At 71.0% G+C, this 57,215-nt stretch carries 49 protein-coding genes, 1 rRNA gene and 2 pseudogenes (1 of these 52 running past the window's edge); 38 read left to right on the forward strand and 14 right to left on the reverse strand.

Annotation, left to right across the window (positions count from 1 at the left end; all coding sequences use genetic code 11):
* Window positions 1-178 precede the first annotated feature (178 nt).
* The 3 genes and pseudogenes from rrf (at window position 179) to ABZ855_RS42010 (ending at window position 2,632) form a co-directional block, all read left to right on the forward strand.
* Window positions 179-295 (forward strand): 5S ribosomal RNA (gene rrf / locus ABZ855_RS42000).
* A 300-nt stretch (window positions 296-595) separates the two neighbouring features.
* Window positions 596-1,255 (forward strand): annotated as a pseudogene (locus tag ABZ855_RS42005) (tetratricopeptide repeat protein); the annotation flags it as partial.
* A gap of 591 nt (window positions 1,256-1,846) precedes the next feature.
* On the forward strand, window positions 1,847-2,632 hold the full coding sequence (locus ABZ855_RS42010) for a hypothetical protein (RefSeq protein ID WP_360817266.1): 786 nt from the start codon (window positions 1,847-1,849) through the stop codon (window positions 2,630-2,632).
* 56 nt (window positions 2,633-2,688) lie between these two features.
* Here ABZ855_RS42010 and ABZ855_RS42015 read toward each other — a convergent pair whose 3' ends face one another.
* Window positions 2,689-3,993: a DUF1015 domain-containing protein gene (locus tag ABZ855_RS42015; protein WP_360817130.1), complete on the reverse strand. Its 1,305-nt coding sequence runs from the start codon at window positions 3,991-3,993 to the stop codon at window positions 2,689-2,691.
* A gap of 73 nt (window positions 3,994-4,066) precedes the next feature.
* Here ABZ855_RS42015 and ABZ855_RS42020 point away from each other — a divergent pair, with 73 nt between their 5' ends.
* The 4 genes from ABZ855_RS42020 to ABZ855_RS42035 all read left to right on the forward strand — a co-directional run bounded on the left by ABZ855_RS42020 (window position 4,067) and on the right by ABZ855_RS42035 (window position 8,202).
* The gene (locus ABZ855_RS42020; protein WP_360817132.1) at window positions 4,067-5,101 is read left to right on the forward strand and encodes an HAD hydrolase-like protein; all 1,035 of its coding nucleotides are present in this window, start codon (window positions 4,067-4,069) and stop codon (window positions 5,099-5,101) included.
* Window positions 5,102-5,207: 106 nt separating this feature from the next.
* Entirely contained in the window at window positions 5,208-6,251 is a 1,044-nt protein-coding gene (locus tag ABZ855_RS42025; RefSeq protein WP_360817135.1) for an iron chelate uptake ABC transporter family permease subunit, read from the forward strand.
* On the forward strand, window positions 6,248-7,321 hold the full coding sequence (locus tag ABZ855_RS42030; protein WP_360817138.1) for an iron chelate uptake ABC transporter family permease subunit: 1,074 nt from the start codon (window positions 6,248-6,250) through the stop codon (window positions 7,319-7,321). Before ABZ855_RS42025 ends, ABZ855_RS42030 begins: the two co-directional genes overlap by 4 nt.
* Window positions 7,322-7,356: 35 nt before the next feature.
* Window positions 7,357-8,202 (forward strand): ABC transporter ATP-binding protein, encoded by an 846-nt coding sequence (locus tag ABZ855_RS42035; RefSeq protein WP_360817269.1) that lies wholly within the window; start codon window positions 7,357-7,359, stop codon window positions 8,200-8,202.
* Here ABZ855_RS42035 and ABZ855_RS42040 read toward each other — a convergent pair.
* Window positions 8,186-8,533 (reverse strand): SCP2 sterol-binding domain-containing protein, encoded by a 348-nt coding sequence (locus ABZ855_RS42040; RefSeq protein WP_360817141.1) that lies wholly within the window; start codon window positions 8,531-8,533, stop codon window positions 8,186-8,188. The two genes, ABZ855_RS42035 and ABZ855_RS42040, sit on opposite strands and share 17 nt — an antisense overlap.
* A gap of 42 nt (window positions 8,534-8,575) precedes the next feature.
* On the opposite strand from ABZ855_RS42040, the gene ABZ855_RS42045 reads away from it, so the two are divergent.
* The 5 genes from ABZ855_RS42045 to ABZ855_RS42065 all read left to right on the forward strand — a co-directional run bounded on the left by ABZ855_RS42045 (window position 8,576) and on the right by ABZ855_RS42065 (window position 13,888).
* Window positions 8,576-8,929, forward strand: a complete 354-nt coding sequence (locus ABZ855_RS42045) for a hypothetical protein (RefSeq protein WP_360817144.1) — start codon at window positions 8,576-8,578, stop codon at window positions 8,927-8,929.
* A 7-nt stretch (window positions 8,930-8,936) separates the two neighbouring features.
* Entirely contained in the window at window positions 8,937-9,752 is an 816-nt protein-coding gene (locus tag ABZ855_RS42050; protein ID WP_319207441.1) for a TlyA family RNA methyltransferase, read from the forward strand.
* Window positions 9,749-10,654, forward strand: coding sequence for an NAD kinase (locus tag ABZ855_RS42055; RefSeq protein ID WP_360817147.1), 906 nt, complete (start codon window positions 9,749-9,751; stop codon window positions 10,652-10,654). Before ABZ855_RS42050 ends, ABZ855_RS42055 begins: the two co-directional genes overlap by 4 nt.
* A gap of 139 nt (window positions 10,655-10,793) precedes the next feature.
* Window positions 10,794-12,536 (forward strand): DNA repair protein RecN, encoded by a 1,743-nt coding sequence (gene recN, locus ABZ855_RS42060; protein ID WP_360817150.1) that lies wholly within the window; start codon window positions 10,794-10,796, stop codon window positions 12,534-12,536.
* A gap of 230 nt (window positions 12,537-12,766) precedes the next feature.
* Window positions 12,767-13,888: a glycosyltransferase family 4 protein gene (locus ABZ855_RS42065; RefSeq protein WP_360817153.1), complete on the forward strand. Its 1,122-nt coding sequence runs from the start codon at window positions 12,767-12,769 to the stop codon at window positions 13,886-13,888.
* 42 nt (window positions 13,889-13,930) lie between these two features.
* On the opposite strand, the gene ABZ855_RS42070 is transcribed toward ABZ855_RS42065, so the two are convergent.
* From ABZ855_RS42070 to ABZ855_RS42080, 3 genes are all read right to left on the reverse strand, one after another.
* A complete protein-coding gene (locus ABZ855_RS42070) occupies window positions 13,931-15,574 on the reverse strand; it encodes a PucR family transcriptional regulator (protein WP_360817156.1) in 1,644 nt (547 codons plus the stop codon).
* A 66-nt stretch (window positions 15,575-15,640) separates the two neighbouring features.
* Window positions 15,641-17,023: an FAD-binding oxidoreductase gene (locus ABZ855_RS42075; protein WP_360817159.1), complete on the reverse strand. Its 1,383-nt coding sequence runs from the start codon at window positions 17,021-17,023 to the stop codon at window positions 15,641-15,643.
* Between the two features lie 191 nt (window positions 17,024-17,214).
* On the reverse strand, window positions 17,215-19,020 hold the full coding sequence (locus ABZ855_RS42080; protein ID WP_360817272.1) for a glycoside hydrolase family 15 protein: 1,806 nt from the start codon (window positions 19,018-19,020) through the stop codon (window positions 17,215-17,217).
* A gap of 529 nt (window positions 19,021-19,549) precedes the next feature.
* Between ABZ855_RS42080 and ABZ855_RS42085 the strand changes: the two genes are divergently transcribed.
* The 12 genes from ABZ855_RS42085 to ABZ855_RS42140 all read left to right on the forward strand — a co-directional run bounded on the left by ABZ855_RS42085 (window position 19,550) and on the right by ABZ855_RS42140 (window position 33,444).
* A complete protein-coding gene (locus ABZ855_RS42085) occupies window positions 19,550-21,217 on the forward strand; it encodes a CTP synthase (protein WP_360817162.1) in 1,668 nt (555 codons plus the stop codon).
* A gap of 136 nt (window positions 21,218-21,353) precedes the next feature.
* The gene (locus ABZ855_RS42090; RefSeq protein ID WP_360817164.1) at window positions 21,354-21,983 is read left to right on the forward strand and encodes an NUDIX hydrolase; all 630 of its coding nucleotides are present in this window, start codon (window positions 21,354-21,356) and stop codon (window positions 21,981-21,983) included.
* Window positions 21,984-22,163: 180 nt separating this feature from the next.
* The gene (locus ABZ855_RS42095; RefSeq protein WP_360817167.1) at window positions 22,164-24,272 is read left to right on the forward strand and encodes a tetratricopeptide repeat protein; all 2,109 of its coding nucleotides are present in this window, start codon (window positions 22,164-22,166) and stop codon (window positions 24,270-24,272) included.
* A 142-nt stretch (window positions 24,273-24,414) separates the two neighbouring features.
* Window positions 24,415-25,530 (forward strand): alanine dehydrogenase, encoded by a 1,116-nt coding sequence (ald, locus tag ABZ855_RS42100; protein WP_360817275.1) that lies wholly within the window; start codon window positions 24,415-24,417, stop codon window positions 25,528-25,530.
* Between the two features lie 447 nt (window positions 25,531-25,977).
* The gene (locus ABZ855_RS42105) at window positions 25,978-27,114 is read left to right on the forward strand and encodes a ParA family protein (RefSeq protein ID WP_360817170.1); all 1,137 of its coding nucleotides are present in this window, start codon (window positions 25,978-25,980) and stop codon (window positions 27,112-27,114) included.
* Entirely contained in the window at window positions 27,099-27,689 is a 591-nt protein-coding gene (locus ABZ855_RS42110; protein ID WP_360817173.1) for a hypothetical protein, read from the forward strand. Before ABZ855_RS42105 ends, ABZ855_RS42110 begins: the two co-directional genes overlap by 16 nt.
* Before the next feature lie 18 nt (window positions 27,690-27,707).
* The gene (locus tag ABZ855_RS42115) at window positions 27,708-28,727 is read left to right on the forward strand and encodes a segregation/condensation protein A (RefSeq protein ID WP_360817176.1); all 1,020 of its coding nucleotides are present in this window, start codon (window positions 27,708-27,710) and stop codon (window positions 28,725-28,727) included.
* Window positions 28,724-29,386 (forward strand): SMC-Scp complex subunit ScpB, encoded by a 663-nt coding sequence (gene scpB / locus ABZ855_RS42120; RefSeq protein ID WP_360817179.1) that lies wholly within the window; start codon window positions 28,724-28,726, stop codon window positions 29,384-29,386. The genes ABZ855_RS42115 and scpB overlap by 4 nt, the downstream gene beginning before the upstream one ends.
* Window positions 29,386-30,561, forward strand: coding sequence for a pseudouridine synthase (locus ABZ855_RS42125; protein WP_360817181.1), 1,176 nt, complete (start codon window positions 29,386-29,388; stop codon window positions 30,559-30,561). The genes scpB and ABZ855_RS42125 overlap by 1 nt, the downstream gene beginning before the upstream one ends.
* Window positions 30,562-30,853: 292 nt before the next feature.
* Window positions 30,854-31,651, forward strand: a complete 798-nt coding sequence (locus ABZ855_RS42130; protein WP_360817184.1) for an NUDIX domain-containing protein — start codon at window positions 30,854-30,856, stop codon at window positions 31,649-31,651.
* Window positions 31,648-32,670 (forward strand): ADP-ribosylglycohydrolase family protein, encoded by a 1,023-nt coding sequence (locus tag ABZ855_RS42135; RefSeq protein ID WP_360817186.1) that lies wholly within the window; start codon window positions 31,648-31,650, stop codon window positions 32,668-32,670. The genes ABZ855_RS42130 and ABZ855_RS42135 overlap by 4 nt, the downstream gene beginning before the upstream one ends.
* A gap of 3 nt (window positions 32,671-32,673) precedes the next feature.
* A complete protein-coding gene (locus ABZ855_RS42140; RefSeq protein WP_360817189.1) occupies window positions 32,674-33,444 on the forward strand; it encodes a nucleotidyltransferase domain-containing protein in 771 nt (256 codons plus the stop codon).
* Here ABZ855_RS42140 and ABZ855_RS42145 read toward each other — a convergent pair.
* The 4 genes from ABZ855_RS42145 to ABZ855_RS42160 are packed head-to-tail and all read right to left on the reverse strand — an operon-like array spanning window position 33,370 to window position 35,866.
* On the reverse strand, window positions 33,370-34,143 hold the full coding sequence (locus ABZ855_RS42145; RefSeq protein ID WP_360817192.1) for a nucleotidyltransferase domain-containing protein: 774 nt from the start codon (window positions 34,141-34,143) through the stop codon (window positions 33,370-33,372). The genes ABZ855_RS42140 and ABZ855_RS42145 overlap by 75 nt on opposite strands.
* Window positions 34,144-34,165: 22 nt before the next feature.
* A complete protein-coding gene (locus ABZ855_RS42150; protein WP_360817195.1) occupies window positions 34,166-34,573 on the reverse strand; it encodes a Rieske (2Fe-2S) protein in 408 nt (135 codons plus the stop codon).
* A complete protein-coding gene (locus tag ABZ855_RS42155) occupies window positions 34,570-35,154 on the reverse strand; it encodes a DUF6529 family protein (RefSeq protein WP_360817198.1) in 585 nt (194 codons plus the stop codon). Before ABZ855_RS42155 ends, ABZ855_RS42150 begins: the two co-directional genes overlap by 4 nt.
* Window positions 35,155-35,194: 40 nt before the next feature.
* The gene (locus tag ABZ855_RS42160; protein WP_360817200.1) at window positions 35,195-35,866 is read right to left on the reverse strand and encodes a hypothetical protein; all 672 of its coding nucleotides are present in this window, start codon (window positions 35,864-35,866) and stop codon (window positions 35,195-35,197) included.
* 271 nt (window positions 35,867-36,137) lie between these two features.
* Between ABZ855_RS42160 and aroH the strand changes: the two genes are divergently transcribed.
* From aroH to der, 5 genes are all read left to right on the forward strand, one after another.
* On the forward strand, window positions 36,138-36,500 hold the full coding sequence (gene aroH / locus ABZ855_RS42165; RefSeq protein ID WP_319207477.1) for a chorismate mutase: 363 nt from the start codon (window positions 36,138-36,140) through the stop codon (window positions 36,498-36,500).
* A complete protein-coding gene (locus ABZ855_RS42170) occupies window positions 36,497-37,582 on the forward strand; it encodes a prephenate dehydrogenase (protein ID WP_360817203.1) in 1,086 nt (361 codons plus the stop codon). Before aroH ends, ABZ855_RS42170 begins: the two co-directional genes overlap by 4 nt.
* 231 nt (window positions 37,583-37,813) lie before the next feature.
* Complete coding sequence (cmk, locus tag ABZ855_RS42175; RefSeq protein WP_360817206.1) at window positions 37,814-38,491, forward strand: (d)CMP kinase; 678 nt, start codon at window positions 37,814-37,816, stop codon at window positions 38,489-38,491.
* 83 nt (window positions 38,492-38,574) lie between these two features.
* Window positions 38,575-39,192, forward strand: coding sequence for a lysophospholipid acyltransferase family protein (locus ABZ855_RS42180; RefSeq protein WP_360817278.1), 618 nt, complete (start codon window positions 38,575-38,577; stop codon window positions 39,190-39,192).
* A 99-nt stretch (window positions 39,193-39,291) separates the two neighbouring features.
* On the forward strand, window positions 39,292-40,737 hold the full coding sequence (gene der / locus ABZ855_RS42185) for a ribosome biogenesis GTPase Der (protein ID WP_360817209.1): 1,446 nt from the start codon (window positions 39,292-39,294) through the stop codon (window positions 40,735-40,737).
* Window positions 40,738-40,826: 89 nt separating this feature from the next.
* On the opposite strand, the gene ABZ855_RS42190 is transcribed toward der, so the two are convergent.
* Both ABZ855_RS42190 and ABZ855_RS42195 read right to left on the reverse strand, forming a co-directional pair.
* Complete coding sequence (locus ABZ855_RS42190) at window positions 40,827-41,273, reverse strand: hypothetical protein (RefSeq protein WP_360817212.1); 447 nt, start codon at window positions 41,271-41,273, stop codon at window positions 40,827-40,829.
* Between the two features lie 152 nt (window positions 41,274-41,425).
* Window positions 41,426-42,199, reverse strand: a complete 774-nt coding sequence (locus ABZ855_RS42195; protein ID WP_360817215.1) for a hypothetical protein — start codon at window positions 42,197-42,199, stop codon at window positions 41,426-41,428.
* A 541-nt stretch (window positions 42,200-42,740) separates the two neighbouring features.
* On the opposite strand from ABZ855_RS42195, the gene ABZ855_RS42200 reads away from it, so the two are divergent.
* The 3 genes and pseudogenes from ABZ855_RS42200 (at window position 42,741) to ABZ855_RS42210 (ending at window position 45,088) form a co-directional block, all read left to right on the forward strand.
* On the forward strand, window positions 42,741-43,457 hold the full coding sequence (locus ABZ855_RS42200) for a transglycosylase family protein (protein ID WP_360817218.1): 717 nt from the start codon (window positions 42,741-42,743) through the stop codon (window positions 43,455-43,457).
* A 150-nt stretch (window positions 43,458-43,607) separates the two neighbouring features.
* Window positions 43,608-44,570: pseudogene (locus ABZ855_RS42205) on the forward strand (YafY family protein); the annotation flags it as partial.
* Window positions 44,571-44,875: 305 nt separating this feature from the next.
* Window positions 44,876-45,088, forward strand: coding sequence for an I78 family peptidase inhibitor (locus ABZ855_RS42210; RefSeq protein ID WP_360817221.1), 213 nt, complete (start codon window positions 44,876-44,878; stop codon window positions 45,086-45,088).
* A gap of 25 nt (window positions 45,089-45,113) precedes the next feature.
* On the opposite strand, the gene ABZ855_RS42215 is transcribed toward ABZ855_RS42210, so the two are convergent.
* Window positions 45,114-46,175, reverse strand: a complete 1,062-nt coding sequence (locus ABZ855_RS42215) for a phosphatase PAP2 family protein (protein ID WP_360817224.1) — start codon at window positions 46,173-46,175, stop codon at window positions 45,114-45,116.
* Window positions 46,176-46,397: 222 nt separating this feature from the next.
* On the reverse strand, window positions 46,398-47,561 hold the full coding sequence (locus tag ABZ855_RS42220; RefSeq protein WP_360817227.1) for a mannosyltransferase family protein: 1,164 nt from the start codon (window positions 47,559-47,561) through the stop codon (window positions 46,398-46,400).
* Between the two features lie 265 nt (window positions 47,562-47,826).
* Between ABZ855_RS42220 and ABZ855_RS42225 the strand changes: the two genes are divergently transcribed.
* The gene (locus ABZ855_RS42225; protein WP_360817230.1) at window positions 47,827-49,467 is read left to right on the forward strand and encodes an MFS transporter; all 1,641 of its coding nucleotides are present in this window, start codon (window positions 47,827-47,829) and stop codon (window positions 49,465-49,467) included.
* A gap of 368 nt (window positions 49,468-49,835) precedes the next feature.
* Entirely contained in the window at window positions 49,836-51,035 is a 1,200-nt protein-coding gene (locus tag ABZ855_RS42230) for an acyl-CoA dehydrogenase family protein (protein WP_360817233.1), read from the forward strand.
* Window positions 51,036-51,073: 38 nt separating this feature from the next.
* Here the strand turns inward: ABZ855_RS42230 and ABZ855_RS42235 are convergent, their stop codons facing one another.
* Entirely contained in the window at window positions 51,074-51,514 is a 441-nt protein-coding gene (locus tag ABZ855_RS42235) for a cell division protein SepF (RefSeq protein WP_360817236.1), read from the reverse strand.
* 844 nt (window positions 51,515-52,358) lie between these two features.
* Between ABZ855_RS42235 and ABZ855_RS42240 the strand changes: the two genes are divergently transcribed.
* From ABZ855_RS42240 to ABZ855_RS42255, 4 genes are all read left to right on the forward strand, one after another.
* Entirely contained in the window at window positions 52,359-54,209 is a 1,851-nt protein-coding gene (locus tag ABZ855_RS42240) for an FAD/NAD(P)-binding protein (RefSeq protein WP_360817239.1), read from the forward strand.
* Window positions 54,210-54,261: 52 nt separating this feature from the next.
* Window positions 54,262-55,305 (forward strand): LLM class flavin-dependent oxidoreductase, encoded by a 1,044-nt coding sequence (locus ABZ855_RS42245; RefSeq protein ID WP_360817242.1) that lies wholly within the window; start codon window positions 54,262-54,264, stop codon window positions 55,303-55,305.
* Window positions 55,306-55,515: 210 nt separating this feature from the next.
* The gene (locus tag ABZ855_RS42250; RefSeq protein ID WP_360817245.1) at window positions 55,516-56,301 is read left to right on the forward strand and encodes a DUF1684 domain-containing protein; all 786 of its coding nucleotides are present in this window, start codon (window positions 55,516-55,518) and stop codon (window positions 56,299-56,301) included.
* A gap of 240 nt (window positions 56,302-56,541) precedes the next feature.
* Window positions 56,542-57,215, forward strand: the 5' portion of a protein-coding gene (locus tag ABZ855_RS42255) for a S1 family peptidase (protein ID WP_360817248.1). It continues 235 nt past the right edge of the window; the window shows 674 of its 909 coding nt (coding positions 1-674); the start codon lies at window positions 56,542-56,544; its stop codon lies beyond the right edge, outside the window.

The following is a 57,215-nucleotide window of genomic DNA, read 5'->3' on the forward strand; positions in this document are numbered from 1 at the left end:
GTTGATAGGCCAGATCTGGAAGCCCGGTAACGGGTGGAGGTGACTGGTACTAATAGGCCGAGGGCTTGTCCTCAGTTGCTCGCGTCCACTGTGTTAGTTCTGAGACAACGACCGTTGTCGGCTTTTGAGCAGAACATCCAACTGAAGAGTGTGCTTGTTCGCTCGAAACCAATAGGGTTTCGGTGGCCATAGCGTGAGGGAAACGCCCGGTTACATTCCGAACCCGGAAGCTAAGCCTTTCAGCGCCGATGGTACTGCAGGGGGGACCCTGTGGGAGAGTAGGACGCCGCCGAACAATCTTTGGAGGACCCCTGGTCCCAGCGTTCACGCTGGGACCAGGGGTCCTTTTTCGTTTTAAAATAGCTTGCGGTACCGAAGACAGGAGTCACCCATCATGTCCACCAACTCTCCCGACGAGCGCCCGGAGCGCGACCAGCGCCGCCGGGACAGTGGTGACCGCGGCGACCGTGGCGGCTACCGAGGTGGTCCGCGACGCGACAACGATCGTCGTGACAACGACCGTGGTGGTTTCGACCGCGGTGCGCGACCGACGACGGGTGGGTACGGCCGCCGCGACGACCGGCCGGCAGGGCCGCGCCGTGACGACCGAGGCGAGCGGCCCAGTGGTGGCGGCGGCTTCCGGCGGGACGACAGCCGGGGCCGCGACGACAACCGGGGTGAGCGCGGCGGCTTTGCGCGCCGCGATGACCGTCGCGACGGCGATCGCGGGGCTCGTCCCGCTTTCCGACGTGACGAGCGTTCGGACCGCCCGGACCGTCCGTCGGGGCCCCGGCGTGACGACCGAGGCGACCGTGGTGGTTTCCGGCGGGACGACAACCGTGGTGGTGACCGCGGTGGCTTCGTTCGTCGGGACGACCGGCGTGATGACCGCAGGGACGACCGGCGTGACGATCGCCGTGAGGGTGAGCGTTCCGGTTTCCGTCGGGATGATGATCGCGGTGGGTTCCGTGGGCGGAGTGACGACCGTGGGGATCGTGGCGGGTTTGTCCGGCGTGACGATCGTCGGGACGATCGCGGCGGTGACCGTGGTGGCCGTCCGGCCGGTGGTGGGTTCCGGCGTGATGACGATCGTGGTGGCCGTCCCGCCGGTGGTGGGTTCCGGCGTGATGACGACCGTGGTGGGCGCCCCGCCGGCGGTGGGTTCCGCGGGCGTGACGACCGCAGGGACGACCGGCGTGATGACCGACGTGAGGGTGAGCGTTCCGGTTTCCGTCGGGATGATGATCGCGGTGGGTTCCGTGGGCGGAGTGACGACCGTGGGGATCGTGGCGGGTTCGTCCGGCGTGACGATCGCCGCGACGACCGCGGCGGTGACCGTGGTGGCCGTCCGGCTGGCGGTGGGTTCCGGCGTGACGACGACCGTGGTGGCCGTCCCGCCGGCGGTGGGTTCCGCCGTGACGACGACCGTGGTGGGCGCCCCGCCGGCGGTGGGTTCCGCGGGCGTGACGACCGTGGTGACCGCGGTGGTTTCCGGCGTGAGGACGACCGTCGGGACAGTGACCGTGGCGGGTTCCGTCGCGACGACAACCGTGGTGAGCGTTCTGGGTTTGTGCGGCGGGACGACGATCGCGGTGGGTTCCGTGGACGGAGCGACGACCGGGGTGGCCGTCCGTCCGGCGGGGGCTACCGTGGGCGTGACGACCGTGGAGGTCGGCCCAGCGGTGGTGGCGGCGGTTTCCGGGGGCGTGATGACCGCCGGGACGACCGCCGCGACGGTGGGCGGTTCCGTGACGAGCGTGACCGGGACCGGGAGCCGATCAAGCGGCTGCCGATCGCCGAGGACGTCACGGGCGAGGAGATCGACAAGGACGTACGCCAGGAGCTGATGAGCCTGCCCAAGGGGCTGGCCGAGGAGGTCTCCAAGAACCTGGTGATGGTCGCCCGGCTCATCGACGAGGACCCCGAGAGTGCCTATGGGTATTCGCGGGTGGCTCTGCGGCTGGCTTCGCGCGTGGCCGCCGTACGGGAGGCGGCCGGGTTCGCCGCGTACGCGAACCAGAAGTACAGCGAGGCGCTGGCCGAGTTCCGTGCGGCTCGGCGGATGACGGGGAACGTCGAGCTGTGGCCCGTCATGGCCGACTGCGAGCGTGGGCTCGGGCGGCCCGAGAAGGCGCTCGACATGGCCGGGGCGCCCGAGGTGCACAAGCTGGACAAGGCCGGTCAGGTCGAGATGCGGCTCGTCGCGGCCGGTGCCCGGCGTGACATGGATCAGTTGGACGCTGCCATCGTGACCCTGCAGAGCCCCGAGCTGGCCTCCAACTCCGTGCAGCCGTGGACCGCGCGACTGCGGTACGCGTACGCCGACGCCCTGTTGGCGGCCGGGCGTGAGGACGAGGCGCGGGAGTGGTTCGCCAAGGCCGTCGAGTCCGACAAGGACGGCAGCACGGACGCCTCGGACCGGCTCGCCGAGCTGGACGGCGTGGAGTTCCTCGACGCGTTCGACGACAGCGAGAGCGACAGCGACGACGATGCCGACGAGGACCAGGACCAGGACCAGGACCGGGGTGTCGGGTCTGTGGTGAGCGACGGCGGCGAAGTTGTCGCGGCTGCCGCTGAATCGGCGGACACCGTCGCCGCCGACGACGACAGCGCCGAGGACGAGCAGCGCTGATCTGCGGCACTAGGTGAAGGGCGGGATCCCGGTCAGGGGTCCCGCCCTTCCGCGTTTCAGTGCGCCAAGGTGCGCAGGACCAGGCCCGAGGCCGGTTTGGGGCCGAAGGACGTCGACTTGCGGGGCATCGTGACGCCCTGGCGCGCCAGGTCCCGTACGACCTCCTCGCGGACCGGGTGCATCAGGACTGCCGTACCGCCGTCCTGTTCCGCCTTCTCCACGGTGGCCGCTGTGTCGTGGATGTACGCGATGCGTGCCGGTGAGTCCTCGGGGATGTGCCAGATGTGGGCGAGGAGCGTCGCGTGCAGGACCGTCGCGTCCAGGGTGCGCCAGGCCTGCGGGCGGTCGGCCGGGATCGTACGGGCCAGGAGGGCCTCGTCCGGGCGGTCCACCAGGTGGAAGGCGCCGTCGCCGGCGAGGAGGAAGGCGTTGCCCGTGGTGGCCGCCTCCGCGAGGGCGGTGAGCGCGTCGGGGAGGGGAGCCGAGAGGTGACGTACCCGGAAGTGGCCTTCCAGGGCCGTCAGGGCGTCGGAGACCGGGAGGTCGGGCAGGAGGCGGTGGATCGCGCGGACGCGCAGGGGGTAGCGGGCGGTGTCCACGAGGAGTACCAGACCGTGGTCCCAGGGGCTGGGGGAGGGGTGCTCCGCGCGTAGACGCAGATACGTCGCCCAGCGGTGGTGGCCGTCGGCGATGAGGGCCTGGTGATGTGCCAGATCTGTCTGGATCCCGGCCAGTTCGGCGGGGTCGGTGATGGCCCAGAGACGGTGGCTGTAACCGTCCTCCGTGGTCGTCGAGAGCAACGGGGGTTGGTCGGCCGTCCGTTCGATCAGCGTGCTGGTCGCGTGGGGCGCCGGGGCGGAGGAGTTGTCGCTCCGGTAGGTCAGGAGGAGGGGTTCCAGGTTCGCGTAGGTGGCGCGCATCAGGGCCGCGCGTTCCGCCACGACGTGCGGCATGACGTCCTCGTGGGGCAGGATGACGCGCTCCGAGGGCTCCGACAGGCGCAGGGCGCCGATGACCCCGCGCTGGAGGTGGCCGGTCGTGTCGCGCTGCTCGTAGACGTACAGGGCGGGTTCGGGGTCGGTGGTCAGGATGCCTTCGGCCAGCCAGTCGTCCAGGGTGTCGGCGGCCTGTTCGTTGCGGATGGACGGGGTCGCCGCCTGGGGGAGGATCAGCCGGACGATGTTGTGCGGGTCGGCCGATTCGAGGTGTATCAGGCCGTCCGGGCGCACGATGACGTCGTACGGCGGGGAGGTCACGGCGGCCAGGCTGCCGACCCGGTCGGGGTCGTAGCGCAGGCCCCGGAAAGGGGTCAGTTGAAGGCCCATGCGAGCCGGTACGTCCGCGGGACCTGCAGTGTTCATTGGTGCATCGTAGGGCTGTCAGTGCCATGGGGGATGATCGGGGGAAAGCCGGTCGAACGAGGAGCGATGCACAATGAGCCAGACCGTCAGGACGCGGCCCGAGGGCAGTGCGCGGGCCCTCAGCGAGGCGTACGACACGGCGCTGCTCGACCTCGACGGGGTGGTGTACGCGGGGGGCAGCGCGATCGTGCACGCCGTCGAGTCGCTCGGAGTCGCGCGGGACGGTGGGATGCGGCTCGCCTATGTCACCAACAACGCGCTGCGTACCCCGGACGCGGTGGCGGGCCACCTGACCGAGCTGGGCATAGCGACCGAGGGCTCCGATGTCATCACCTCGGCGCAGGCCGTGGCCCGGCTGATCGCCGACCAGGTGCCGGCGGGGGCGCGGGTGCTGGTGATCGGCGGCGAGGGGCTCAGGGTCGCGCTGTGCGAGCGCGGGCTCGAGCCCGTCGACTCGGCCGAGGACGAGCCGGTGGCGGTCGTGCAGGGGTACGGCGGGCCCGAGTTGCCCTGGGGCCGGTTCGCCGAGGCGTGCTACGCCATCGCGCGCGGGGTGCCCTGGTTCGCGTCCAACACCGATCTGACGATTCCCAGCGGGCGTGGGATCGCGCCGGGCAACGGGGCAGCGGTGGAGGTCGTGCGCATCGCGACCGGGGCCGAACCGCAGGTGGCGGGCAAGCCGTTGCCGCCGATGCACAGGGAGACCGTGCTGAGGACCGGTGCGAAGCGGCCCCTGGTCGTCGGGGACCGGCTGGACACGGACATCGAGGGCGCGTTCAACGGGGACGTCGACTCGCTGCTGGTGCTGACCGGCGTGGCGGACGGCGCGCAGCTGCTGGCCGCGCCGCCGCAGCACCGGCCCACCTATGTCGACGCCGACCTGCGGGGGCTGCTGACCGGGCAGCCGGAGGTGACGGAGACGGACGGGGGCGGCGGATTCCGGTGCGGGGGATGGACGGCCACGGCGGGGGAGGAGCGGCTGGAGCTGACCGGGGACGGGGAGGCCCTCGACGGGCTTCGCGCGCTGTGCGCGGCGGCCTGGACGGCCGCGGGAGACGGCGTGTGCACGCTGGACGGGGGGAAAGCGCTGGCGCGGCTCGGGTTGTGAGGGCTTCGACGCGTCGAAGGGTCAACGTGGCCTGTGTCGGAGGCGCTCGCGGGGCGCTCGCGGGGCAGGGACTGAGACGTTAGAGAGGGTAGGCTAACCTAACTTCGTGATCGTCGACAGTCCTCCCGAGCAGCGCGCGCAGACCGCTCCCGCGCCCCCCAAGCGGCAGGCGATACGGGCCCTGGGGCTCCTCGTCTCCGTGGGAATCCTGCTTCTCGTCGCCCTCGCGAGCATCGCGATCGGCGCGAAGGGGCTGTCCCTCGAACAGGTCTGGCACGGCCTGTTCCAGGACTCGGGGACCTACGGCGACGTCGTCGTGGGCGAGCGCGTCTCGCGTACCCTTCTCGGTCTGCTCGCCGGTGCCGCGCTCGGGCTGTCCGGAGCCGTGCTCCAGGCGCTGACGCGCAACCCGCTGGCCGATCCAGGGCTGCTCGGCATCAACGCGGGCGCCTCGGCCGCCGTGGTCACCGCCATCACCTTCCTCGGCGTCACCTCGCTGAGCGGCTATGTGTGGTTCGCCTTTCTCGGGGCCGCCGCTGTCGGGGCGCTGGTCTGGTTCCTCGGGGGCAGCCGGGGTGCCACGCCCGTGCGGCTCGCGCTCGCGGGCACCGCGATCAGCGCCGCGCTGTACGGCTATCTCCAGGCCGTGATGATCACGGACGACGCCGCGCTGAGCAGAATGCGTTTCTGGACGGTCGGTTCCCTGGCCTCGGCGACCGACGACACCATCAGCCAGGTCCTGCCGTTCATCGTGGTCGGCAGCGTTCTCGCGCTGCTGCTCGCCCGGCCGCTCAACGCCGTGGCGATGGGCGACGACACCGCCCGCGCCCTCGGTGCCGACCTGAACCGCACCCGGGCGCTGTCCATGGCCGCCGCGACCGTGCTGTGCGGTGCCGCGACCGCCGCCTGCGGCCCGATCGTCTTCGTCGGCCTGATGGTCCCGCACGTCGTACGGTCCTTCACCGGACCCGACCTGCGCTGGATCCTGCCGTACGCGACCGTCCTCTCGCCCGTGCTGCTGCTCGGTGCCGACGTCATCGGGCGGGTCGTCGCCCGTCCGGCGGAACTCCAGGTCGGCATCGTCACCGCGGTCATCGGCGGCCCGGTCTTCATTCTTCTCGTACGACGGCGGAGGACGGCCCAGCTGTGAAGAGCAACCTTGTCCGGCCCGCCCGGCGGGTCGCCGGCACAGGCCGTGTCGTACGGACCCCGGGCGGGCTCTCCCTCCGGCTGGACGTGCGGGCGCTGGTCGTCGTCGTGGCGCTGCTGCTGGCAGCGCTCACCGCGAGCGTGCTGCTGGTCGGTACCGGGGACTTCCCGATCCCGGCCGGGGATGTGATCAAGACCCTGCTGGGGGACGGAAACACCGGCCAGGAGTTCGTCGTCAGCCAGTTGCGGCTGCCCCGGGTGCTGGTCGGGCTGCTGGTCGGGGCCTCGCTCGGGTTGGGCGGCGCGCTGTTCCAGGCCATCTCCCGCAATCCGCTGGGCAGTCCGGACGTACTCGGCCTCAGTCAGGGCTCGACGGCCGGTGCGCTGGTCGTGATCGTGCTGTTCTCCGGGAGCGCCGCCCAGGTCACCGCGGGGGCGCTCGTGGGCGGGCTGGTGACCGGGCTCGCCATCTATCTGCTGGCGTGGAAGCGGGGCGTGCACGGCTACCGGCTCGTGCTCGTCGGCATCGGGGTCTCCGCGCTCGTCACGGCCGTCAACGGTTACCTGATCACCAGGGCGGACCTCGTCGACGCGGCCCGTGCGGTCGTGTGGATGACCGGTTCCCTCAACGGGCGGGGCTGGGACCAGGTGCGGCCGCTGGTGTGGCTGTGCGCCGTCCTCGTACCGGTCGTGCTCACCAACGCGCGCGGGCTGCGGATGACGGAGATGGGCGACGACGTGTCGTACGCCCTCGGGGTGCGCGTCGAGCGCGTACGGCTGGTGCTGATGCTGGCCGCCGTGCTGCTCACCGCGGCTGCCACGGCCGCCGCCGGTCCCGTGGGCTTCGTCGCGCTGACCGCGCCGCAGCTCGCCCGGCGCCTGACCCGCTCGCCCGGGCCGAACCTGGTGCCGTCCATGTGTATGGGCGCCACCCTGCTGGTCGTGGCCGACTGGGCCTCGCAGCGTCTCTTCGGCGCGGATCAGCTGCCCGTGGGGGTGGTGACCGGTGTGCTCGGCGGGGTGTATCTGCTGTGGCTGCTGGTCACCGAGCGGAAGGCCGGCCGGATATGAGCGGCCCGGACAACACGCCTGCCGTGCGCGGCCCAGTGAACCAGAACGTCGAGAAGGGCACCCAGACCGTGAACCGTCTGTCCGCCGAGGGTGTCACCCTCGCCTACGACCAGCGTGTGATCGCCGAGCGGTTGTCGGTGGAGATACCCGACAACTCCTTCACGGTCATCGTCGGCCCCAACGCCTGCGGCAAGTCCACGCTGCTGCGGGCCCTGTCGCGGATGCTGAGGCCGAGCGAGGGCCGGGTGCTGCTCGACGGGCAGGTCATCCAGTCGATGCCCGCGAAGAAGGTCGCGCGGACACTCGGGCTGCTGCCGCAGTCGTCGATCGCGCCCGACGGGATCACCGTCGCCGACCTGGTGGGCCGCGGCCGCTACCCGCACCAGGGCATCCTGCGCCAGTGGTCCACCGAGGACGAGCGGGTCGTCCAGGAGTCCATGCGGCGGACCGGAGTCGCGGAACTCGCCGACCGCTACGTCGACGAACTCTCCGGCGGCCAGCGCCAGCGCGTGTGGATCGCGATGGCGCTCGCCCAGCAGACACCGCTGCTGCTGCTCGACGAGCCGACGACCTACCTCGACATCCAGCACCAGATCGACGTCCTCGACCTCTGTGCCGAGCTGCACGAGGAGCAGGGGCGGACCCTGGTCGCCGTTCTGCACGACCTCAACCACGCGGCCCGGTACGCCACGCATCTCATCGCACTGCGCGGGGGCGAGGCCATCGCCGAGGGGGCGCCGGGCGACATCGTCACGGCCGGGCTCGTCGAAGAGGTGTTCGGGCTGCGCTGCCAGGTCATCGACGATCCGGAGACCGGGACGCCGCTGGTGGTGCCGGCCGCGCGCAAGGCCCGTACACAGGTCGCTACAGGAGTTTCCTGAGGCGGAACAAATCCTTCAGGCCCGCCTCCAGTCTCACCCGGCCCGAGCCCCACGCCTTCGCGAAGTTCAGCTCGCCGGAGACCAGCGCCAGCAAGTCGTCGCCGGACATGGTGAGCCGGATCTCGGCCTTCTCCCGGGGTGGGCCCTGGAGGGTGTCCTGCACCTCGATCCGGCCGCCCTTCAGCCGTCCTACGAAGGTCACGTCCAGATCGGTGATACGGCAGCTCAGCGAACGGTCCAGGGCCGCCGCCTCGCGTACGTCCCCGCTCGCGCCCGCCATGTTGTCCGAGAGCCTGTCGAGTGCGCTGCGGCACTCCTCAATCGTCGCCATCGGGCACGACGGTACCTCAGCCGTTCGCGGTAGCGTCAGGGCATGAACGACTCAGTGCCCCCGGCCGAGGGCCCGGAGGAAGATCCTGTTCCGGTTTCGGCTCCGGACCTGGTTCCGGAAGCCGTCCCGGAGACGGCCGTCGAATCCGGCACCGACGCGTCCGACACCGACACCGACCCCGCCGCCCCGGCCCCGCTGGGCATCCCCCGCGCCGCCACCGGTAACGCGGACGTCGACGCACAGCTCGAGCGGCTCGGTGACGCCGACCACCTCGCCACGGACGGACATGTGGAGGTGTACGAGGATGTACACCGGGTGCTGCGCGACGCGCTCACCGCGCTCGACGCCCGTCCGGGACCTCCGGCGCCCCCGACGACGTACGACCCCAGGAGCTGAACCGAACGTGGCAGGAGTGGCACGCCGCCGTCTTGACGCCGAGCTGGTGCGGCGGAAGCTCGCCCGCTCGCGCGAGCACGCGAGCCAGCTGATCGCCGCCGGGCGGGTCACCGTCGGCAAGACGGTCGCGACCAAGCCCGCCACCCAGGTGGAGACCGCCGCCGCGATCGTCGTCGTGAGCGACGACAGCGATCCCGAGTACGTGTCCCGGGGCGGCCACAAGCTCGCGGGCGCACTCGAGGTCTTCGTACCGCAGGGGCTGAAGGTCGGCGGCCGGCGGGCGCTGGACGCCGGCGCGTCCACCGGCGGTTTCACCGACGTACTGCTGCGCGCCGGCGTAGCACATGTCGTCGCCGTCGACGTGGGGTACGGACAACTCGCGTGGTCTCTTCAGAGCGATGAACGCGTCACCGTCAAAGACCGTACGAACGTACGCGAGTTGACGCTCGAAGCGATCGATGGGGAACCAGTGGATCTTGTCGTGGGGGATCTGTCCTTCATCCCGCTCGGTCTCGTGCTGCCCGCCCTTGCGCGGTGCGCGGCACCCGATGCCGACCTGGTGATGATGGTCAAACCACAGTTCGAGGTGGGGAAGGAACGACTGGGCAGTGGAGGAGTCGTACGCAGTCCCGAACTGCGTGCCGAGGCGGTGCGCGGAGTCGCCGCCAGGGCGGGGGAACTGGGGCTCGGGGTGCAGGGCGTGACCGCCAGCCCGCTGCCCGGGCCCTCGGGGAATGTCGAGTACTTTCTGTGGCTGCGGGCCGGCGCACCCGAACTCAACCCGGCCGATGTTGACCGTGCAGTGGCGGAGGGGCCTCGTTGACTACGACCCGAGATCGTACTGTTTTCCTGCTCGCCCACACCGGGCGGCCGGCCGCGATCAGAAGCGCCGAGCTCGTGGTCCAGGGGCTGGTGCACTCCGGACTCGGGGTGCGGGTGCTCGCGGCGGAGGCGGCGAACCTGCCGTTGCCGCCGGAGGTGGAGCTGATCGAGGAGGCCACCGCGCAGTGCCTCGACGGCTGCGAGCTGCTCATCGTGCTGGGCGGTGACGGGACGCTGCTGCGCGGCGCCGAGTTCGCCCGGGCGTCCGGGGTGCCGATGCTCGGCGTCAACCTCGGCAGCGTCGGCTTCCTCGCGGAGGCCGAGCGCGACGACCTCGACAAGGTGGTCGACCGGGTGGTGACGAAGGCGTACGAGGTCGAGGAACGGATGACCATTGACGTCGTCGTCCACCAGAACGGCAACATCGTGCACACCGACTGGGCGCTGAATGAGGCGGCCGTGCAGAAGGTGTCGGCGGAGAAGCTGCTCGAGGTTGTTCTGGAGATCGACGGGCGGCCTGTTACCGGGTTCGGGTGTGACGGGATCTGTCTGTCGACGCCCACCGGGTCGACCGCGTACGCCTTCTCGGCAGGTGGGCCTGTGGTGTGGCCCGAGGTGGAGGCGTTGTTGATGGTGCCGATCAGTGCGCATGCGTTGTTCGCGAAGCCGTTGGTGACGTCGCCGGATTCTGTGCTGGCTGTGGAGGTTCTGCCTCATATTCCGCCGGGTGTTCTTTGGTGTGACGGGCGGCGGACTGTGGAGTTGCCTCCGGGGGCTCGGGTGGAGGTTCGGCGGGGGGCTGTGCCGGTTCGGTTGGCTCGGTTGCATCATGCGTCGTTCACTGATCGGCTTGTCGCCAAGTTCGCGTTGCCTGTTTCCGGGTGGCGGGGGGCTCCTCACTGACGCGGTTTGTGGGGGGTGGCTTGGATTCGTTGGCGGGTGCGGGTGCGCTGTGGTTGTTCGCGCAGTTCCCCGCGCCCCTTGGGTGGGTCCACCCCCCTGGGTGACAAGGGCGGGTCGCACTTTGAGTGGCTGACCTCGTATGGTCGTCCTCGTGTTGGAGGAGATGCGGATACGGTCGCTCGGCGTCATCGACGATGCGGTCGTCGAGTTGTCGCCCGGCTTTACCGCCGTGACCGGTGAGACCGGTGCGGGTAAGACCATGGTCGTGACCAGCCTCGGGCTGCTGCTCGGTGGGCGGGCCGATGCGGCCTTGGTGCGGATCGGGGCCAGGAACGCGGTCGTGGAGGGGCGGATCACCGTGCCTCCGGGCGGGTCGGCCGTCGTACGGGCCGAGGAGGCCGGTGCCGAGCTGGACGACGGGGCGCTGCTGATCAGCCGTACCGTTTCCGCCGAGGGGCGCTCCCGGGCGCACCTGGGCGGGCGGTCCGTGCCGGTCGGGGTGCTCGCCGAGCTCGCCGACGAGCTGGTCGCCGTGCACGGGCAGACCGACCAGCAGGGGCTGCTCAAGCTGTCCCGGCAGCGGGCGGCGCTCGACCGGTACGCGGGGGACGCGGTCGCCGCGCCGCTGACCAAGTACGCGGAGGCGTACCGGCGGCTGCGTGCCGTCGCGGGCGAGTTGGACGAGATCACCACGCGCGCGCGTGAGCGGGCCCAGGAAGCCGACATGCTGCGGTACGGGCTCGACGAGATCGCCGCCGTGGAGCCCCGGGCCGGCGAGGACGCCGAGCTCGCCGAGGAGGCCGAGCGGCTCGGGCACGCGGAGGCGCTGGCCTCGGCCGCGACCGTCGCCCACGCCGCCCTGGCCGGCAACCCCGAGGACCCCGAGGGCATCGACGCGGCCACGCTTGTCGCGGGCGCCCACCGGGCCCTGGAGGCCGTACGGTCGCACGACTCCGCGCTGGCCGCGCTCGCCGACCGGATCGGCGAGGTCGGCATCCTGCTCGGGGACGTCGCCGGGGAGCTGGCGGGGTACGCCGACGACCTGGACGCCGATCCGCTGCGGCTGGCGGCCGTCGAGGAACGGCGGGCGGCGCTCACCGCGCTGACCCGCAAGTACGGCTCCGACGTGGCCGGCGTGCTGGCGTGGGCCGAGAAGGGCGCCGCGCGGCTGCTCGAACTCGACGGTGACGACGAGCGGATCGGTGAGCTGACCGCCGAGCGGGACTCACTGCGCGGCGAACTGAGCGGAATGGCACAGGCGCTGACGGACGCGCGGACGGAGGCGGCCTCGCGGTTCGCGGCCGCCGTGACCGCCGAGCTGGCCTCGCTGGCCATGCCCCACGCGCGCGTGTCGTTCGACATCCGGCAGACCGAGGACCCGGAGGGGGTCGAGGTCGACGGCCGTACCGTCGCCTACGGGCCCTCCGGCGCCGACGAGGTCGAACTGCTGCTCGCCCCGCATCCGGGGGCGCCCGCCCGGCCCATCGCCAAGGGCGCGTCCGGCGGTGAGCTGTCCCGGGTGATGCTGGCCGTGGAGGTCGTGTTCGCCGGGACCGATCCGGTACCCACCTATCTGTTCGACGAGGTCGACGCGGGGGTGGGCGGCAAGGCGGCCGTGGAGATCGGGCGGCGGCTGGCGAAGCTGGCGAAGAGCGCGCAGGTCGTCGTCGTGACGCACCTGCCGCAGGTCGCCGCGTTCGCCGACCGGCAGCTGCTGGTGGAGAAGACCAACGACGGGTCGGTGACCCGGTCGGGCGTCAAGGTGCTGGAGGGCGAGGAGCGGGTACGGGAGCTGTCGCGGATGCTGGCCGGGCAGGAGGACTCGGAGACGGCGCGGGCCCACGCGGAGGAGTTGCTGGCGGCGGCCAGGGCGGACGGCTGACGTTCGAACAGCTGACGGTTAGTGGGGTCTCTCTCACCCGAGTGAGTGACCCGCCCCACCCTTCCGTGGTTCGGAACACCCGTACGTACTGGCATCCTTGAAGGAGCACGGAAAACCCCCGTACCCGGAGGAAGCCGCGCGGTACACCCCTTCCGCCCAAACCTTCTGTACGTTTCGTCCGTGCCCTTCCTTCGTGACCGCCCGACGCCGAACCAGGAGCCTCTGGCCACGTGACCAGCCACTCACCGCACGGTCAGTCATCGCTGCGCACCGTGCAGGTGCTCGGCGGCGGCAACGCCGGCAGCAGCGCACATGTGCGTTCGCTGGCCGCGGGGCTCGTGGCGAGAGGCGTGCGGGTCATCGTGTGCGCCCCCACCGACGCCGACATCGCCTACGACTTCTCCGGCGCCGGTGCCGAACACGTGCCCATTCCGCGCAGCAGCGACCCCGGTTCGGTGGCGGCACTGCGCGCGGCCTGTTCGAACGCCGACCTCGTGCACGCGCACGGGCTGCACGCCTCCTTCCGGGCCGCTCTCGCGCTCAGCGGACGGCGTACCCCGCTCGTCGTCACCTGGCACAACCGCGCCCATGTCGAGGGGCCGCGCGCCCATCTGCTGAGGGTTCTGGAGCGGCGGGTCGTGAAGTCCGCCGCCGTCGTCCTCGGGACCTCCTCCGACCTGGTGGACCGGGCGAGGCGACGCGGGGCCCGCGATGCCCGCCTGTCCGCCGTGGCGCTGCCCGCCCCGTCCGGGGCCCGCGGGCGGGACGAGTCCGACCGGAGCAAGACCCGGGCCGAACTCGGCGCCACGGACCGCCCGTTGCTCATGGCCGTCGGCTCCCTCGACCGGCACCGCGGCTACGACGTCCTGCTGGACTCCGTACGCGCGTGGCGTGGCCTCGATCCCGCGCCGCTCCTCGTGATCGTGGGGGAGGGGCCGCTGCGGGCGGAACTGCAGGGCCGCATCGAGAAGGAGGGCTTGCCGGTACGGCTCATCGGGCACCGTGACGACGTGAGCGAACTGCTCGACGCCGCCGATCTCGCCCTTCTGCCCAGCCGTTGGGAGTCCCGCTCGGTCTTCGCCCAGGAAGCCCTCCACGCGCGCGTGCCGCTGATCGCGGCAGCCGTCGGAGGCGTTCCGGAGCTGGTCGGGGACGCGGCCGAACTCGTCCCCCACGGCGACGCGACGGCGCTCGGCGAGGCCGTGGTGCGGCTTCTCGGGGATCCGGAGCGCCGGGACCACCTCCGGGAGCGGGGCGTGCGGCAGATCGGCACCTGGCCCACCGAGGACGAGACGGTTGCCCAAGTGCTCAGTGTGTACGACGAGTTCACCCAACTGCGGCCCCTGAGCTGAAAACCTGGACCTGAAGACCTGCACCTGCGGAGCTGGACCGGTTCAGCTCACGTGTCTGCGGGCCCGTAGCGCCAGGCTCAGCGCCAGTACCGTCTGCGGGTCGTCCAGGTCCGTGCCCAGCAACTCCCCGATCCTCGCGAGGCGGTTGTAGAGCGTCTGGCGGTTGAGGTGGAGTTCGCGGGCCGTCTCCGCCTTGCGGCCGGCGTGTGCCAGATAGGTCTCCAGGGTGGGCAGCAGCGGCGGCTTGGAGCGGTCGTCGTGGGTGCGCAACGGGCCGATCGCGCGGTCCACGAAGGCCGCCAGGTCCGGCTGGTCGCGCAGCCGCCACAGCAGCAGGTCGATGTCCAGGCGACGGGCGTCGTACCAGGGCCGGTCCGGCAGACCCTGGGCGGCCGTCGCCGTCTCCGCCGCGTGGCGCAGGCCCGCCGAGGCCGCCGCCCAGCCGCCGGCGACGCCGACCACGACGACCGGCGGCTGGGCGCCCGGGCGTTGCATCCCGGCGCGTTCCACCCCCGCCCGCAGTGCCGCCGCCACCCGGTCGGCGACCGCCGGGCGCTCCGCCTCCGTACGCAGGCCCACCAGCAGCGGCACCCGCCCCTCGACCGGCCGTACGCCCAGCAGCACCGGCACGCCCACCGATGCCAGCTCCTCCGCGACCGCACGCGCCAGCACCGCCCAGCCGCCCCCCGGCGACAACGTGTCGCCGAGCCGCATCACCACCGGGAGCAGCGGCCCGGCGCCGGGCTTGAAGCCGAGGACGCGGGCCTGCGCGGGCGCGGCCTCCGCGTCGATCCGGCCCTCGGCGAGGTCGGTGAGGAAGTCGCCGCGCCCGCGCGCCGCCAGCTCCTCCTCCTGGCGGGCCTGCATCAGGACGACGGCCAGAATCCCCGCGGCCCGCTCGGCGGCGATGCGGTGGACGGGGGCGAGCGGTTCTAGGACGGGCAGCAGCACCAGACGGGCGCGGACCGACCCGGTGCCGGGCCCGCCCCCGGGGACGTCGACGAGCACGGAACCGGCGGGCGGCGGCGCGTCCTTCTGCTGGGCGCGCAGGCCCTCCCACACCTGGAGCGGATCGGTTCCCTCGGGGCCGGCCCCGGCCGCGTACAGGAGCTGACCGTCCGTCGTCTCCAGGAACACCGGGTTGCCGCCGAAGGCGGCCAGGATGCCGAGGACCTGCGGGATACCGCCGCCGCCGAGCAGGGCCTCCGTGCAACGCCGGTGGACCTCCTCGGCCCGCTGGAGCAGCGCGTAGTGGCCGTTGACGATCTCGGTGTGGATCTCCTCGGTGACGGCCACGAAGGGCACCTCGCGGTGCAGCTGGACCAGGGGCAGACCGGTCGAACGGGCCGTGTCCACAAGCGCCGCCGGCAGCCGCGTGAAGCGCGGGCCCAGCTCCACGACGAGCGCCGCGATGCCCCGCTCGGCGAGCGTACGGACGAACGCGCGCTGCTCGGCGGGGCGGGTGCCGAGCCCGTATCCGGTCGTCAGGAGCAGCTCGCCGCCCTTGAGCAGCGAGGCGATGTGCGGGACCTCGCCCGCGTGCACCCACCGCACACTCCGCCCCAGCCGTTCGCTGCCCGCCAGGATCTCCGGCAGCCCGCTGCGCAGCCCGGGCAGCTCGAGCGCCCGCCGCACCGTGATCCCGGCGCCCTGCGTCTCGAAACGGCTGTCCGCGCGGCTGTCCATGCAGCGGACGCTACCCGCACCTACGTACCGCTGACGACCTGCGCATCAGCGGCACGCGCGGCTCGGCTACGACGGAACGATGTTGTGGTTGAAGCGGAACACGTTGTCAGGGTCGTACTGGCGTTTCACCGACGCCAGTCGGCGTGTGTGCTCGGTGCCCAGGCCCGCGATCACGCGCTCCGCGCCCTCGTCGCCGATGAAGTTGAGGTAGACCGCGCCGGTGCTCCAGGGCTGGACGCGGGTACGGACGTCATGGACCCACTGGACGCAGCGCTCGTCGTCCGCCGGGTCCTCCCAGCAGCCGTAGGGGTGGACAGCCCACCTGGCGTCCCGGTAGGGGACCGGGTACTCGGTCGGGCCGTCGGCGATGGCGCCGCCGAGCGGGAACAGCGCGCTCTGGGTGGCGGTGGGCACGGGGACGGCGTCCCCGAGAGCGCAGAAGACGTCCACGAACTCGTCGGGCGCGCCCGTCAGGTACTCCGCCGACCAGTGGTTCCGCAGGCCGGGCGGGTCGTCGAGCATGCACTGGAAGTCGGCGTACGGGATCGCGGTGACGATCTCCACCTCGTGCGGCAGGGCGAGCAGAGGCTCCGCGAGCTTGCGCATGTCGTCCTCGGCACCCGCGTACGTCAGCAGCGCGCCGCACAGCAGCTGTCCGACCAGGTGTGGCGGGACGAACTCCTCGGGCGGGCCGGTGAGATGGATGACGCCGCCGCTCGCCTCGACCGGGGCGGCCTCGATCACATCGCGGTAGGTACGGGTGACCTCGCGGGCGAACTCCGGGAGGTAGAGCAACAGGGCCACGGAGAACGCGGGCAGCTCGTGCAGCCTCAGGGTGAGCGAGGTCGCGACGCCGAAGTTGCCGCCGCCGCCGTGCAGGGCCCAGAAGAGGTCCGGGTGTTGCTGGGCGCTCGCGTGGACCTCGGTGCCGTCGGCGGTGACCAGGTCGACGCCGATGAGGTTGTCGACGGCGAGTCCGTGCACCCGGTCGAGCCAGCCGCTGCCGCCGCCGAGCACGAAGCCGGCGACGCCGGTCGTGGAGACCCGGCCGCCGGTGGTCGCCAGCCCGTACGGCTGGGTCGCCCGGTCCAGGTGGCTCATCAGGGCGCCGCCCTGGACCCGTACCGACTGCGCCGCCCGGTAGACGGTCACCTCGTGCATCCGGCGCAGGTCGATCACCAGACCGTTGTCGTTCACGCCCATGCCCGCCACGCTGTGGCCGCCGCCGCGCACCGCGATCTTCAGGTCCAGATCACGGGCGAAACGTACGGAACGGGCCACGTCGGCGTCGTCCGCGCATTGCGCGATCACCGCGGGGCGTTTGTCGATCATGGCGTTGAAGACGGTGCGGGCGTCGTCGTAGCCGGGGTCGCCCGGGGCGATGACGTCGCCGGTGAGGTCTTCGCGGAGCGCGGAGAGGGCTGCGCCCGCCGTTGAGGGGGTAGCCATGGCGGCCCCCCTTCCGGTGAGGGGCATGTGTGGCTTCCAGCCTAGGCGCCTCGCCGGGAGGGCGCGTTTCGAGGTGCGGCGCCGTTGTGGCTTGTCGCGCAGTTCCCCGCGCCCCTAGAAATGCGCCGTTGTGGCTTGTCGCGCAGTTCCCCGCGCCCCTGAAAGGCGGCGCGGGTCGCTGGCGTCGGGTTTTAGCCGCCGTAGGCTCCTGAAGCCGTCAGGCGTAGGGCTGTGTCGATGAGGGGGACGTGGCTGAAGGCCTGGGGGAAGTTGCCCACCTGGCGCTTGAGGCGTGGGTCCCACTCCTCGGCGAGCAGGCCCAGGTCGTTGCGGAGCGCGAGGAGCTTCTCGAAGAGCTTGCGGGCCTCGTCGACCCGGCCGATCATCGCCAGGTCGTCCGCCATCCAGAACGAGCAGGCGAGGAACGCGCCCTCGTCGCCGGGGAGGCCGTCGAGGTTCTCGTCGCCCCCCGATGTCGTCGGGTAGCGCAGGATGAAGCCGTCCGAGGTGGACAGTTCGCGCTGGATGGCCTCGATGGTGCCGATGACGCGCTTGTCGTCGGGGGGCAGGAAGCCCATCTGCGGGATCAGCAGCAGGGAGGCGTCCAGCTCCTTCGAGCCGTACGACTGGGTGAAGGTGTTGCGCTCCTTGTCGTAACCCTTCTCACACACGTCCCGGTGGATGTCGTCGCGCAGTTCGCGCCACTGCTCCAGCGGGCCGTCCGCGTCGCCGGACTCGATGAGCTTGATCGTGCGGTCCACCGCGACCCAGGCCATGACCTTGGAGTGCACGAAGTGGCGGCGCGGGCCGCGCACCTCCCAGATGCCCTCGTCGGGCTCGTCCCAGTGCCGCTCGAGGTAGCGGATCAGCTTCAGCTGCAGCAGGGAGGCGTAGTCGTTGCGGGCCAGACCCGTCATATGGGCCAGGTGCAGGGCCTCGGTGACCTCGCCGTACACATCCAGCTGGAGCTGGTGCGCGGCGCCGTTGCCGACCCGGACGGGGCCCGAGTTCTCGTAGCCGGGCAGCCAGTCCAACTCGGCCTCGCCCAGCTCCCGTTCGCCCGCGATACCGTACATGATCTGCAGGTTCTCCGGGTCGCCGGCGACCGCGCGCAGCAGCCACTCGCGCCAGGCGCGGGCCTCGTCTCGGTAGCCGGTGCGCAGCAGGGAGGAGAGGGTGATGGCCGCGTCACGCAGCCAGGTGTAGCGGTAGTCCCAGTTGCGTACGCCGCCGATGTCCTCCGGAAGGGAGGTGGTGGGGGCGGCGACGATGCCGCCGGTCGGCGCGTACGTCAGCGCCTTCAGCGTGATCAGCGAGCGGATCACGGCTTCCCGGTAGGGGCCGTGGTACGTGCACTGCTCGACCCACTCGCGCCAGAACTCCTCGGTGGCCTCGAGGGACTGCTCCGGCTCGGGCAGCGGGGGCGGCTGCTTGTGCGAGGGCTCCCAGGACAGGGTGAACGCGATCCGGTCACCCGGTGCCACCGTGAAGTCGGCGTACGTCGTCAGGGACTTGCCGTACGTCTCGGCGGTGGTGTCGAACCACACCGAGTCGGGGCCCGCGACGGCGACCGTGCGGCCCTCGTGCCGGTGCACCCACGGCACGACACGGCCGTACGAGAACCGCATGCGCAGGGCCGAGCGCATCGGCACCCGGCCGCTGACGCCCTCCACGATGCGGATCAGCTGGGGGGCGCCGTCGCGAGGGGGCATGAAATCGGTCACTCTGACCGTGCCGCGGGGGGTGTCCCACTCGGATTCGAGGATCAGCGAGTCGCCGCGGTAGCGGCGGCGGGCCGCCGCGGGCGGTTTCGCGTCCGTCGCGTGCGCGGGACCGAGGCGCCAGAAGCCGTGCTCCTCGGTGCCGAGCAGTCCCGCGAAGACGGCATGGGAGTCGAAGCGGGGCAGGCACAGCCAGTCGACTGTGCCGTCCCGGCAGACCAGGGCGGCAGTCTGCATGTCTCCGATGAGTGCGTAGTCTTCGATGAGCCCGGCCACGTGCAACTCCAGTCGAACGGCCACGTCGCCCCCATGGAAAAAAGGGGGTCTCGCTCTTGCGGTCAAAGGGTTCGTTGTTCAAGCGTCGTTGAGCGGTGAAGCAAACACCAATCTTTGCTCAACGGACTGACGAGCTCTCGTTGTTCCGGGGTACGGCCGTGGGTGGTGCCGTGTTGCCGGACGGGCTCGGCAGCGAGTGTCCGAGGAGCATACGACGCACTCAGTTGATCCGCGTGCCGCTCCGGAGAACCCGGGTCCGCTGAACGAGTGAAGCTCGAGTGAGCGGACACTGTTTCGGGTGAGCGCCGGACAGGGGGTGGGTGACTCGTGTACGGGATGTGTGCCCGGGCGTGCGCGGAGCGTGGCCGGGAGCCATCTCCCCGGGGCGCTGATACCCTGGTAGCCCGTGGGCGGTGGGCACGAAACCCCCGAACCGCAGCGACGGATCCTCCCCTGAAAACCCGGAAAGCTCCGGGCCGGGCGGCCGTACCGCACTCCAGACCGCGACCACGGGAGCCCCGCCTTGGCCATGACACCCGCTGCTTTCCGAAACAGCAACGCCACGACGACCAAGCACATCTTCGTCACCGGGGGTGTCGCCTCCTCGCTCGGCAAGGGGCTGACCGCCTCCAGCCTCGGCATGCTTCTCAAGGCGCGCGGCCTGCGGGTCGTCATGCAGAAGCTCGACCCCTACCTCAACGTCGACCCCGGCACGATGAACCCCTTCCAGCACGGTGAGGTGTTCGTCACGCACGACGGCGCCGAGACCGACCTGGACATCGGCCACTACGAGCGTTTCCTCGACCGCGACCTCGACGGCTCGGCCAACGTCACCACCGGCCAGGTGTACTCGACGGTGATCGCGAAGGAGCGGCGCGGCGAGTACCTGGGCGACACCGTCCAGGTCATCCCGCACATCACCAACGAGATCAAGCACCGCATCCGCCGGATGGCCACCGACGAGGTCGACGTCGTCATCACCGAGGTCGGTGGCACGGTCGGCGACATCGAGTCGCTGCCCTTCCTGGAGACCGTGCGCCAGGTCCGCCACGAGGTCGGCCGCGACAACGTCTTCGTCGTCCACATCTCGCTGCTGCCCTACATCGGCCCGTCCGGCGAGCTGAAGACCAAGCCGACCCAGCACAGCGTGGCGGCGCTGCGGAACATCGGTATCCAGCCGGACGCGATCGTGCTGCGCTGCGACCGTGAGGTGCCCGTCGCGATCAAGCGCAAGATCTCCCTGATGTGCGACGTCGACGAGGCCGCGGTGGTCGCCTGCCCGGACGCCCGCTCGATCTACGACATCCCCAAGACCGTGCACCGCGAGGGCCTGGACGCCTATGTCGTCCGCAAGCTGGACCTGCCCTTCCGCGACGTGGACTGGACGACGTGGGACGACCTGCTGGACCGCGTCCACAACCCCGCCCACGAGATCAACCTGGCGCTGGTCGGCAAGTACATCGACCTGCCCGACGCCTATCTCTCGGTCACCGAGGCGCTGCGCGCCGGCGGATTCGCCAACCACGCGCGCGTGAAGATCAAGTGGGTCACCTCGGACGACTGCAAGACCCCGGCGGGCGCCAAGAAGCAGCTGGCGGACGTGGACGCGATCTGCATCCCCGGCGGCTTCGGCGACCGGGGCGTGTCGGGCAAGGTCGGCGCGATCCAGTACGCCCGCGAGCACAAGATCCCGCTGCTGGGGCTGTGCCTGGGCCTGCAGTGCATCGTCATCGAGGCGGCCCGGAACCTGGCCGGCATCGAGGACGCCAACTCCACCGAGTTCGACGCCGCGACCGCCCACCCGGTCATCTCGACGATGGCCGAGCAGCTCGACATCGTCGCGGGCGACGGCGACATGGGCGGAACGATGCGCCTGGGCATGTATCCGGCCAAGCTCGCCGAGGGCTCCATCGTGCGTGAGGTGTACGACGGCAAGGAGTACGTCGAGGAGCGTCACCGCCACCGCTACGAGGTCAACAACGGCTACCGGGCCGAGCTGGAGAAGAAGGCCGGCCTGCAGTTCTCCGGCACCTCCCCGGACGGCAAGCTCGTGGAGTACGTCGAGTACCCGCGTGAGATCCACCCCTACCTGGTGGCCACCCAGGCCCACCCGGAGCTGCGTTCCCGGCCCACCCGCCCCCACCCGCTCTTCGCCGGCCTCGTCAAGGCCGCCGTACAGCGCAAGTCGGGCAAGTAGCGCCAGGGCTGTACGGTGACCGGGGTGCGCGCCTTTTGGGGTGCGTGCCCCGGTTTCGTGCGCCGGTCCTTGTGCCGGCGGCTGTGGCGGGTTCGTGTGTACGGGCGGGATGTGGGATGCGGGAGGACAAGTCGACATGACCACCATCAAGGACACTCCGGAGGAGTGGGAGATCCGGGCCTCGGAGACTCCCTTCGTGGGCAACAAGACCTCCGTGCGCACCGACGAGGTGGTCATGCCCGACGGCTCGGTCGTGGGCCGCGACTACCAGGTCCACCCCGGCTCCGTGGGCGTCGTCGCCCTCGACGACGAAGGGCGGGTCCTGCTGATCCGCCAGTACCGCCACCCGATCCGCCAGCGGCTGTGGGAGATCCCGGCCGGCCTGCTCGACGTACCTGGCGAGAATCCGCTGCACGCCGCCCAGCGTGAGCTGTACGAGGAGGCGCACGTCAAGGCCGAGGACTGGCGGGTTCTGGCCGACGTCTACCCCACGGCGGGCGGCTGCGACGAGGCCGTACGGATCTTCCTGGCCCGGAATCTGTCCGAGGTCGTCGGGGAGCGCTTCGAGGTCGAGGACGAGGAGGCCGACATGGAGCACGCGCGCGTACCCGTCGCCGAACTGGTCCGAGGTGTCCTCGCGGGCGAGCTGCACAACAACTGCCTTGCCGTGGGCGTGCTTTCGCTGGTGGCGGCCGAGAAGGGCGACGGACTGGACGCACTGCGCCCGGCCGAGGCGCCGTGGCCGGCCCGGCCCTTCGACGCCTGAGGCGCGCCCTCCGGCTTCCGGGGCCGTCTGCCGCGCCCGGTGTGACCATCGGCTGATCCGATCGGGCGATCCGTCCGCCCTGCTCCGCACAGATCGTCGCAGAGCGTGAACTAGGCTCTGGAAACGCCCGAACCGGAGTCCCGGCGGGATTGCGCGCGCAGGTGGACGGGAGTGTGCCCCGTGACGGATCAGGCGGTGGACCCAGACGGTACGAAGCTGTCCGGAAACGATCGCTCGCCCGCTCCTACGGACAGTCAGTTCCTCGGCCGTACAAGAGAGTTGAAGGAACTGCGCGCCGACATCGAGCGCGCCGGACTCGACACCCTCGCGGGCCGGAAGGCACCCCGCGCGCGCGTGCTGCTCATCGCCGGCAAGCCCGGCTCGGGCCGCACCGCGCTCGCCGAGGAACTGGTCCGGCAGGTCGCGGACAGTTACCCGGAAGGTGTACTGCGCGCCCGGCTCGCCGAACCCGACGGCACGCGCGTGCCGACCGAACGCACCGCCCGCGAACTGCTCACCGCCCTGGAGCTGCGCACCCCGCCCGGCGCCGACGAGGACGAGCTGTCCGAGGCGCTGCGCGACGCGCTGGCCGACCGGCGGATGCTGCTCCTGCTCGACGACGCGGCCGACGCCGAGCAGGTCGACGCGCTGCTGCCGGACAACCCCGACTGTCTCGCCGTCGCCGTCTCCGGGGGCCCGCTGACCGGGATCTCCGACGTCCGCCCGTGCACCCTGGGCGGCCTCGACACCAAGTCGGCCGTGGAACTGCTCGAGCGCTTCACCGGGTCGGTGCGCATCACCGTGGACCCCCGCTCCGCCGAAGCCCTCGCCGAGGTGTGCCAGGGGCAGCCCGCCGCGCTGATGCTGGCCGGCGGCTGGCTCGCGGCCCGGCCCAAGTCGGCCGTGTCCGACCTCGCCAAGCAGCTGCACGCCGAGAGCGACGAGGGCAGCGCCCTGAGCCGTGTCTTCCGCCTCGTGTACGCCTCGCTGCCGGTCCCGGCCGCCCGGATACTGCGACTGCTCGTCCTGGCCCCCGGCGGCCTCGTCGACCCCCAGACGGCCTCCGCGCTGGCCGGCTGCTCCGTCGGGGACGCCCGCGCCACCCTGGACGACCTCGTCGCCCTGAACCTCCTGACGGCCGTCGACTCACCGCTGCCGCAGTACGAGGTCCCCGGCTGCCTGCTGCCCCTCCTGCGCCCCCTGGCCGAGTCCCAGGACCGCCCGGCCGAGCTCCAGCTGGCCCGGGCCCGGATGCTCGAGCGGACGGTACGGCTGCTGGTGTCCTGCCGGGCCATCACCGAGACCGACAGCCCGCTGGCCCGCGAGAAGCTCCTCGGCACCCCCAGCTCGCTGCGCTTCCCCCACCCGAGGGCCGCGGCGGACTGGCTGGAGCTCCGCCGCCCCGCCCTGCTCGCGGCGGCCCGGCTGGCCGTGGCCGACGGCGAGCTGGACACGCTGGCCCGCCGGCTGATGTCCGCCCTGGTCAAGGCGATGGTCGCGCACATCGGCACCCAGGCCGCCGCTCCCGACCTCTACGGCGTCCACCGTCTCGTCCTCGACGTCGCCGAACGCCGTGACCTGCCTCGCGAGCGGGCCGCCGCCCTGCTGAACCTCGCCGACCTGGACGCGCAGACCGGCCGTACGAACGACGCGCTGGCCCGCTACCGGGCCGCTCTGGACGCCGGACGCGAGGCGAACGACCCCTATGCGACCGGGCGCGCGATGGAATCCGTAGGGGGCGCACACCAGGAGCTCGGGGACTACGACCGCGCCGCCGACTGGTACGGGCGGGCCCTCGCCCAGCGCCTCGCGCGCGACGAGCGCGAGGACGCCGCCCGGCTGTACGGCCGTATCGCCACCGCGCACACCTACGCGGGCCGCTACGGCGAGGCGCTGCGCAACTGGCGTGCCGCGGTGGCCGGTTACCGCAAGAACGGCGATGTGGCCGCGCACGCGCGGGCGTTGAGCGAGCTGGCGCGGGTCCAGGAGTACGCCGGGCGGCCCGAGGAGTCGCTGCGCACCTGCCAGGAGGCGGTGGAGTGGGCCCGCCGCGCCGACGACGTACGCCTGCAGGCAGCGCTTCAGCTGCGGCTGGCCGACACGATGGAGCACCTCGGCGATCCGGCGGCGGCACGGCTGCACCGGAGCGCGGCGGAACGGCTGCTGGGCGACGGCCCGGACCCGCGGGAGGGCGGGCAGGAGGGCCCGCCGGAGCCCGCCGAGGACGACTCTGACCTGGAACGCGAAGGCAACACCTACGAAATCCGTAGTGCATCAGTCGAAGATTGATGCATTGAAAGGCTAGACACCGAGAACGCCTTCATTAGACTGGCTCTACCGCGCCTTCCCCTGCGGTCTCCTGGTGTGCCCCCGCACGTCCGGGTATGTAGTGCTATGCCCCACACCCTCTGAGCCAAGGACCGTGATCGACGTGAAGGTCGGCATCCCCCGCGAGGTCAAGAACAACGAGTTCCGCGTGGCCATCACCCCCGCCGGCGTGCACGAGCTGGTGCGCCACGGCCACCAGGTCGTCATCGAGCGGAACGCCGGCGTCGGCTCCTCGATCACGGACGACGAGTTCGTGGCCGCCGGGGCGAGCATCCTGCCGACGGCGGACGAGGTGTGGGCCACCGCCGACCTGCTGCTGAAGGTCAAGGAGCCCATCGCCGAGGAGTACCACCGCCTCCGCAAGGACCAGACGCTCTTCACCTACCTGCACCTGGCCGCCTCCAAGGAGTGCACCGACGCGCTCGTCGCGTCCGGCACCACGGCGATCGCCTACGAGACCGTCGAACTGCCCGGTCGCGCCCTGCCGCTGCTCGCCCCGATGTCGGAGGTCGCCGGCCGGCTGGCCCCGCAGGTCGGCGCCTACCACCTGATGCGCTCGGTCGGCGGACGCGGTGTGCTCCCCGGCGGCGTCCCCGGCACCCAGCCCGCGCGGGCCGTCGTCATCGGCGGCGGCGTCTCCGGCTGGAACGCCACGCAGATCGCCGTCGGCATGGGCTTCCACGTCACGTTGCTCGACCGCGACATCAACAAGCTGCGCGAGGCCGACAAGGTCTTCGGCACCAAGGTCCGGGCGATCATGTCCAACTCCTTCGAGCTGGAGAAGGCCGTCCTGGACGCCGACCTCGTCATCGGCGCGGTGCTCATCCCCGGCGCCAAGGCCCCCAAGCTGGTCACCAACGAACTGGTGTCGCGGATGAAGCCCGGCAGCGTGCTCGTCGACATCGCGATCGACCAGGGCGGCTGCTTCGAGGACTCGCGCCCCACGACCCACGCCGAACCGACCTTCCCGGTCCACGGATCGGTCTTCTACTGCGTCGCCAACATGCCCGGCGCGGTCCCCAACACCTCGACCTACGCGCTCACCAACGCCACGCTGCCCTACATCGTGGAACTCGCCGACCGCGGCTGGGTGGACGCGCTGCGCCGCGATCCCGCGCTCGCCAAGGGCCTCAACACCCATGACGGCAAGGTCGTCTACCGGGAGGTCGCAGAGGCGCACGGGCTGGAGCACGCCGAGTTGGAATCGCTGCTCGGCTGAGGTTGTCAGCCGCCCTCCGCAGCCGCCCCGCCGGTGCTCCCGGTCGACAAAAAGACCAAGTCATCAGCGGGTAAAAGGCGATACGTCAACAGGGGTCGTCAACGCCCCACATCCGGCCGGACCTTGCCCGACAAGGTCCGGCCGGATGTGTGTATGGTCACTTTGCGACACTCGTTCAACTCGCCTCGAACGTAACGCTTTGACCGATTCGCGCACCGGTGAACCCTGCCGTGCGACGGCCGTACGCCCTTGACAGCGGGATGTTTCATTGCCGACACATCGGGCCGGGTCCGGCGGATTGTGTTGCTGCGAACGGCCGACACGCCATAGAGTCGCCAACCGTCGGCATGGTGCCACGCTGACCTATCGAGAAGTTTCCTGGTCACCAAGGAGGTAAGACGACTTGTGAATGAGTCGACATTTACTCCCGGGGGTGGTCAACCAGGAATGCCGGCGCGGGGATCGGGCCCCACGGGGCTCGCGGCTGTCGGCTCCGTCGCGGTCCGCACCTTCGCAGCCCATCAGGGTCACCAGATGCCGGTGGTGACTCAGCCAGCACACATGAGCATGGATGGCCATCACGTGAACGCCATGGCCGGCGACGGTAGTGGCGGGGTCCACAACCACTTCGCCGACTACGACGAACTGCCCGACGGGCACTTCTACGACCCCGACGCCGAGTACGAGCCCGATCCGGAGTACGCGGCCACGCTCGCGCCCGACGCGGCCCGTCAGCGCCGCGAGCGCATCGGTCCCACCGGACGCCCGCTGCCCTACTTCCCGATCCCGGGTCCGCTGACCAGTCACGGACCCGCGACGATCATCGCGATGTGCAACCAGAAGGGCGGCGTCGGCAAGACCACGTCGACCATCAACCTGGGTGCCGCCCTCGCGGAGTACGGCCGCCGGGTCCTGCTGGTCGACTTCGACCCGCAGGGCGCCCTCTCCGTGGGCCTCGGCGTGAACCCGATGGAACTCGACCTGACGGTCTACAACCTGCTCATGGAGCGGGGGATGTCCGCGGACGAGGTCCTGCTGAAGACCGCCGTCCCGAACATGGACCTGCTGCCGAGCAACATCGACCTGTCGGCGGCCGAGGTGCAGCTGGTCTCGGAGGTCGCGCGTGAGTCGACGCTCCAGCGCGCCCTGAAGCCGCTCCTGGCCGACTACGACTACATCGTGATCGACTGCCAGCCCTCGCTCGGTCTGCTCACCGTGAACGCCCTGACAGCGGCGCACAAGGTGATAGTGCCGCTCGAGTGCGAGTTCTTCGCGCTGCGCGGTGTCGCGCTGCTGACGGAGACGATCGAGAAGGTCCAGGAGCGACTGAACCCGGAACTGGAGCTCGACGGCATCCTCGCCACGATGTACGACTCGCGCACGGTGCACAGCCGTGAGGTGCTCGCACGTGTCGTCGAGGCCTTCGACGACCACGTCTACCACACGGTCATCGGACGCACGGTCCGCTTCCCGGAGACCACGGTCGCCGGTGAGCCGATCACCACGTACGCCTCGAACTCCGTCGGCGCCGCCGCCTACCGCCAGCTCGCCAGGGAGGTGCTCGCCCGGTGTCACGCCGAGTGAGTCTGCCGGGGGCCGACGAACTGTTCCGTACCACGGGGGGCATGGCGCTCCAGTCGTCCACCCCCAGGCGCCAGGCCAACGGCGAGGCCCGGGTACCGGGTCCCGCCGGGGAGAGCGACGGAGCCGCCGCCTCGGAGGACGCGCCGCACTCGGTGCCCGTCCAGGGTGGCGACGGCGACGGTGACGAGCATGTCGCCGCCGGCGTCGACCCCGCCGGGGAGTCGCGCAGCCGGGGGGCCGTCGCGGAGCGCCCGGTCCGGCGCCCGGGCGAGCAGGAAGGTTCTGCCTCCGGGCAGCCGGGGCCGTCGTCGCAGTCGGTGTCGGCGTCCCGCAAGCGCGGACGGGCCCCCAACCGGCGGCCCAGCGGCCGTGAGCGGCACGACGAGAAGATCACGGTGTACGTCTCCGCCGAGGAGCTCATGGACCTGGAGCACGCGCGTCTGGTGCTGCGGGGCGAGCACGGGCTCGCGGTCGACCGCGGGCGCATCGTGCGTGAGGCCGTCGCGGTGGTGCTCGCCGATCTCGAGTCCCGTGGGGACGCGAGCATCCTCGTACGACGGTTGCGTGGCCGCTAGCGGTAGCCTGCCTGGGCCATGACCTCGAACGACGCCCCTGCCCCCGGCTCCGCCGGTCGTCGGCGTGTGCTGGGGCGGGGGCCGGGGGGCGCGCCGCCGGTCCCGGTCGAGGAGGCGGTGGCCGGGGACGCGGTGGCGGAAGTACCTGGAGTCCCGGAGGTTCCTGGAGTCCCCGAAGTACCTGAAGTACCGGAGCCCCCGGTTCCGCCGCAGGAACCCGAAGTCGATGACGGGGTCTTCAAGGTCCGGCTCGCCAACTTCGAGGGGCCGTTCGATCTTCTCCTCCAGTTGATCTCCAAGCACAAGCTCGACGTCACCGAGGTCGCCCTGTCCAAGGTGACCGACGAGTTCATGGCGCACATCAGGGCGATGGGCCCGGACTGGGATCTCGACCAGACGACCGAGTTCCTGGTCGTCGCGGCGACCCTGCTGGACCTGAAGGCCGCGCGGCTGCTGCCCGCCGCCGAGGTCGAGGACGAGGCCGACCTGGCCCTGCTGGAGGCGCGCGACCTGCTGTTCGCGCGGCTGCTCCAGTACCGCGCGTACAAGCGGGTCGCCGACATCTTCACCCGCCGCCTCGACGACGAGGCCCGCCGCTATCCCCGTACCGTCGGACTCGAACCGCACCACGCCGAACTGCTGCCCGAGGTCGTCATCAGCATCGGCGCGGAGGGCTTCGCGAAGCTCGCCGTGAAGGCGATGCAGCCCAGGCCGAAGCCGCAGGTGTACGTCGACCACATCCACGCGCCCCTGGTGAGCGTGCAGGAGCAGGCCCGGATCGTCGTCGCGCGGCTGCGGGAGCTGGGGGAGGCCACCTTCCAGGACCTCGTCGAGGACATCGAGGACACCCTGACCGTCGTGGCGCGCTTCCTGGCCCTGCTGGAGCTGTACCGGGAGAAGGCCGTCGCCCTGGACCAGGAGACCGCGCTCGGGGAGCTGGTGGTGCGCTGGACGGGCGGGGAGGGCGACCGGGAGCCGACGGTCACCGACGAGTTCGACCGGCCGCCGGAGCCGGCGAAGGAGGAGAAGAAGGCGTGAGCGAGGAGACCAACGAGGTGCCGGCCGGGCTGCGGACCGCCGCCGAGCTCGATCTCGGGCCCGCCCTGGAGGCCGTCCTCATGGTCGTGGACGAACCCGCGACCGAGGAACACCTCGCGAAGATCCTCCAGCGGCCCCGGCGCCAGATCGCGGACGCCCTGCGCGCGCTGGCCGACGAGTACACCGTCCAGGGGCGCGGCTTCGAGCTGCGGATCGTCGCCGGCGGCTGGCGTTTCTACTCACGGCCCGAGTACGCGGCGGCTGTCGAGGGCTTCGTGCTGGACGGGCAGCAGGCCCGGCTCACCCAGGCCGCGCTGGAGACGCTCGCGGTCGTCGCCTACCGGCAGCCGGTCAGCCGCAGCCGCGTCTCGGCCGTACGCGGAGTCAACTGTGACGGGGTCATGCGGACCCTGTTGCAGCGCGGTCTGGTCCAGGAGGCGGGCACGGAACCCGAAACAGGTGCGATCCTGTACACGACGACGAACTACTTCCTGGAGCGGATGGGCCTGCGAGGCCTGGACGAACTCCCGGAGCTCGCACCCTTCCTCCCGGAGGCGGACGCGATCGAGGCCGAGACGCAGGAAGGTGTTCCGTCGTTCGATCCGGACGCTCCCGATGCTCCGGGTGCAGACGACGCAGACGAACAGACGGAATTTTGATGCGAAGCAGCGGTAGCGGTAGCGGTGGCGGCAAGAGTGGTGGCGGACGCGGTAACTCTCGCGGCGCCGGCGCCGGCGGCGGGGGCGACAGGCGGGGCCAGGGTCAGGGACGTGGCCAGGGCCAGGGGCAGGGGCGTGGTCAGGCTTCGGGCCGCGGTCAGGGCCAAGGTCAGGGCCAGGCCCAGGGTCGTCCCAGCAAGCCGCGTCCGGAAGAGCGCCGCTACGACGTAGGACCGGGCGCGAGCCCCGACGGTCCGAAGTCCGGCCGCGGTGCCTCCGCGCGCGGCGGCGCCAAGGGCGGGCCGAAGCAGGGCCAGAGCAGCGGCACCGGGCGCGGGCGCTGGGCACCGGCGACCTCCCGTGAGTACGACGCGCGGGCCGAGGAGCGCAACCGGGAGCGCTACGCCAACAAGAAGGACGTCAAGCTGCCCAAGACCTTCCCGGGCGCCGAGCAGGAGGGCGAGCGGCTGCAGAAGATCCTCGCGCGCGCGGGCTACGGTTCCCGGCGGGCCTGCGAGGAGCTGATCGAGCAGTCCCGTGTCGAGGTCAACGGCGAGATCGTGGTCGAGCAGGGGTTGCGCGTCGACCCGGAGCACGACGAGATCAAGGTCGACGGGCTGACGGTGGCCACGCAGTCGTACCAGTTCTTCTCGCTGAACAAGCCCGCGGGTGTCGTCTCCACGATGGAGGACAACGAGGGCCGCCAGTGCCTCGGCGACTACGTGACGAACCGCGAGACGCGGCTCTTCCACGTCGGTCGGCTCGACACCGAGACCGAGGGCGTCATCCTGCTCACCAACCACGGTGAGCTGGCGCACCGGCTGACCCACCCCAAGTACGGCGTGAAGAAGGTCTACCTCGCGCACATCGTGGGCCCGATCCCGCGCGACCTGGGCAAGCAGCTCAAGGACGGCATCCAGCTGGAGGACGGGTACGCGCGTGCGGACCACTTCCGGGTCGTCGAGCAGACCGGCAAGAACTACCTCGTGGAGGTCACTCTCCACGAGGGCCGCAAGCACATCGTGCGCCGCATGCTCGCGGAGGCCGGCTTCCCGGTCGACAAGCTGGTGCGCGTCGCCTTCGGCCCGATCACCCTGGGCGACCAGAAGTCGGGCTGGCTGCGCCGGCTGTCCAACACCGAGGTCGGCATGCTGATGAAGGAAGTCGACCTTTAGGGCAACCTTTAGGGCGCGTTGAGCGCTGACGGCCGGTCCCGAGCTTTCCGGGGCCGGCCGTCTTTGTCTGCCAGGGCCCGGCCAAGGGGCGTCGAAGCGCGCTGGAGGGGATCGGGTGTCCTCCGGGTCGTCCCGCGTCCCGCGACTCCTCCTGGGCGCCTGAGGGGCCGCTGAGGGGCTTTGGGCGTATGGGAGTCGTCAAGAAGGCTTGTGCGGGCTGTCTGGGCTCTTTATAGTCGGTATGACTATTGGTCATGGTGACCATAAAGGCGACCGTGAGGGGGTGGGCGGCATGACCGCACCTGTGGGATACGACAAGTACGCCTTCGAACCCTTCGCCGTCACCGTCGATCTGGCGGTGCTCACCATCCGGGCCGGCGCCCTGCACGCGCTCCTCGTCGAACGCGGTCACGAGCCGTACGCCGGCCGCTGGGCACTGCCCGGAGGCTTCGTCCTGCCCGACGAGTCCGCCGAGACGGCGGCCCGGCGTGAACTCGCCGAGGAGACCGGCCTGTCGGACGTGTCCGGGCTGCACCTGGAGCAGCTGCGCACCTACAGCGAACCCGACCGCGACCCGAGAATGCGGGTCGTGTCCGTGGCCTTCGCCGCGCTGCTGCCCCACGCGCCCGAACCGCACTCCGGCGGGGACGCGGCCCAGGCCCAGTGGCTGCGGTACAACGCGCTCGGACCGCTCGCCTTCGACCACGACCGCATCCTGGCCGACGCCCACGACCGGGTCGGCGCCAAGCTGGAGTACTCCTGCATCGCGACCGCGTTCTGCCCGCCCGAGTTCACCCTCGGCGAGCTGCGGCAGGTCTACGAGACCGTGTGGGGCACCCCGCTCGACCCGCCCAACTTCCGCCGCAAGGTGCTCGCCACCCCGGGCTTCGTCGAAGCGGTACCGGGGGCCGCCCGCCTCACCGGCGGCCGGGGCAAACCCGCCGCGCTGTACCGCGCCGGCACCGCGGCCACCCTGCACCCACCACTGCTGCGCCCGACCACGTCGATGGCGCCCGCCTCGTCCCCGCCTCCCCCGTCCCCCTCCCCTTCTTCTCCGTCGACACCGTCACCGGAAGGACGCCCCGCATGACCACCACCACCGTCAGGAAGCGCGCCGCCAGCGGAGCGTTGATCGGGCTCGCGCTCGGCGACGCCCTGGGCTTCCCGACCGAGTTCAAGGACATCCCGTCGATCCTCGCCGCCCACGGCCCCTGGCGGCAGATGGACCTGCCCACGCCCGCGATCGTCACCGACGACACCCAGATGACCCTGGCGCTCGCCCACGGACTGCGTACCGCGATGGACCGGGGACTGCTCGCCCCGCTCCGGATGGAACGGCCGGTGCGCGAGGAGTTCGTGAACTGGTTCCAGTCGCCGGACAACAACCGGGCGCCCGGTCACACCTGCCTCGTCGCCTGCAACCTCCTCAAGAACGAGCGGCTGCCCTGGCAGGAGGCCAGCCAGATCGGCTCCAAGGGCTGCGGCGCCAACATGCGCGTGGCGCCCGTCGGCCTCGCCCCGGGGCTGAGCGACGAACAGCGCGCGGGCGCCGCCCAGCTGCAGGCGGCGTTCACCCACGGCCACCCGACGGCCCTGGCCGCGTCCGACCTCACTGCACACGCCGTACGGCTGCTCGCCCAGGGCGCCGACCCGGCCGGGCTGGTGAGCCTGCTGCGTACATACGCGCGGGAGAGCCGCAGCCACTACTACCACCGGTGGCTCGGCGACCTGTGGACGCACAGCCACGACCCGAGCCCCGAGCACTTCATCGCCCGCGGCTGGGACGAGTGCCTGGCGATCCTGGACCGGCTCCAGCTCGCCGTCCGCACCGCCTCGCCCGAGGACGATCCCTGTCTCGCCACCGGCGCCGGCTGGACCGCCGAAGAGGCTCTCGCCACCGGCCTGCTGTGCTTCCTGCTCTTCCCCGACGAGCCCCTCACGGCCCTGCGCCGCGCCGCCTGCACCTCGGGCGACTCGGACTCGATCGCCTGCCTCACCGGAGCCTTCGCCGGCGCCCACCACGGCACCGACGCCTGGCCGACCCCCTGGGCGGACCGCATCGAGTACGGGGGTGACCTGCAGACGCTGGGAGCGCTCTGGGACGCTTGACGGATGAACGACGCGCCGGTTCTCACCGAACTCCCCGGTCTCGACCTCACGTCGGTGGTCGCCGAGCAGCCCGACCCGGTGCTCTTCGCCACGGTCTCCGGCGCCCACCTCTACGGCTTCCCGTCCCGCGACTCGGACGTGGACCTCAGAGGCGTCCACCTGCTGCCCACCGCCGACCTCGTCGGACTGCGCGAGCCCGAGGAGACCCGGTCGCGGATGTGGGAGCGGGACGGCGTCGAGCTGGACCTGGTCACCCACGATCTGCGCAAGTTCGTACGGCTCATGCTGCGCCGCAACGGCTATGTGCTGGAGCAGCTGCTGTCCCCGCTGGTCGTGCACACGTCCGACACGCACGGGGAACTTGTCGCGCTCGCCCCCGGAGTCATCACCAGCCACCACGCCCACCACTACCGGGGATTCGCGGCGACGCAGTGGCGCCTCTTCGAGAAGACCGGCGAGCTCAAGCCGCTGCTCTACACGTTCCGCGTACTGCTCACCGGCATCCACCTGATGCGCGCGGGCGAGGTGCAGGCCCATCTGCCCACGCTCGTCGGGGAGATCGGCGAGGCGCCCGCGTATCTGCCGGAGCTGGTCGCGGCCAAGGCCGAGCACGAACACGGGGCGGCCGACGTCGACCACGCGCGCGTGGCGGCCGACGTGGAGCGGCTGCACCGCGTGCTCGACGAGGCGCAGGCGCTCTCAGGGCTGCCGGACGCCACGGTCGCGTACGACGCCCTGCACGACTTCGTCGTACGGGTCCGCTCGACGGGCTGAGGCGCGGCGGGTGCGGACGAGGAAGTCCTCGACGCGGCGGAAATCCGGTTCCTGGGGGAGGGGGCTGCGGTGGAAGGCCCGCTCGGCCTCCTCGGCGAGGCGGTTCATCCGGGACTCGACCTCCGGCCACGGCACCTCGCCCCGCTTCACCGCCAGCAGCGGGCCGCGCTCGTCGCCGACGTCGATCGTCAGCGTGCCCGTGCGCAGCAGGTCACGGCAGGTCATCAGCAGGCGCAGCAGATGCATCGCGTGCTTCCAGCGCGGTACGCCGTGGACGCGGACATCGGCCTCGAGCTTCTTGTGCTGGCCGAGCGCGTAACGCGCGAACGTGTCGTGTGCCTGGCGGGAGAGGAACGCCCCGCGCAGGGCGAGGAGTTCGCGGCCCGTGTCGTCGGCGTACTCGACGAGAGGGGAGTGGAGGCACTCCAGGATGTTCGGGTTGGCCCGCAGAGCCAGTGTGCAGAAGCGTTCCAGCTCCCAGCTGAACTGTTCCTCCGCAGGGCCCTCCACATGCGTGGGCGGCTTCTCGAAGCGCCAGAACAGGGGGGTGGGCGCGAGGAACACCCCGCGCCGGTCCGTGTCGCTGCCCTCCGTCGCCAGACCGAAGGCGCGTGAACCCATCACACAGGCGTAGACCGTGTGATCACGTACGAGGGTCTGGGGTCCGACAGGGCTCTCGGGGCCGGGATGGGGGCGCATTCCGGGAGCGTACGCGCGTGCGTCACGCCAGGCGGATCGAATTTCCCGCCACCGTGATCTTCTTCTCGGCCAGTGGTCGCGTCGCCGGCGGGTGGGCCACCGAACCGTCCGTGATGTTGAACTTGCTGCCGTGGCAGGTGCAGTTGATGGTGCCGCCCTCGACGTTGGCCACGGGGCACCGCTGGTGGGTGCAGATCGACGTGAAGGCCTTGAACTCGCCCTCCTTCGGCTGGGTCACCACGACCTGCTCGTCCTTGAAGATCGTGCCGCCGCCCACCGGGATGTCGGCCGTCGTGGCCAGCTCCTGTCCGGGGGAGCCGGCGGAGGACGACGAGGACGACGATTCGTCGCCGTACTCACTGCAGCCCGCCGTGAGCGCCGCCGCGCCCGTCGCGAGGAGGATCGTGCGTCGCGTCGGGCCGTGCGTCATGTCGTCACTCCGAAAGTGCGGAAGAACCAGAGGGCGGAGGTGAGCCAGACGATGGTCAGGACGGTGAAGACCAGTCCGCCGACGACCGGCAGCAGCCAGCCGGGCAGTCGATCCCAGCGAAGCAGCAGCATCTTCGCACTGAAAACGCCGAAGACGAAGCAACCCAGGATGGAATGCCACATCACCCGTGAATCGTACGTTTGAAACCCGAAAGCGTACAGACAGTGCACTGCCACAGGGACCATCACCAGGAACGCGATCCGCCCGGACCAGCGGTGCAGCGTCGCCGACCAGCTCGGGCCCGGCAGCTTCCCGTACACCATGAGCGCCGACACGACCTGGACGAGCGCGAAGCCGAAGGCCGTCGTCGCGAGCCAGGACTTCACCGCGCCCGTGCTGCTGAACCCGGCCAGGTTGAAGGCGGTGCCCGCCGGATCGTGGACCTTGCCGTACGCGCCGAGGGCCACCGCCACGGCGGCGGCGACGAGGGCCGGGACGAGATAGCGGGCCGCGCTCGGGCCGCCGGGGGCCGGCGGACGCGGAGGGAAGCTCTGGGTGGCGGCGTTCGGGTCCACGGTCATGTTGGGCTCCCTGTCCCTGTCCCTGCATGGAGGCGGTGCTTCACGGGGTGACCGGGCGGGCCGTCAGCCGTTGCCCGTCGATCGTCACCGCGCCGGTCTCCGGGTCGATCCGGGGCGCGGGGGAGGGCTTGCCGTCGCGGTTGAGGATGCCGACCTGGTCCCCGGTGGACAGCACGATCCAGCCGCCGTCGATCTTGGCGTCCCGTACGGTCGCGGTCGCCCGGTAGAGCCCCGACGGCTTGACGGCCTTGTCCGCGGTGAAGGCGTAGTGCCCGCCCTCGATGTCGACCGTGCCCCGGATGCTCTTGCCCTTGAGGGTGCCGTTGAGTTCGGACTTGCCCTTGCCGGTGAGCTTCATGGAACCGTCGGCCTCGACGTCACCCTTCAGCCAGGATTCCTTGTCACGGCCGTCGCAGAAGTACGCGATCGCCCTGCCGTCGCGCAGTGAGACGGACACCGCGGAGGAGTCGTCGTCCGTACGGCCCGCGTAGTCGGCGTTCGGCGCGGGAGCCCTGGTGGGCGACGCGGACGGGGTGGGCGTCGGGGACGTCGTCGTGGCCGTGGGCGCCGGCGACGGTGACACCTTGTCGGCGGGCGAGTCGGCGTCGTACTGGGATGCCTGTTTGGTCCCTGTCGTCGCGTTGAGCGACAGCATGAACAGGGCCAACAACAGCCCCGCGAGCAGTGTGAAAAGCGGTCCGGTGCGCTTCATGGGGCCTCCCCCGAGGCGAGCTTCCTGCTATGAGAGCGGACCCGCGGCCCCGCGTCCAGGGCGCACGGGCGTGTTCGTACGCCGACTCGCGGATTGGGGCGAATCGGGTGACATTGACAGAGCTCGGCGCCAGTCGCGCGGAGCGTCTCAGCGGGCGGGCTCCGCACATCCGTTCCGGCCCGGCTGACTAGGCTGGACGCACCAGGAGCCGATCCGGGCAACCGAACAAGTGGATCAGCTCGCACCACGTACATCAGCGAGGAGCATCACCGTGGCGGTACGAGCGGTCCGGGGCGCCGTCCAACTGGATCGGGACGAGGCCGGACACATGGACGAGCGGGTCAGTGAACTGCTCACCGAGGTCCTGGAACGCAACGGCCTCACCGCGGACGACCTGATCAGCATCTGGTTCACGGCCACCCCCGACCTGCACAGCGACTTCCCGGCCGCCGCGGCCCGCAAGCTCGGCATCGTCGACGTACCGCTGATCTGCGCCCAGGAACTGGACATCGAGGGCGCGATGCCCCGGGTGGTCCGGATACTCGCGCACATCGAGTCCGACATCCCCCGCGCCGACATCGCGCACGTCTACCTCGGTGCCGCGGGGGCGCTTCGCAAGGACATCGCCCAGTGAGAACCGCACTCGTCATCGGCACCGGCCTCATCGGTACGTCCGCCGCCCTCGCCCTCGCCTCACGCGGCGTCGTCGTCCACCTCGCCGACCACGACCCCGAGCAGGCCCGTACGGCCGCCGCCCTGGGCGCCGGCACGGACGAGGCGCCGGAGGGACCGGTCGACCTCGCGATCGTCGCCGCGCCGCCCGCCTACGTGGCCGGCGTCCTCGCCGACGCGATGCGCCGGGGTGTCGCGCGCGGCTACCTCGACGTGGCCAGCGTCAAGGGCGGCCCGCGCCGCGAGCTGGACGCGCTGGGCCTCGACCTGGCGTCGTACATCGGCTCGCACCCCATGTCGGGCCGCGAGAAGTCCGGCCCGCTGGCCGCGACCGGTGACCTCTTCGAGGGCCGTCCCTGGGTGCTGACGCCGACCCGCGACACCGACACCGAGGTGCTGAACCTCGCCCTCGAGCTGGTCTCGCACTGCCGTGCCGTCCCCGTCGTCATGGACGCGGACGCCCACGACCGTGCCGTTGCCCTCGTTTCCCACATGCCCCACCTGGTCTCCAGCATGGTGGCGGCGCGACTGGAGAACGCGGAGGAGGCGGCCGTACGGCTGTGCGGGCAGGGCATCCGGGACGTGACCCGGATCGCCGCGTCCGACCCCGGCATGTGGATCGACATCCTCTCCGCCAACCCCGGGCCGGTCGCCGACCTCCTCACCGACGTCGCCGCCGACCTGGAGGAGACGGTCCAGGCGCTGCGGTCCCTGCAGTCCTCCGACGAGGCGAAGCGGCGCGAGGGCGTCAGCGGGGTCGAGGACGTGCTGCGGCGCGGGAACGCGGGGCAGGTGCGGGTGCCCGGCAAGCACGGGTCCGCTCCGCGGGTCTACGAGGTCGTGGCCGTGCTCATCGACGACCAGCCCGGGCAGTTGGCCCGCATCTTCGCCGATGCGGGGCGGGCGGGGGTCAATATCGAGGATGTGCGGATCGAGCATGCGACGGGGCAGCAGGCGGGGCTTGTGCAGTTGATGGTGGAGCCGAAGGCGGCACCGGTGTTGTCGGCCGCGCTGCGGGAGCGCGGGTGGGCTATTCGGCAGTAGGTGGGGTTTGTTTCGCCCCCGCCGCCCCTACCCGTCCCTCCCCCAGAGGGGGGACCCCCACTGGGGGCTGCCGCCCCCAGACCCCCGCTTTCGCGCTGAACGCGCTCGTCCTCAAACGCCGGACGGGCTGGGTGGGCGTGCGGCCGGACGAGTGACTCTTACCCAGTAACCTTGTCCGGGGCGCCCTGCGTCCCCGTCCCACCACCCCGGACCAGGAAAGGTGCCTCCACAGTGGATCGCGCCGCAGTGATTGTCGCCATCGACGGGCCCTCCGGCACAGGCAAGTCGAGCACGTCCAAGGCCGTTGCCGCGCAGCTCGGGCTGAGCTACCTGGACACCGGGGCCCAGTACCGGGCGATCACCTGGTGGATGGTGAACAACGGGATCGACATCTCGGACCCCTCCGCGATCGCCGCCGTGGCCGGCAAGGCCGAGATCGTCTCCGGTACCGATCCGGAGAACCCGACGATCACCGTGGACGGCACCGATGTCGGCGGGCCGATCCGCACCCAGGAGGTCACCTCCAAGGTCAGCGCGGTGAGCGCCGTACCGGAGGTGCGTGCCCTGATCACCGAGCTGCAGCGGTCCATCGCCGGATCCGCCGAGAAGGGGATCGTCGTCGAGGGACGGGACATCGGGACGACCGTGCTGCCCGACGCCGATCTGAAGATCTTCCTCACGGCCTCCCCGGAGGCCCGTGCCGCCCGGCGCAGCGGTGAGCTGAAGGGTGCCGACGTCAACGCCACCCGTGAGGCGCTGCTGAAGCGGGACGCGGCCGACTCCAGCCGTAAGACCTCGCCGCTCGCCAAGGCGGACGACGCGGTCGAGGTGGACACCTCCGAGCTGACCCTCCAGCAGGTCATCGAGTGCGTTGTCACCCTCGTCGAGGAGAAGCGGGACGCGAAGTGAGCGTTCCGTCCAAGGCGCTGAAGGAGTCCGAGGCTCCTACGGCGCGGGGTGCCGAGGTGGGGCGGCGTATCGGCGTCGGCCTGATGTACGGGCTGTGGAAGCCGCGTGTCCTCGGCTCCTGGAAGGTTCCCGTGACCGGTCCGGTGATCCTCGCCGTCAACCACTCGCACAACATCGACGGTCCGATGGTCATCGGGGTGGCACCCCGGGCCTCCCACTTCCTGGTCAAGAAGGAGGCGTTCATCGGTCCGCTCGGACCCGCCATGCACGCCCTCGGCCAGGTGAAGGTGGACCGCTCGACCGCCGACCGCACGGCGATCTCCCAGGCCCTGAGTGTGCTGGCGAACGGCGGGGTGCTCGGGATCTTTCCCGAGGGCAGCCGGGGCGAGGGCGACTTCGCCGCGCTGCGCGCCGGGCTCGCCTACTTCGCGGTGCGCAGCGGGGCCCCCGTCGTGCCCGTGGCCGTACTGGGAAGCACCGACCGGCCCGGACGGTTGATAAAAGGGCTGCCCGCGCTGCGCAGCCGCGTCGACGTGGTCTTCGGTGACCCGTTCGAGGCGGGCGACGGCACCGGGCGGCGTACGCGTGCGGCGCTGGACGAGGCGACCGTACGCATTCAGAAGCAGCTCACCGCGCACCTGGAGAACGCCAGACGGCTCACCGGCCGTCAGGAAAACGCCGGGCGCCCCGCTGAGCGCTGAGAGACACTTGACCAACTGACTGCTTGAGCAGTTCGAGTAGTGGATCGCCCGACAACAGGGGGTTCCACCGATCACCACGATGAACGAGGTACGCACTTCATGAACGACCACGAGCACGGAGAGCTCGGCGATGCCGAGTACGCGGAGTTCATGGAGCTCGCCGCGGTAGAGGGCTTCGACGTCGAGGATGTCGAGGGCGCGATCGACGAGGCGGGACACGGTCCGCTGCCCGTCCTCGCCGTCGTCGGGCGGCCGAACGTCGGCAAGTCGACGCTCGTCAACCGCATCATCGGGCGCCGTGAGGCCGTCGTCGAGGACAAGCCCGGCGTCACCCGCGACCGTGTCACCTACGAGGCCGAGTGGTCCGGGCGGCGCTTCAAGGTCGTCGACACCGGCGGCTGGGAGCAGGACGTCCTCGGTATCGACGCCTCCGTGGCCGCGCAGGCCGAGTACGCGATCGAGGCGTCCGACGCGGTCGTCTTCGTCGTGGACGCCAAGGTCGGCGCGACCGACACCGACGAGGCGGTCGTCCGGCTGCTGCGCAAGGCGGGCAAGCCCGTCGTGCTGTGCGCCAACAAGGTCGACGGGCCGAGCGGCGAGGCCGACGCCTCGTATCTCTGGTCCCTCGGTCTCGGCGAGCCGCACCCCGTCTCCGCGCTGCACGGCCGTGGCACCGGCGACATGCTGGACGCCGTCCTGGAGGCGCTGCCCGAGGCGCCCGCGCAGACCTTCGGCGCCGGGGTCGGCGGCCCGCGCCGGATCGCCCTCATCGGCCGCCCGAACGTCGGCAAGTCCTCCCTGCTGAACAAGGTGGCGGGCGAGGAGCGCGTCGTCGTCAACGAGATCGCGGGCACCACCCGTGACCCGGTCGACGAGCTGATCGAACTCGGCGGTGTCACCTGGAAGTTCGTCGACACGGCGGGCATCCGCAAGCGCGTCCACCTCCAGCAGGGCGCCGACTACTACGCCTCGCTGCGTACGGCCGCCGCCGTCGAGAAGGCCGAGGTCGCCGTCATCCTGATCGACGGCTCCGAGAACATCTCCATCCAGGACCAGCGGATCGTCACCATGGCCGTCGAGGCCGGCCGTGCGATCGTCCTCGCGTACAACAAGTGGGACACGCTCGACGAGGAGCGCCGCTACTACCTGGAGCGGGAGATCGAGACCGAGCTCGCCCAGGTGGCGTGGGCGCCCCGCGTCAATGTCTCGGCGCGCACCGGCCGGCACATGGAGAAGCTGGTCCCCGCGATCGAGACCGCCCTCGCGGGCTGGGAGACCCGGGTTCCGACGGGCCGGCTGAACGCCTTCCTCGGCGAACTGGTCGCCGCCCACCCGCACCCGGTCCGGGGCGGCAAGCAGCCGCGCATCCTGTTCGGCACGCAGGCGGGCACCAAGCCGCCGCGGTTCGTGCTCTTCGCTTCCGGCTTCATCGAGGCCGGCTACCGCCGATTCGTGGAGCGCCGGCTGCGCGAGGAGTTCGGCTTCGACGGCACGCCCATCCACATCTCGGTGCGGGTGCGCGAGAAGCGCGGCAAGAAGAAGTAGCAGGTCCACAACTGGCAGGTTCACAACTGAGGGGCGGCTCCGGGTGGAGCCGCCCCTCAGTCATGTGCGCAGTCATGTGCGGGTGGTGCTCACAGGCCCCGGCGCGGGCCCGGTGGCAGGGCCGCCGGGATGTGGGTCATCCCGGTGTAGTGCTGCTGTCGTCCACCCGTGGGCCATACGACGGTCGGGGGCGGGGTCGCCGGCTGCCCCTGCTGCGCGTCGAGTTCACCGACCCGCTGCCACACGGACTGCTGACCACCGCCCTGACCGCCGCCCTGGCCGCCGTGGCGCGCGCTGAACGCCCCCGCGCTGTAGGCGCTGTACGAGCCCGAGTTCGAGCCGAACGAGCCGCCGTACGAGGCAAGGCCGTTCGGTTGGGCCCCGAACGCCGCGAAGCCCGGCTCGTCCTCGCCGCTGCGGTCACCCGGCAGCGAGCGGAAGGACTTGCCGTACTCCGCGTACAGCGCGTCGTAGATCGGCGTGGCCGACGGGCCGCTGGGGAAGGACTGGCGGCGGGGGACGTGGTAGGTGTGCACACACCTCCAAACGACCCCACCCCCCAACAGATGCGGCCACCGACGGTATTGGCAGGGCCGCGGAGCGCCCTGCCAGGGGCGCGGGGAACTGCGCGACAAGCCACAGGCAACCGCAAGCCGCCAACCGACCGACGCACCCCTGGCCTACGGCGTCACGTCCCCGCCAGAGGCAACGCGCTGGCGACCAGCTTCCCGATCCCCGCCGCCTTGTCCAACGCGTCCCGCAGCAGATCCTCGCGGGGCTGGCGCCCGATGGAACCGACCGGCGCCGCGAACATCAGCACCTGCTGGTGCTTGTTCGCGGCGGCCCGCCAGCTCTCGGTGACCTGGAGCGGCTGGTGCGCCTGCCACCACGCCACCGGGGTCCCGCCGTTCGGGCCCGGCTGGAGTACGGCGTGCAGCTGGCCCGCGGCGAGCAGCACCGACCAGCCGTGCAGCACGGGAGGAACCTCCGTCAGCTCGGTCAGCGGCATGAAGCCCTGCTCGATGAGGAGGGGCAGGAAGTCGTCGCCGGCGCCCGTCGCGCCCGGGCGGACGATGGGGGCGGTCGGTTCGACGACCAGGGCGGGGTGCAACTCGCCCTCGATCAGTACGAGTCCGCTGGTGACCCCCAGCACGGCCTGCTCGGGTGCGGGCATCGGGGCCTCCTCGTCTGCGTTGATGGAGCGGACCGCGCCCTGGAGCTGCTCCTCGGTGACCTGGACGACCTGCGACGGCAGGCAGCCCGCGTGGGCGAAGGCGAGGACGGCGGTCTCGTCCCCGATGAAGAGGACGGTGCTGGTGCGCTCCTGGGCGGAGTCGCCCGGCGTGCGACAGGACGTGCAGTCGTAACTGCCCGGTGCGTTGTCGCCGGCGAGCAGCCGGTCGGCTTCTTCGTCGCCGATCTCGGCGCGGACCTCGTCGCTGACATCGAGCATGCGCGGCACGGGTGGCTCCCTCGGGATGCGGTGCGTGGCGGGGCCGGGTTCGCCCCCGGCCGGTGAACCCGGACAGCCCAGGCTCATGAAGATGACAACGGGCGATCTGTGGCAGGGGTCACGCTGCACGGCGAACGGAATCGAACCAACCTCCGCGCGCGGTCACCATGAGTCATGGAATGGATACTCAATGTCAAGTAACGGACGGGTTACGGAAGTTGGTTTGGTGAACTGACTCACAGTTTGTCCGAGTAGCTGGTTGATAAATCAGGAAATGAACGAATGAAGTGGGTGGCCGGATTTCGCCGATACCCCCGGTAACCGCGAACTGGCCTGGGACAACAGGGAGTTGGTTGATATCGCCATGTCGCGGTCCATAGATTCCTCCGCCGGGTGCACCTAGCACCGCTCGGGCAGTTCCGTCGGCCGCGCAGAACCAGACACCGCGCAGCACCACCGCCGACGGACGGGGCGGAGCGTGCCGACCGCGTAACCGCGCGGCCGACACGCCCCGGTCACGGGGAGCCCGGGTCTGTGGAGAGGGAACTACATGTCCGAGTGTGCCGATAGTTACACCCGCAAGTCCCGCAAGACGGCGGTCCTCGCCGGAGCAGCGCTGCTCGCTCCGCTCGGACTGCTGGCCGCGACAGGCAACGCCGCGGCGGCGGACAGCGGGGTGTGGGACCGCATCGCCCAGTGCGAGAGCGGCGGCAACTGGCACATCAACACCGGCAACGGCTACTACGGAGGGCTCCAGTTCTCCGCGAGCACCTGGCGCGCCTACGGCGGGACGGCCTACGCGGCCACCGCCGACGGGGCCAGCAGGTCTCAGCAGATCGCCGTCGCCACCAAGGTCCAGGGCGCCCAGGGTTGGGGCGCGTGGCCGACCTGTTCGGCGCGAGCGGGTGCCGGCGGGAGCGCTCCCGCGGTATCGGGCTCCGGCTCGGGTTCTGAATCGGGCTCCGGTTCGGCCGCCACCAAGTCGACGAAGAAGTCGGCCAAGTCGTCCAGCGAACGGTCGGTCAAGAAGGCCACCGGTTCCGGTGAGTCCGCGGTGTCGAAGGCTCCGTCGAAGGCGCCGGAGCGTTCGTCGGCCCACACGGGCCGCAGCTCGTCCCGAGGCGACTACACCGTCCGTGAGGGCGACACCCTGAGCGGCATCGCCGCCCGGTACACGACCACGTGGCAGCACCTCTACGCCACCAACAAGGCTGTCATCGGCGGCGATCCCAACCTGATCGTGCCCGGTCAGCAGCTCGACTTCTGAGCCGACTCCTTCGCTTCCGGCACCCTGCCGGCACTGTGCCCCACCCCGTCCCCGGACCGGGTGGGGCACCCGCGTTCGCGGCCGTGCCCATTCGCTGTACAACAGGGTTGAGGACAGTCGCTGTCCGCGACCGCTGGCAGACTCGGGCCCATGTTGGAGACCTCGGCACGGCTTCTGCGTCTGCTCTCGCTGCTCCAGGCCCACCGCGAATGGTCCGGCGCCGACCTGGCGGGCCGCCTCGGCGTGACCCCGCGTACCGTCCGCCGGGACGTGGACCGGCTGCGCGACCTCGGCTATCCCGTGGACGCCAGTCCGGGCACCGGCGGCGGTTACCGGCTGGGCGCCGGCGCCGAACTGCCTCCGCTGCTGCTGGACGACGACGAGGCCGTCGCCGTGGCCGTCGGGCTGCGGACCGCCGCCGGACAGGGCATCGAGGGGATCGGCGAGACCTCCGTACGGGCGCTGGCCAAGCTCGAACAGGTGTTGCCCGACCGGCTCCGCCGACGGGTCGGCGCCCTGAACGCCTTCACCGTGCCGATGCTGCGCGGACCGCAGCCCTCCGCCGTGGACCCGGCCGTCCTCACCGAACTCGCCCACCTCTGCCGGGACACGGAACGGCTGCGCTTCGAGTACCGGGGACACGAAGGGGCCGTGTCCCGCCGTACCGTCGAACCGCACCGGCTGGTGTGCACCGAGCGGCGCTGGTACCTGGTCGCCTGGGACGTCGACCGCGCCGACTGGCGTACGTTCCGGGTGGACCGCATCACGCCGAAGCCGCCGCACGGGCCGCGCTTCGCCCCGCGGACACCTCCCGCCGACGATCTCGCCGCCTATGTCTCCAAGGGCGTCTCCACGCGCGCGTACGCCTCGCAGGCCGTCGTGCGGCTGCTGGCGCCCGTCGAGGAGGCCGCCGCGCGGATCTCGCCCTCCGCCGGGACGCTGGAGCCGGACGGCGAGGAGGCCTGTCTGCTGCGCACCGGGGCCGCGAGCCTCGAGGTGATGGTCATCCACGTCATGCTGATGGGCTTCGAGTTCGAGGTGCTGGAGCCCGCGGAACTCGTCGACGTGATCAGGACGTCCCGTGACCGGCTGTCCCGTGCGATGGCGCGGTCGCCGCTTCCCGGAGGCGGGCCGGGGGAGAAGCAGGGGTGAGCAGGCGCTGTGCGGGGGCTTTGTGTGGAAGTCGTGGGTGTTTTATGTGTTCTGTCGCCGGGATGGCGTGAAGACGCGTGGCATCAGCACGTATGGCGTCTGTAAGAAGAACGTAAGAGGTCGCGGTGGGGGTGGTCGATGGAATTCACTCTCCGTGAGTTTCCTGTCCGGCCTCTTGGAGGGGGGTTTATCGAGGGCCCGCGGAGAGATGTCGAATTACGTTCGAATGGCTGCGGGAAGGACGGGTGACGCCTACGGTGACAGTCATGGCACCGAATCCCACGACCGAAGAACCCCAGGACAATCCGGACACCTATCTCGGCCTCGACTCCGCGCGGGCCGAACGGCTCGCCAGGGAACGCGGCTGGTCAGCGGTGCGGTCGTTGCCGCCCGGGGCGATCATCACCATGGAGTACCGCTCCGGGCGGCTCAACTTCGAGGTCACCGACGGCACAGTGACCCGCTGCTGGAAGGGCTGACGCCGGCCGGCGCGCCTCCGGCGGCTCAGCCGCTGCCGGGCAGGGGGCGCGTCGACGGGGTGCCGGTGGCCCGGGGCGCGCGGTCCGCGTGCGGCGGGCGGCGGCTGCCGACCGGGGTGACCGGCGTGCGCTCCGAGCGGCTCGCGTGCGGCCCGGGGGCCAAATGCGCGGGGTGCGCGGGGTGCGCGGGGTGTGCCGGGTGCGCGGGCGTCCGGGACGAGCGGGCCGCCGGGGTGGTGTTCTCGCGGGCCACGGCCGCCTCCTCGGCGCTCGCGTGCGGCTTGAGCAGCGCCGGCGAGCCGACTCCGGCCGGTACGGGCGCGGTGCCGTGTCCCCGCGCGCGCCTGCGGTCGCGCTGGTCGAGCAGCCAGGTCTCGGCGCGGGTGATCAGAGGCTCGAACCACGGCAGTGCCAGCAGCACCAGCAGACCCGCGACCCAGCCCAGGACGACATCGCTCAGCCAGTGCGTGCCCAGATAGACCGTGGTGAGACCGACGCCGAGCGACATCAGCGCCGTACTGGCGGACAGCCAGCGCCTGGTCCCGGGGGTCGAGGCCAGATAGGCCAGGATGCCCCAGGTCACCACGGCGTTCGCGGTGTGGCCGCTGGGGAATATGTCCCCGCCCATGCCCATCTCGTTCGAGCCGATGGTCGTCGCGTAGTGCGGTCCGAGACGGCCCATGCCGATCTTGGCGGCGCCGACCGTGATGTTGAGCAGCAGCAGTGCCGCGCCGAACACGAGCAGCGGTCGCAGGGTGTGCTGGCGCCAGGCGCGCCATCCCAGCCAGGCCGAGATCATCACGGCGGTGGGGCCGCGCTGGCCGAGGACCACGTAGTAGTCGAGGAACGCGTGCACCTCCGGCCACTGCTGGTACGGCCGGAAGAACATGACCTGCCAGTCGAGCCGGACCAGCCATGAGGTGATCACTACGGCCCACACGGTGGCGAGATAGAAGGCCAGGGTCGCGACAAGGAGCACGATCCTGTGCCGGCTCATCTTCGGCACGTCGAGGGTCGGCCGTCCCGGTTCCCGGTCCAGCCTCGCGAACACCCGGTCCAGACGGGCGAGGTTTCGTTCGGTACGCACGCAATCGACGTTACAGCGAGTGAGCGCAGTTCTCCGCCCAATCCGTGGCTTTGTAATGACGATGTGATGTGGGATTGCTCTCAGGGCGATGTTTAATTCACCGGAATCCCTATTCGACGTGCGCGCCTTCCCTTTCTTTCCATTGATCATGCGGCGGTGGCGTTTTATGGCCCTTTCGAATTGGTTCACCGGGTGCTTGTCCAGAATTCGCCCGGAGGTCGGTCAGGGCGGACCGGAGCCGTTCAGCCAGAACGCCCCGTAGACCGCCGAGGCCACCGCGGCCACACCCGTCACCAGCACCGACCTGGACGTACGCGGCCTGGCCAACGCCCGTGCGAGCGGCAGCAGAAGAGGGAACGCGGGCAGCAACAGGCGTGGTTTCGAGCCGAAGTAGCTCGACGCGCACAGGGCGAGGACGGTGACGACCCCCGCGTACACCAGCAGGGGCAGCGGCTGGCGCTGCCGTACGCAGGTGACGTACAGCCAGATCAGCAGCCCCACACCGACGACGAGTCCGACTCCGGCCAGTGCCGAGGGGAACGAGGTGAACTTGTCGGCGACGAAACGGGCGAATGCGGCGCCGCCGTCGAAGCCGTTGCGCCAGCCTGCCTGGACGTCCAGATAGCCCAGGGGGCCCTTGCCGGTGCGGTGGCCGACCCACAGGACGTAACCGGCGGCGCCCAGCGGTGCGATCAGCATGCCGAGGGCGCGCCGCCATCGGGGCGTGCTCCGGTCCCGTACGAACGAGGCGACGGCCGCCGCCCACACGGCCGCCACCACCGCGAGTCCCACCGGGCGGGTCAGGCCGGCCAGCAGGGCCAGGGTGCCGGCCGTCAGCCAGCGGCCGGTGAGGACCGCGTACAGCGACCAGGCGGCCAGAGCCGTGAACAGTGACTCGCTGTACGCCATCGACTGGACGATCCCCACCGGCAGCACCGCCCACAGCAGTACGGCGCACACCCCGACGCGGCGGCCGTAAACGTGGTCCGCGACCGCGAACACGCCCCAGGCGGCGGCGAGTGAGGCGAGCGCGCTCACCGCGAAGCCCGCGTCGGCGTACGACATCGGCGTCACGGACGCCAGGAGCCGCTCCAGCCAGGGCAGCAGCGGGAAGAAGGCCAGGTTCGAGTGCACGTCACCGTTGGCGAGGCGCACCTCATAGCCGTAGCCGAGCTCGGCGACCCGCGTGTACCAGAGCGAGTCCCAGCGGGCGGTCAGCAGCTTGTACGCGCTCTTGTCCCGGGCCGCGCTCCACACGGCCAGCGCGAGCAGGCCCAGCACGCGGACGGCCATGTACCCGAGGAGAGCGGGCGCGGCTCGGCGGAGCGTGGGCGGCGAGGGGTGCGCGGGGAGCGGGCGGGCGCCACGGGTGCCGAGAGCTGTCACCGGTCGATTATCGGCGGTCCGCTGAATACGGGTGGGCGCGGGGAGCATGCGCCCGGCGGTGCGTGGTGCAGGCCACACGGGTTCCGGCGGAGGGTGAGAGGTCCGCCACTTTTCGCCGCTCAGGACTCGCGTACGCTGTCGGACCACTCGCTTTTCGCCGCGCGGACCGAGGACACCGCTCCTCCTCGGTCGAAGCCGAAGCCCGCCGGGGAGTCCCCACCCCGCCGCGGACCGCCGAACGCGAGGGAACCTTGGAGGTACGTACATGTCCGGGACGACCACGGCTGCCGCCGCGCTGCGCCGCCGGGCCGCCGGGGCGAGCGCCAACCGCTGGGTCGTCCTTCTCGTCCTCTGCACGAGCCTGCTGCTCGTCGCGGTCGACGCGACCGTGCTGCATGTGGCGGTGCCCGCCGTCAGCGAGGATCTCCGGCCCGGCGCGATAGAGCTGCTCTGGATCGTCGACATCTATCCGCTGGTCTGCGCCTCGCTGCTGATCCTGTTCGGCACGCTCGGTGACCGGGTCGGCCGCAGACGGATCCTGCTCCTCGGGTACGGGCTCTTCGGCGTCGCCTCCGGTATGGCCGCCTTCGCCGGCAGCCCGCAGCTGCTGATCCTGGCGCGGGCGCTGCTGGGTGTCGGCGGCGCGATGATCATGCCGGCGACGCTCTCGATCCTCCGCCAGGTCTTTCCCGACCGGCGCGAACGGGCGCTGGCGATCGGTGTCTGGAGCGCGGTGGCAGCGGTGGGCGCGGCGGTCGGTCCGCTGCTCGGCGGCTTTCTGCTGGAGCACTTCTGGTGGGGGTCGGTCTTCCTTGTCAACATCCCGTTGATGCTGGTCAGCCTTCCGGTCGGCCGGTTGCTGCTGCCCGAGTCGCGCGGTGGGCGGAGCGAGGGTCCGTGGGACGTCGTCGGCGCGCTGACGGCGGCGGGCGGGTTGTTCGGGGTCGTGCTGGGCGTGAAGCGGCTGGGCGGCGGCGAGGGCGTGGGCAACTTCCTGACGGTCCTGCCGTTGGTGGGGGGCGCGGCACTGCTGGTGGTGTTCGTGCGCAGGCAGCGGCGGCGTACGCATCCGCTGGTCGACCTGCGGATGTTCGCGCGGCCCGCGTTCAGTACGTCCGTGGGGTGCATCGTGCTGGCGATGCTCGCGCTGGTCGGGCTGGAGCTGATCGCGGCGCAGTATCTGCAACTGGTGCTGAAGCTTTCGCCTTTGGAGACGGGGCTACGGCTGTTGCCGCTGACGGTCGCGGCGATGGCGGCGGGGCTGGTGGGGGCGCGGCTGCTGCGGAGGTTCGGGCCGCGGGCGATGGTGTGCGCCGGGTTCTGCCTCACCGCGGCGGCGGTACTGCTGCTGACGGCGATGGGCGGGGAGGACAACGCGGGGTTGTTGCTCGCCGGGTTCGTGCTGCTGGGCTTCGGGCTGGAGACGACGCTCTTCGGGGCGTACGAGTCGATGCTGAGCGAGGCTCCGGCGGAGCAGGCGGGTGGGGCGGCGGCGATCGGGGAGACGTCGTACCAGCTGGGCGCGGGGATCGGGATCGCGCTGCTGGGGAGTGTGATGAACGCGGCGTACGCGCCGGGGGTGGGGTCCGTGCGGGGGGTTCCGGAGGCGGCGTCGGTTGCGGCGGGGCATTCGCTGGGCGAGGCGTACGAGGTTGCCGGGCGGCTCGGGGGGTCTTCTGGGGTTGCCCTGCGGGCGGCGGCTCGGGATGCGTTTGTGCACGGGCTGCATGTGACGTTGGTGGTGAGTGCGGGGTTGTTGGTGCTGGGGGCGGTGATGGCGTTGCGGTTGCCGCGGGTGATGAAGTGTGAGGGGGAGGTTGTGGGGGTGCCTGGGCCTCGGGGCGGTGAGGGGGCGAGGTGTGTCGGTGTGAACGCCGGAGGTCTCCCACCCACGCACCACCCGTGACGGTCACTTGAGCGGTGGACGTCGCCTGTGGGGGTGCGGGCGCGTCGGCGGGTGCGGGTGCGGGTGCTGGAACGTCGGCGGGTGCGGGTGGCGGTGTGAACGGTTGCCAGTGGCTGGTTGCGCGGTGCGGGGTGTGCTGGCGGGGTGGGGCGGTGCGGGTGGACGGTGGGTAGTGGCGGTGGTGCGTGTTGCGCGCGGGGGCGTGGGTGAGCGGTGGTTTCGTGGCGGTGTGGGGCGGGCGTCGGCGATAGGTGAACCCCCGCGGGAGACGTTCAGCTCTTGGACGTTCCGCGCGGGCGGTGCGTGGGTGGGAGACCGTGCGGTACGGTCGTAACTAGCGGTGCTAGTTTAAGTTGACGGAGGCTCCTGTGGCTGTGTTCGCGAAGTTGCCCCCTTTCGACCCCGCCGATCCGCTCGGCCTCGACGACCTGCTCGACGCGGAGGACCTGGCGATCAGGGACACCGTGCGCGCCTGGGCGGCGGACCGGGTGGTGCCGTATGTCGCCGGATGGTTCGAGGAGGGTGAGCTGCCGGACATCAGGGGGCTCGCCCGTGAGCTGGGCGGCATCGGCGCCCTCGGGATGTCGCTCACCGGCTACGGCTGCGCCGGCGCCTCCGCCGTGCAGTACGGGCTCGCCTGTCTGGAGCTGGAGGCCGCCGACTCCGGTATCCGGTCGCTGGTCTCCGTGCAGGGGTCCCTCGCCATGTACGCCATCCATGCCTTCGGGAGTGAGGAGCAGAAGCAGACCTGGCTGCCCCGGATGGCCTCCGGCGACGTCATCGGCTGCTTCGGGCTCACCGAGCCCGACCACGGCTCCGACCCCGCCGGGATGCGCACCTACGCCAAGCGTGACAGTGGCGGCAGCGGCGACTGGGTGCTCGACGGGCGCAAGATGTGGATCACCAACGGGTCGATCGCCGGGGTGGCCGTCGTATGGGCGCAGACCGACGACGGCATCCGGGGGTTCGTCGTGCCCACCGACACCCCCGGGTTCTCCGCGCCCGAGATCAAGCACAAGTGGTCCCTGCGCGCCTCCGTCACCAGTGAGCTGGTGATGGACGGGGTGCGACTGCCCGCCGATGCCGTGCTGCCGGACGTCGCCGGCCTTCGTGGTCCCCTCAGTTGTCTCTCCCACGCGCGGTACGGGATCGTCTGGGGTGCCATGGGCGCCGCCCGGTCCTGTTTCGAGGCCGCGGTCGACTACGCGAAGACGCGTGAGCAGTTCGGGCGGCCCATCGGAGGGTTCCAGCTCACCCAGGCCAAGCTCGCCGACATGGCGGTCGAGCTGCACAAGGGGATTCTGCTCGCCCACCATCTGGGGCGGCGCATGGACGCCGGCCGCCTGCGTCCCGAGCAGGTCAGCTTCGGCAAGCTCAACAACGTACGAGAGGCCATCGACATCTGTCGTACGGCCCGGACGATCCTCGGGGCCAACGGGATCTCACTCGAGTACCCGGTGATGCGGCACGCGACGAACCTCGAGTCGGTGCTCACGTACGAGGGCACCGTCGAGATGCACCAGCTGGTGCTGGGCAAGGCGCTCACCGGACTTGACGCCTTCCGCTGACCTGAACAACGGACGGCGGGGCCGGTGAGCGGCCCTGCTCAGCTCTGGTTGAAGAAGCCGTCCGCGCGGTGCGGCTGGGCCTCCCCGCTGATGATCTCCGTGTCGGCGGGGGTCAGCAGGAACACGCGGTTGGACACCCGCTCGATCGAGCCGCGCAGACCGAAGATGAGGCCTGCGGCGAAGTCGACGACGCGCTTGGCGTCGGCGGGCTCCATGGCGGTGAGGTTCATGATGACCGGGACGCCGTCCCGGAAGAGCTCGCCGATGGCGCGGGCGTCCCGGAAGCTGTCCGGGGTGACCGTGCCGATGCGGCGGCCCTTCTCCTCGGCCACCTCACCCGCGACCTTGACCCGGGGGTCCGTTACCCAGGCATCGCCGGGCTGTTCGGTTCCCTCGGAGTAGTCGTCGTCGTAGTAACGCTCGTCATCGTTGTCGTCGACGAGGCCAAGCCAGGCACTCGCCTTGCGTACCGATCCCATGGACGCCTCCTCTCACAGCGGTCTCTCATGCTTTCCGCATCCCTATGGTCATCCATGATGCGGATGGCGCGCCAAGTGAATAGACGCCGCGCGGGGGTTTCGTGACGGTACTGGTGCACAACCATTTCGTCGAGAGGCCCCGCGCCGCAAGGGTCTTACTGTGTACGACTGCTGACTGAGAGTGAAATATGATTCTTCGTGGCGTATGGGTGAGCGTTGGGACGTATGGGTGAATGGGCGCCCTGCGTGCTTTCCTGACGGAGGATCAGGTGCGGTAAGGGCGGGCCCAGTCGTTGGTGAGGGTCGGCTGACGCCGGGTCAGTATTGAGAGGAGGGGGTGCTTGAGAGGGAGGGGGTGCATGAGGGGAGGGGGTGCGCGGGTGTGAAGGCGCGGGCGAAGTGTGGAGTGCGCGGGGGAACGCGAAAAGGCGCCCGGGTACGAGCGGGCGCGCAGGGGGTCAGCTCAACAGGAAGAGGACCACACTCGACCGAGGTCGATGTGGGAGCGTTTGACCAGCCACTGCTGTGGATGCATGGGGCAAGTGGAACAGGCATTCGGAGTCGAGTCAACCGACATGAGACGAACCGCTCACAGTTCGGACAGCCTTGACAGTGAGGGGAAACGAGGCCGTACAGTCGACGGACGGCCCTGCTGAGGGGCTCGGCCGTATCGCGCGCCGACTGTGCTGCCGTACCGCTGTCAGGTACGCCGTGCCGCACGCCCCGCGCGCCCGTGTGAAGGCATCACCGTGTTCGACCTATCGCGTCACGGAGCCTTCGCATGTCCTCAGACACCCTTGCCAGGTCGGTCCCTCCGACAGACCCTGAAGACCCTCTCGACCCGGTGAGGCCGACTCTTGTCATCGTCGGGGCCGGCCCCCGAGGGACCGGTCTCCTCGAGCGGATCGCCGCCAACGCGCCCGCGCTGTACGGGGATTCGGAGCTCGACATCCATCTTGTCGACCCGCATCCGCCGGGCGCCGGCCGGATCTGGCGGCAGGAGCAGTCCCCGCTGCTGTGGATGAACTCGCAGGCCCAGGACGTCACCATGTTCACCGACGAGACGGTGGCCATGGCGGGCCCGGTGCGCCCGGGACCCACGCTGCACGAGTGGGCGGACATCGACGGCCGTGTCTTCTCGGACCGGCAGCGCCTCGGCGCGTACCTGAACTGGGTGTACGAGGACACGGTGGCCGCCCTGCCGCCCGGCATCCGCGTCCGGCACCACGTGGGGCGCGCCCTGCGGGTAGACGGGTCGCGCGAGGGGCGCCAGCAGGTGTGGCTGGAGGGGCGCGCCCGGCCGCTGCTCGCCGACCTCGTCGTGCTGACGCTCGGCCACCTCGACGCCGAACTCGACGACGAGCAGAGTGAGTTGGCCGAGTACGCGCGGGCCAACGGGCTGGTCCATCTGCCGCCCGACTTCACCGCCGACAGCGACCTGTCCGCGCTGCGAGCAGGGGAACCCGTTCTGGTGCGCGGTTTCGGGCTCGCCTTCGTCGACCTCATGGTGCTGCTCACGGAGGGGCGCGGCGGACGGTACGAGGGTGATGCCGAGGAGGAGCTGACCTATGTGCCGTCCGGGCGGGAGCCCGTGCTGTACGTCGGCTCGCGGCGTGGGGTGCCCTACCACTCGAAGATCGGCTACGACTGGACCGGTGAGCGGCCGCCCCTGCCACGGTTCTTCGGGCCCGCTGAGGTGGACGCGCTGCTCGCTAGGCCGGCCGGCTTCGAGTTCCGGCGGGACGTCTGGCCGCTGGTGGAGAAGGAGCTGGGCTTCGCGCACTACCACCGGCTGTTCACCGTCCACCCGGAACGCACCAGCGCCGCCTGGGCGGACTTCGAGGAGAAGTACGCCGCCGCCGACGTGACGGAACGGGAGGTGCTGGTCGCCTCGACCGTGCCCGACCCGGCCGACCGGCTCGACCTCGCCGGCCTCGACCGTCCGCTGGAGGGGGTGCGGTATCCGTCGTACGACGCGCTCCAGGAGGGGCTGCGGACGTACATCCGGGATGATCTGACGAGGCGCCATCAGCCCTCGTACAGCCCGGACCTGGCGGTTTTCCTCGGGCTGCTCTCCGTCTACGGGCAACTGGTCCGGCTCGGGGACATCGGGTCCTGGTGGCACGGCTTCTTCAGTTACCTCGCCTCCGGGCCGCCGGGACCCCGGCTGCGGCAGATGCTCGCGCTGTCCCGGGCCGGAATCCTCAACTTCCTCGGCGCCGACACCACGGTCACCGCCGAGGACGGGGTGTTCCGGGCGAGGGGGGCCAGTGTGCCGGGTGCCTCGGTGGAGGCCCGCGCCCTGGTCGAGGCGCGGCTGCCGGAACCCACCCTCGAGCGCGCCCGCGACTCGCTGCTGCGTCAGCTGTACGACGACGGGACCGGTGTCACCCCCGAGGGGCTCCTCGCCGTGGACCCCGTCGACGGGCGGCTTCTGGACGGGAACGGCCGGCCGCACCCCCGACGCTTCGCGCTCGGACCGCACACGGAGGCACGTGGCTCCGGGGCGTTCACCAGGCCGCGTACCGGGGGCCCGGCGTTCCGCCAGAACGACGCGACGGCACGCTCGGCGCTGACGTTCCTGCGCGAGCTCGCCACCGCTGCCCACGGCGACGACCACACCGCTGAACCGGCCGGCGGGCGTGGTGCCGAGTTGGGTGGCGGGTCGGTTTCTGGTCGTGGGGCCGCCGCATGATGCCTTCCTTCTTCCTCGGGTGCTTTGACGCACCGACGAAAGGTTCATCCTCATGACCTCAACGCACGGTCGGGGGCTGCTGCATCTGGCCGCCGCCGTCGACCAGGCCGCAGCCGATCAACAGGAGCTGTTCGACGCCGACTTGTGTGTCGAGTCCGCTCGGCTCGCCGAGAGCGGCGGGCTCGACTTCGTGACGCTCGGACCGGACGCGCTCGGCGTTCTCGCCCGGGTCGCGCCCGCCACCACGCGGATCGGTCTGGTGCCCACCGTGACCGCCACCCGCACCGAGGCCCGGCATGTCCGGGCGGCGGTGGCGAACCTCGACCGGGTCAGCGGCGGTCGGGCCGGCTGGCAGCTCGACGTGTCGGCGACCGGGGCCGAGGCCGGACTCTCCGGCCGTCGACGGGCCGTACCCGGCGACGAGTTGTGGCGTGAGGCCGGTGAAGTCGCCGACGCGGCAGCCCGGTTGTGGGACGACCCGGAGGACGGTGACGAGACGGGGGAGGTGGTGCCCGGCGGCTTCGGCGACCGGGACGCGCCGCGTCACATCGGCTCGCGCCTGCCCCTCGGCCACCCTGTCCGTGTCGTCGACGCGACCGGGGTCCAGGCCCGGCAGACCGCCGCCCGGTATGCCGACGTGGCGCTCGTCCGGGCGGCGAGTGTCGCGCAGGCGGGTGCCGTACGGGACGAACTGCGCGTCGCCGCAGAGGACCTGGGGCGTGATCCGGACGGGCTGCGGGTCCTCGCGAGCCTCGTCGTCGACCTGGGCGGCGGCGAGTACGCGGCCGAGCCGGGGCACGGGGGCGGCGGTCCCCGGCCGAGCGCGCACGGCCCGCTGTACCGGGGCGGGCCCGTCGACCTGGCCGAGCTGATCACCGCCTGGCACACCTCGGGGGCGGTCGACGGCTTCCATCTCGTCCCCGCCGAGCCGCGCCGTGACCTGGAGCGGCTCGTCAACGGCACGGTGGCGCTGCTCCAGCACCGGAGTCTGTTCCGCACCTTCTACCCGGGCCGCACCCTCAGGGAGCACCTGGGGCTGGCCCGGCCCGCCAGGCAGTACACGGGGTCGGTCGGGTCCGCCGGGGGAGCGGCCTGACCGTACGGCCGCCGGGGGAGCGGTGAACTCCGGCGAACCCGTATGGACGGGCTGACTGAGCGCCACCCTCGTATTGATGACATACAGGTTGTGTACGGCAGGTCGTGCAACGGGCCGCGCGCAGAACGCGCGGCCCGGGTGTGTGTCGGAGTCGGCGACGGTTGGTTCCGGTGTTTCCGGTGTTTCCAGGGAGTGAGCTGGAGTGGGTTCATGACGGCGGACGACATGTCCGAGGCGTGGCAGCGGTGGCACGAACGGCGCATCGAGACGGTCTCGGCGCCCTACGGGCCCCTCTCACTCGTCGGTACGCACTGGATCGAGGACTTTCCGGACGGTCGGCTTCCGGCCATCCCCGGCCGCTGGACGGCCGACGGCGACCGACTCCTCCTGGACGCCGGGGTCACGGACGGGCTGACGCTCGACGGTGAGCCCTTCGCCGGGAAGGTCGGGCTGACCGCCGACCACGGTCCGGCGGGCGCGGCGCGGGTCGGCCTCGGTGAGCGTCGCCTGGTCGTACTGGTGCGCGAGGGCAGCTGGGGTGTGCGCGACTTCGACCCCGCCGCCGAGACGCGCACGGCGTTCCAAGGCATCGAGGTCACCCCGTACGACGGGCGCTGGTCGATACCCGGCCGGTTCACGCCGTACGACAGGGTGCGCGGCGTGCGCGTCGCGAACGCGGACGGGCGGGAGCGCGGGCTCGGGCTCGACGGTGAACTGACGTTCCCGCTCGACGGGCAGGAGCTGACGCTGCGTGCGACGGTCGAGGCGGACGGCAGCCTGCGGGCCGTCTTCGCCGACTCGACCAGCGGCGACGGCAGTTACCGTTTCCGGTTCCTGCGCCCCGCGGCCCCGGACGCCGAGGGGCGCACAACGGTGGACTTCAACCGGTCCCTGCTTCCGCCATGCGCGTTCGCGTCCCATTTCGTCTGCCCCTTTCCGCCGCCCGGCAATACGCTGGGCGGCGCGATCGCCGCAGGGGAGCGTGATCTCCGTTAAGGCCTGACACCAGGCCCTGGACCACCGAGTTCCTTGATCAATCCCTGTGGGCCGTGCGGGGGTTGAGCTGTCCGAGGCCGAAAGGCGCCCTTGCGTCGACCGGTCGAACGGCCGAATACTCCCACCCAGCGCTTGTCAGGGTCACAGCATGTCCGGAATCCGGACGGAACGGTCCCCGACTGCGCCTCACGGGCCCCGACCCCACGCGGGCCCCCGACTTCCCATGTGGAGGAACGACAAGTGAGGATCAAGCGCACTACCCCCCGCAGTGGCATCACGAGACGGACCCGGCTGATCGCCGTCAGCACCGGACTCGTGGCCGCGGCCGCGATCGCGATCCCCAACGCGACCGCCGCCGACGTCACCACCTTCAGTACCGCCCAGCTCGCCAAAACGAGCAGCTCGGTACTCAAGGCCGACATCCCGGGCACCGCCTGGGCCGTCGACGCGAAGACGAACCGCGTCGTCGTGACCGTCGACAGCACGGTCTCCCAGGCGGAGATCGCGAAGATCAAGCAGCAGGCGGGCAGCACCGCCGACGCCATCACCATCAAGAAGACGCCGGGCAAGTTCACCAAACTGATCTCCGGCGGCGACGCGATCTATGCGAGTAGCTGGCGCTGCTCCCTGGGCTTCAACGTCCGCAGCGGGAACACCTACTACTTCCTGACCGCCGGTCACTGCACCGACGGCGCGGGCAACTGGTGGTCCAACTCCGCTCGTACGACGCTGCTCGGCGCGACCTCGGGCTCCAGCTTCCCGACGAACGACTACGGCATCGTCAAGTACGCGAGCAGCTACCCCACCAGCTCGATCTCGGGCACCGTCGGCAGCGTCGACATCACCAGCGCCGCCACTCCGTCCGTGAACACGACGGTCTACCGTCGCGGTTCCACCACCGGCATCCACAGCGG

It is taken from the genome of Streptomyces sp. NPDC047042, assembly GCF_040644035.1.
In the GTDB taxonomy this organism is placed as follows: Bacteria; Actinomycetota; Actinomycetes; order Streptomycetales; family Streptomycetaceae; genus Streptomyces.

What these genes read in the sequence shown, in the direction of transcription:
- ABZ855_RS42235 (WP_360817236.1), bottom strand. Translation starts at nt 51,514, where the DNA reads ATGGGATCGGTACGCAAGGCGAGTGCCTGGCTTGGCCTCGTCGACGAC.
- ABZ855_RS42115 (WP_360817176.1), top strand. Translation starts at nt 27,708, where the DNA reads ATGACCTCGAACGACGCCCCTGCCCCCGGCTCCGCCGGTCGTCGGCGT.
- ABZ855_RS42250 (WP_360817245.1), top strand. Translation starts at nt 55,516, where the DNA reads ATGACGGCGGACGACATGTCCGAGGCGTGGCAGCGGTGGCACGAACGG.
- ABZ855_RS42200 (WP_360817218.1), top strand. Translation starts at nt 42,741, where the DNA reads ATGTCCGAGTGTGCCGATAGTTACACCCGCAAGTCCCGCAAGACGGCG.
- ABZ855_RS42105 (WP_360817170.1), top strand. Translation starts at nt 25,978, where the DNA reads ATGCCGGCGCGGGGATCGGGCCCCACGGGGCTCGCGGCTGTCGGCTCC.
- ABZ855_RS42040 (WP_360817141.1), bottom strand. Translation starts at nt 8,533, where the DNA reads ATGGCGACGATTGAGGAGTGCCGCAGCGCACTCGACAGGCTCTCGGAC.
- ABZ855_RS42015 (WP_360817130.1), bottom strand. Translation starts at nt 3,993, where the DNA reads ATGAACACTGCAGGTCCCGCGGACGTACCGGCTCGCATGGGCCTTCAA.
- ABZ855_RS42150 (WP_360817195.1), bottom strand. Translation starts at nt 34,573, where the DNA reads ATGACGCACGGCCCGACGCGACGCACGATCCTCCTCGCGACGGGCGCG.
- ABZ855_RS42045 (WP_360817144.1), top strand. Translation starts at nt 8,576, where the DNA reads ATGAACGACTCAGTGCCCCCGGCCGAGGGCCCGGAGGAAGATCCTGTT.
- ABZ855_RS42125 (WP_360817181.1), top strand. Translation starts at nt 29,386, where the DNA reads ATGCGAAGCAGCGGTAGCGGTAGCGGTGGCGGCAAGAGTGGTGGCGGA.
- ABZ855_RS42145 (WP_360817192.1), bottom strand. Translation starts at nt 34,143, where the DNA reads ATGCGCCCCCATCCCGGCCCCGAGAGCCCTGTCGGACCCCAGACCCTC.
- recN (WP_360817150.1), top strand. Translation starts at nt 10,794, where the DNA reads ATGGTCGTCCTCGTGTTGGAGGAGATGCGGATACGGTCGCTCGGCGTC.
- ABZ855_RS42130 (WP_360817184.1), top strand. Translation starts at nt 30,854, where the DNA reads ATGACCGCACCTGTGGGATACGACAAGTACGCCTTCGAACCCTTCGCC.
- ABZ855_RS42155 (WP_360817198.1), bottom strand. Translation starts at nt 35,154, where the DNA reads ATGACCGTGGACCCGAACGCCGCCACCCAGAGCTTCCCTCCGCGTCCG.
- ABZ855_RS42135 (WP_360817186.1), top strand. Translation starts at nt 31,648, where the DNA reads ATGACCACCACCACCGTCAGGAAGCGCGCCGCCAGCGGAGCGTTGATC.
- ABZ855_RS42210 (WP_360817221.1), top strand. Translation starts at nt 44,876, where the DNA reads ATGGCACCGAATCCCACGACCGAAGAACCCCAGGACAATCCGGACACC.
- ABZ855_RS42010 (WP_360817266.1), top strand. Translation starts at nt 1,847, where the DNA reads ATGAGCCTGCCCAAGGGGCTGGCCGAGGAGGTCTCCAAGAACCTGGTG.
- ABZ855_RS42070 (WP_360817156.1), bottom strand. Translation starts at nt 15,574, where the DNA reads ATGGACAGCCGCGCGGACAGCCGTTTCGAGACGCAGGGCGCCGGGATC.
- ABZ855_RS42245 (WP_360817242.1), top strand. Translation starts at nt 54,262, where the DNA reads ATGACCTCAACGCACGGTCGGGGGCTGCTGCATCTGGCCGCCGCCGTC.
- der (WP_360817209.1), top strand. Translation starts at nt 39,292, where the DNA reads ATGAACGACCACGAGCACGGAGAGCTCGGCGATGCCGAGTACGCGGAG.
- ABZ855_RS42020 (WP_360817132.1), top strand. Translation starts at nt 4,067, where the DNA reads ATGAGCCAGACCGTCAGGACGCGGCCCGAGGGCAGTGCGCGGGCCCTC.
- ABZ855_RS42075 (WP_360817159.1), bottom strand. Translation starts at nt 17,023, where the DNA reads ATGGCTACCCCCTCAACGGCGGGCGCAGCCCTCTCCGCGCTCCGCGAA.
- ABZ855_RS42225 (WP_360817230.1), top strand. Translation starts at nt 47,827, where the DNA reads ATGTCCGGGACGACCACGGCTGCCGCCGCGCTGCGCCGCCGGGCCGCC.
- ABZ855_RS42090 (WP_360817164.1), top strand. Translation starts at nt 21,354, where the DNA reads ATGACCACCATCAAGGACACTCCGGAGGAGTGGGAGATCCGGGCCTCG.
- ABZ855_RS42180 (WP_360817278.1), top strand. Translation starts at nt 38,575, where the DNA reads ATGTACGGGCTGTGGAAGCCGCGTGTCCTCGGCTCCTGGAAGGTTCCC.
- ABZ855_RS42140 (WP_360817189.1), top strand. Translation starts at nt 32,674, where the DNA reads ATGAACGACGCGCCGGTTCTCACCGAACTCCCCGGTCTCGACCTCACG.
- ABZ855_RS42160 (WP_360817200.1), bottom strand. Translation starts at nt 35,866, where the DNA reads ATGAAGCGCACCGGACCGCTTTTCACACTGCTCGCGGGGCTGTTGTTG.
- ABZ855_RS42085 (WP_360817162.1), top strand. Translation starts at nt 19,550, where the DNA reads ATGACACCCGCTGCTTTCCGAAACAGCAACGCCACGACGACCAAGCAC.